The organism is Stenotrophomonas sp. 14P6.2.3 (genome assembly GCF_057799055.1).
This window is the reverse complement of sequence record NZ_JBYOLA010000011.1, coordinates 1-55,690: the sequence shown is the minus strand read 5'-3', so window position 1 is coordinate 55,690 and position 55,690 is coordinate 1. Positions and strand designations below refer to the sequence as shown.

Annotated in this window: 54 protein-coding genes and 1 tRNA gene (1 of these 55 cut by a window edge); 33 read left to right on the top strand and 22 right to left on the bottom strand. The window is 66.1% G+C overall.

The genetic code is table 11. The features are described from left to right. The 4 genes from AC27VL_RS10910 to AC27VL_RS10895 all read right to left on the bottom strand — a co-directional run. Window positions 1-567, bottom strand: partial view of a cytochrome-c peroxidase gene (locus AC27VL_RS10910; RefSeq protein WP_488766395.1) — the 5' portion only. The gene continues 567 nt to the left of window position 1, outside the view; only the first 567 of its 1,134 coding nucleotides appear in the window; the start codon lies at window positions 565-567; its stop codon lies off the left edge, out of view. Between the two features lie 37 nt (window positions 568-604). Continuing rightward, window positions 605-3,238: a TonB-dependent receptor gene (locus AC27VL_RS10905; protein WP_488766393.1), complete on the bottom strand. Its 2,634-nt coding sequence runs from the start codon at window positions 3,236-3,238 to the stop codon at window positions 605-607. 211 nt (window positions 3,239-3,449) lie between these two features. Further along, a complete protein-coding gene (locus tag AC27VL_RS10900; RefSeq protein WP_488766392.1) occupies window positions 3,450-4,430 on the bottom strand; it encodes a FecR domain-containing protein in 981 nt (326 codons plus the stop codon). Continuing rightward, window positions 4,420-4,914: a sigma-70 family RNA polymerase sigma factor gene (locus AC27VL_RS10895; RefSeq protein ID WP_488766390.1), complete on the bottom strand. Its 495-nt coding sequence runs from the start codon at window positions 4,912-4,914 to the stop codon at window positions 4,420-4,422. Before AC27VL_RS10895 ends, AC27VL_RS10900 begins: the two co-directional genes overlap by 11 nt. Window positions 4,915-5,166: 252 nt before the next feature. Here AC27VL_RS10895 and clpB point away from each other — a divergent pair, with 252 nt between their 5' ends. Then, window positions 5,167-7,752 (top strand): ATP-dependent chaperone ClpB, encoded by a 2,586-nt coding sequence (clpB, locus tag AC27VL_RS10890; RefSeq protein WP_100553365.1) that lies wholly within the window; start codon window positions 5,167-5,169, stop codon window positions 7,750-7,752. 79 nt (window positions 7,753-7,831) lie between these two features. Here the strand turns inward: clpB and AC27VL_RS10885 are convergent, their stop codons facing one another. From AC27VL_RS10885 to AC27VL_RS10875, 3 genes are all read right to left on the bottom strand, one after another. After that, the gene (locus AC27VL_RS10885; RefSeq protein WP_191078231.1) at window positions 7,832-8,632 is read right to left on the bottom strand and encodes a MipA/OmpV family protein; all 801 of its coding nucleotides are present in this window, start codon (window positions 8,630-8,632) and stop codon (window positions 7,832-7,834) included. Window positions 8,633-8,773: 141 nt separating this feature from the next. Beyond that, window positions 8,774-10,063, bottom strand: coding sequence for an ATP-binding protein (locus AC27VL_RS10880; protein ID WP_488766388.1), 1,290 nt, complete (start codon window positions 10,061-10,063; stop codon window positions 8,774-8,776). Beyond that, a complete protein-coding gene (locus tag AC27VL_RS10875) occupies window positions 10,060-10,794 on the bottom strand; it encodes a winged helix-turn-helix domain-containing protein (RefSeq protein WP_089236580.1) in 735 nt (244 codons plus the stop codon). Before AC27VL_RS10875 ends, AC27VL_RS10880 begins: the two co-directional genes overlap by 4 nt. 180 nt (window positions 10,795-10,974) lie before the next feature. Between AC27VL_RS10875 and AC27VL_RS10870 the strand changes: the two genes are divergently transcribed. After that, window positions 10,975-12,261, top strand: a complete 1,287-nt coding sequence (locus AC27VL_RS10870) for an O-acetylhomoserine aminocarboxypropyltransferase/cysteine synthase family protein (protein WP_191078228.1) — start codon at window positions 10,975-10,977, stop codon at window positions 12,259-12,261. A 387-nt stretch (window positions 12,262-12,648) separates the two neighbouring features. Here AC27VL_RS10870 and ybaL read toward each other — a convergent pair whose 3' ends face one another. From ybaL to AC27VL_RS10850, 4 genes are all read right to left on the bottom strand, one after another. After that, window positions 12,649-14,349: a YbaL family putative K(+) efflux transporter gene (ybaL, locus tag AC27VL_RS10865; RefSeq protein ID WP_191078227.1), complete on the bottom strand. Its 1,701-nt coding sequence runs from the start codon at window positions 14,347-14,349 to the stop codon at window positions 12,649-12,651. Window positions 14,350-14,539: 190 nt separating this feature from the next. Beyond that, window positions 14,540-15,421, bottom strand: coding sequence for an XVIPCD domain-containing protein (locus AC27VL_RS10860; protein ID WP_488766386.1), 882 nt, complete (start codon window positions 15,419-15,421; stop codon window positions 14,540-14,542). Between the two features lie 9 nt (window positions 15,422-15,430). After that, window positions 15,431-15,739, bottom strand: coding sequence for a hypothetical protein (locus AC27VL_RS10855; RefSeq protein ID WP_488766384.1), 309 nt, complete (start codon window positions 15,737-15,739; stop codon window positions 15,431-15,433). A gap of 281 nt (window positions 15,740-16,020) precedes the next feature. Then, entirely contained in the window at window positions 16,021-18,408 is a 2,388-nt protein-coding gene (locus AC27VL_RS10850) for a TonB-dependent receptor plug domain-containing protein (RefSeq protein ID WP_488766382.1), read from the bottom strand. A gap of 334 nt (window positions 18,409-18,742) precedes the next feature. On the opposite strand from AC27VL_RS10850, the gene AC27VL_RS10845 reads away from it, so the two are divergent. Beyond that, the gene (locus AC27VL_RS10845; RefSeq protein ID WP_099820896.1) at window positions 18,743-20,608 is read left to right on the top strand and encodes an ABC-F family ATP-binding cassette domain-containing protein; all 1,866 of its coding nucleotides are present in this window, start codon (window positions 18,743-18,745) and stop codon (window positions 20,606-20,608) included. 91 nt (window positions 20,609-20,699) lie between these two features. Here AC27VL_RS10845 and ampR read toward each other — a convergent pair whose 3' ends face one another. Beyond that, a complete protein-coding gene (ampR, locus tag AC27VL_RS10840; protein WP_488766380.1) occupies window positions 20,700-21,563 on the bottom strand; it encodes a LysR family transcriptional regulator AmpR in 864 nt (287 codons plus the stop codon). A 175-nt stretch (window positions 21,564-21,738) separates the two neighbouring features. Here ampR and blaL2 point away from each other — a divergent pair, with 175 nt between their 5' ends. The 3 genes from blaL2 to AC27VL_RS10825 all read left to right on the top strand — a co-directional run bounded on the left by blaL2 (window position 21,739) and on the right by AC27VL_RS10825 (window position 24,680). Next, entirely contained in the window at window positions 21,739-22,650 is a 912-nt protein-coding gene (gene blaL2, locus AC27VL_RS10835; RefSeq protein ID WP_488766378.1) for a L2 family extended-spectrum class A beta-lactamase, read from the top strand. A gap of 117 nt (window positions 22,651-22,767) precedes the next feature. Further along, window positions 22,768-23,982: a cation:proton antiporter gene (locus AC27VL_RS10830; RefSeq protein WP_191078223.1), complete on the top strand. Its 1,215-nt coding sequence runs from the start codon at window positions 22,768-22,770 to the stop codon at window positions 23,980-23,982. Window positions 23,983-24,038: 56 nt separating this feature from the next. Next, on the top strand, window positions 24,039-24,680 hold the full coding sequence (locus tag AC27VL_RS10825) for a hypothetical protein (protein WP_165377909.1): 642 nt from the start codon (window positions 24,039-24,041) through the stop codon (window positions 24,678-24,680). A gap of 99 nt (window positions 24,681-24,779) precedes the next feature. Here the strand turns inward: AC27VL_RS10825 and AC27VL_RS10820 are convergent, their stop codons facing one another. Beyond that, window positions 24,780-25,544: a DUF3011 domain-containing protein gene (locus tag AC27VL_RS10820; RefSeq protein WP_488766375.1), complete on the bottom strand. Its 765-nt coding sequence runs from the start codon at window positions 25,542-25,544 to the stop codon at window positions 24,780-24,782. Between the two features lie 160 nt (window positions 25,545-25,704). On the opposite strand from AC27VL_RS10820, the gene aspS reads away from it, so the two are divergent. From aspS to queC, 18 genes are all read left to right on the top strand, one after another. Further along, the gene (aspS, locus tag AC27VL_RS10815; RefSeq protein WP_089236568.1) at window positions 25,705-27,456 is read left to right on the top strand and encodes an aspartate--tRNA ligase; all 1,752 of its coding nucleotides are present in this window, start codon (window positions 25,705-25,707) and stop codon (window positions 27,454-27,456) included. 16 nt (window positions 27,457-27,472) lie between these two features. Beyond that, on the top strand, window positions 27,473-27,814 hold the full coding sequence (locus AC27VL_RS10810; RefSeq protein WP_488766373.1) for a DNA primase: 342 nt from the start codon (window positions 27,473-27,475) through the stop codon (window positions 27,812-27,814). A 32-nt stretch (window positions 27,815-27,846) separates the two neighbouring features. After that, complete coding sequence (locus AC27VL_RS10805; protein ID WP_180165680.1) at window positions 27,847-28,368, top strand: GNAT family N-acetyltransferase; 522 nt, start codon at window positions 27,847-27,849, stop codon at window positions 28,366-28,368. Between the two features lie 77 nt (window positions 28,369-28,445). Then, the gene (locus tag AC27VL_RS10800; protein ID WP_089236565.1) at window positions 28,446-29,078 is read left to right on the top strand and encodes an esterase/lipase family protein; all 633 of its coding nucleotides are present in this window, start codon (window positions 28,446-28,448) and stop codon (window positions 29,076-29,078) included. A 153-nt stretch (window positions 29,079-29,231) separates the two neighbouring features. Then, window positions 29,232-29,963 carry a YebC/PmpR family DNA-binding transcriptional regulator gene (locus AC27VL_RS10795; RefSeq protein WP_089236564.1) on the top strand — a complete coding sequence of 244 codons (732 nt, stop codon included), beginning with the start codon at window positions 29,232-29,234 and terminating at the stop codon, window positions 29,961-29,963. A 129-nt stretch (window positions 29,964-30,092) separates the two neighbouring features. Then, the gene (gene ruvC, locus AC27VL_RS10790) at window positions 30,093-30,614 is read left to right on the top strand and encodes a crossover junction endodeoxyribonuclease RuvC (RefSeq protein WP_089236563.1); all 522 of its coding nucleotides are present in this window, start codon (window positions 30,093-30,095) and stop codon (window positions 30,612-30,614) included. A 13-nt stretch (window positions 30,615-30,627) separates the two neighbouring features. Further along, window positions 30,628-31,221: a Holliday junction branch migration protein RuvA gene (ruvA, locus tag AC27VL_RS10785; protein WP_089236562.1), complete on the top strand. Its 594-nt coding sequence runs from the start codon at window positions 30,628-30,630 to the stop codon at window positions 31,219-31,221. A gap of 49 nt (window positions 31,222-31,270) precedes the next feature. Then, a complete protein-coding gene (locus tag AC27VL_RS10780) occupies window positions 31,271-33,190 on the top strand; it encodes a potassium transporter Kup (RefSeq protein ID WP_089236561.1) in 1,920 nt (639 codons plus the stop codon). 596 nt (window positions 33,191-33,786) lie between these two features. Next, window positions 33,787-34,827, top strand: coding sequence for a Holliday junction branch migration DNA helicase RuvB (ruvB, locus tag AC27VL_RS10775; protein ID WP_089236560.1), 1,041 nt, complete (start codon window positions 33,787-33,789; stop codon window positions 34,825-34,827). Beyond that, window positions 34,817-35,266: a tol-pal system-associated acyl-CoA thioesterase gene (gene ybgC / locus AC27VL_RS10770; protein WP_100553349.1), complete on the top strand. Its 450-nt coding sequence runs from the start codon at window positions 34,817-34,819 to the stop codon at window positions 35,264-35,266. Before ruvB ends, ybgC begins: the two co-directional genes overlap by 11 nt. A gap of 10 nt (window positions 35,267-35,276) precedes the next feature. Beyond that, the gene (tolQ, locus tag AC27VL_RS10765) at window positions 35,277-36,056 is read left to right on the top strand and encodes a protein TolQ (protein ID WP_025874672.1); all 780 of its coding nucleotides are present in this window, start codon (window positions 35,277-35,279) and stop codon (window positions 36,054-36,056) included. Between the two features lie 24 nt (window positions 36,057-36,080). Beyond that, on the top strand, window positions 36,081-36,509 hold the full coding sequence (gene tolR, locus AC27VL_RS10760; RefSeq protein ID WP_100553348.1) for a protein TolR: 429 nt from the start codon (window positions 36,081-36,083) through the stop codon (window positions 36,507-36,509). Next, a complete protein-coding gene (gene tolA, locus AC27VL_RS10755) occupies window positions 36,499-37,554 on the top strand; it encodes a cell envelope integrity protein TolA (protein WP_488766367.1) in 1,056 nt (351 codons plus the stop codon). Before tolR ends, tolA begins: the two co-directional genes overlap by 11 nt. Before the next feature lie 250 nt (window positions 37,555-37,804). Further along, the gene (tolB, locus tag AC27VL_RS10750) at window positions 37,805-39,124 is read left to right on the top strand and encodes a Tol-Pal system beta propeller repeat protein TolB (protein ID WP_100460130.1); all 1,320 of its coding nucleotides are present in this window, start codon (window positions 37,805-37,807) and stop codon (window positions 39,122-39,124) included. A gap of 64 nt (window positions 39,125-39,188) precedes the next feature. Continuing rightward, entirely contained in the window at window positions 39,189-39,707 is a 519-nt protein-coding gene (gene pal, locus AC27VL_RS10745) for a peptidoglycan-associated lipoprotein Pal (RefSeq protein WP_100553345.1), read from the top strand. Between the two features lie 3 nt (window positions 39,708-39,710). After that, window positions 39,711-40,529, top strand: a complete 819-nt coding sequence (ybgF, locus tag AC27VL_RS10740) for a tol-pal system protein YbgF (protein WP_088100990.1) — start codon at window positions 39,711-39,713, stop codon at window positions 40,527-40,529. Window positions 40,530-40,668: 139 nt separating this feature from the next. Next, the gene (queE, locus tag AC27VL_RS10735) at window positions 40,669-41,370 is read left to right on the top strand and encodes a 7-carboxy-7-deazaguanine synthase QueE (protein ID WP_488766364.1); all 702 of its coding nucleotides are present in this window, start codon (window positions 40,669-40,671) and stop codon (window positions 41,368-41,370) included. Window positions 41,371-41,447: 77 nt separating this feature from the next. Next, on the top strand, window positions 41,448-42,113 hold the full coding sequence (gene queC / locus AC27VL_RS10730; protein WP_100553343.1) for a 7-cyano-7-deazaguanine synthase QueC: 666 nt from the start codon (window positions 41,448-41,450) through the stop codon (window positions 42,111-42,113). Between the two features lie 72 nt (window positions 42,114-42,185). Here the strand turns inward: queC and AC27VL_RS10725 are convergent, their stop codons facing one another. Then, the gene (locus tag AC27VL_RS10725; RefSeq protein WP_488766363.1) at window positions 42,186-43,145 is read right to left on the bottom strand and encodes a DUF2268 domain-containing putative Zn-dependent protease; all 960 of its coding nucleotides are present in this window, start codon (window positions 43,143-43,145) and stop codon (window positions 42,186-42,188) included. A gap of 146 nt (window positions 43,146-43,291) precedes the next feature. On the opposite strand from AC27VL_RS10725, the gene AC27VL_RS10720 reads away from it, so the two are divergent. Further along, window positions 43,292-43,367, top strand: a tRNA-Lys gene (locus tag AC27VL_RS10720). 218 nt (window positions 43,368-43,585) lie between these two features. Here AC27VL_RS10720 and AC27VL_RS10715 read toward each other — a convergent pair. Together AC27VL_RS10715 and AC27VL_RS10710 are read right to left on the bottom strand one after the other, a co-directional pair. Beyond that, window positions 43,586-43,819 carry a hypothetical protein gene (locus tag AC27VL_RS10715; protein ID WP_025874663.1) on the bottom strand — a complete coding sequence of 78 codons (234 nt, stop codon included), beginning with the start codon at window positions 43,817-43,819 and terminating at the stop codon, window positions 43,586-43,588. Window positions 43,820-43,907: 88 nt separating this feature from the next. Further along, on the bottom strand, window positions 43,908-44,414 hold the full coding sequence (locus tag AC27VL_RS10710; protein ID WP_100553302.1) for a hypothetical protein: 507 nt from the start codon (window positions 44,412-44,414) through the stop codon (window positions 43,908-43,910). Window positions 44,415-44,499: 85 nt separating this feature from the next. On the opposite strand from AC27VL_RS10710, the gene AC27VL_RS10705 reads away from it, so the two are divergent. From AC27VL_RS10705 to AC27VL_RS10675, 7 genes are all read left to right on the top strand, one after another. Beyond that, the gene (locus AC27VL_RS10705) at window positions 44,500-44,760 is read left to right on the top strand and encodes a helix-turn-helix domain-containing protein (protein ID WP_025874662.1); all 261 of its coding nucleotides are present in this window, start codon (window positions 44,500-44,502) and stop codon (window positions 44,758-44,760) included. Continuing rightward, window positions 44,750-45,178, top strand: a complete 429-nt coding sequence (locus AC27VL_RS10700) for a hypothetical protein (protein WP_100553301.1) — start codon at window positions 44,750-44,752, stop codon at window positions 45,176-45,178. Before AC27VL_RS10705 ends, AC27VL_RS10700 begins: the two co-directional genes overlap by 11 nt. Window positions 45,179-45,302: 124 nt before the next feature. Further along, window positions 45,303-45,500 (top strand): hypothetical protein, encoded by a 198-nt coding sequence (locus tag AC27VL_RS10695; RefSeq protein ID WP_025874660.1) that lies wholly within the window; start codon window positions 45,303-45,305, stop codon window positions 45,498-45,500. After that, window positions 45,497-46,033: a glycoside hydrolase family protein gene (locus AC27VL_RS10690; RefSeq protein ID WP_100553300.1), complete on the top strand. Its 537-nt coding sequence runs from the start codon at window positions 45,497-45,499 to the stop codon at window positions 46,031-46,033. Before AC27VL_RS10695 ends, AC27VL_RS10690 begins: the two co-directional genes overlap by 4 nt. A 3-nt stretch (window positions 46,034-46,036) precedes the next feature. Beyond that, a complete protein-coding gene (locus tag AC27VL_RS10685) occupies window positions 46,037-46,501 on the top strand; it encodes a lysis system spanin subunit (RefSeq protein WP_488766359.1) in 465 nt (154 codons plus the stop codon). 146 nt (window positions 46,502-46,647) lie between these two features. After that, window positions 46,648-47,493 carry an alpha/beta hydrolase gene (locus AC27VL_RS10680; protein WP_488766357.1) on the top strand — a complete coding sequence of 282 codons (846 nt, stop codon included), beginning with the start codon at window positions 46,648-46,650 and terminating at the stop codon, window positions 47,491-47,493. An 88-nt stretch (window positions 47,494-47,581) separates the two neighbouring features. Then, complete coding sequence (locus AC27VL_RS10675; RefSeq protein WP_488766355.1) at window positions 47,582-48,517, top strand: alpha/beta hydrolase; 936 nt, start codon at window positions 47,582-47,584, stop codon at window positions 48,515-48,517. 130 nt (window positions 48,518-48,647) lie between these two features. Here AC27VL_RS10675 and AC27VL_RS10670 read toward each other — a convergent pair whose 3' ends face one another. Further along, window positions 48,648-49,070 carry a response regulator gene (locus tag AC27VL_RS10670; protein WP_488766353.1) on the bottom strand — a complete coding sequence of 141 codons (423 nt, stop codon included), beginning with the start codon at window positions 49,068-49,070 and terminating at the stop codon, window positions 48,648-48,650. A gap of 278 nt (window positions 49,071-49,348) precedes the next feature. Here AC27VL_RS10670 and AC27VL_RS10665 point away from each other — a divergent pair, with 278 nt between their 5' ends. Then, window positions 49,349-49,672, top strand: a complete 324-nt coding sequence (locus AC27VL_RS10665; RefSeq protein ID WP_025874650.1) for a TFIIB-type zinc ribbon-containing protein — start codon at window positions 49,349-49,351, stop codon at window positions 49,670-49,672. 6 nt (window positions 49,673-49,678) lie between these two features. Here the strand turns inward: AC27VL_RS10665 and AC27VL_RS10660 are convergent, their stop codons facing one another. The 5 genes from AC27VL_RS10660 to recQ all read right to left on the bottom strand — a co-directional run bounded on the left by AC27VL_RS10660 (window position 49,679) and on the right by recQ (window position 55,506). Further along, window positions 49,679-50,191, bottom strand: coding sequence for a GNAT family N-acetyltransferase (locus AC27VL_RS10660; RefSeq protein ID WP_488766350.1), 513 nt, complete (start codon window positions 50,189-50,191; stop codon window positions 49,679-49,681). Between the two features lie 81 nt (window positions 50,192-50,272). Then, complete coding sequence (locus tag AC27VL_RS10655; protein WP_488766348.1) at window positions 50,273-51,253, bottom strand: copper resistance protein B; 981 nt, start codon at window positions 51,251-51,253, stop codon at window positions 50,273-50,275. After that, window positions 51,250-53,073, bottom strand: coding sequence for a copper resistance system multicopper oxidase (locus AC27VL_RS10650; RefSeq protein ID WP_488766347.1), 1,824 nt, complete (start codon window positions 53,071-53,073; stop codon window positions 51,250-51,252). The genes AC27VL_RS10655 and AC27VL_RS10650 overlap by 4 nt, the downstream gene beginning before the upstream one ends. Window positions 53,074-53,148: 75 nt before the next feature. Next, on the bottom strand, window positions 53,149-53,535 hold the full coding sequence (locus AC27VL_RS10645; RefSeq protein ID WP_180165645.1) for a CopL family metal-binding regulatory protein: 387 nt from the start codon (window positions 53,533-53,535) through the stop codon (window positions 53,149-53,151). 165 nt (window positions 53,536-53,700) lie between these two features. Next, window positions 53,701-55,506 (bottom strand): DNA helicase RecQ, encoded by a 1,806-nt coding sequence (recQ, locus tag AC27VL_RS10640; protein ID WP_099818829.1) that lies wholly within the window; start codon window positions 55,504-55,506, stop codon window positions 53,701-53,703. Window positions 55,507-55,690: the final 184 nt, after the last annotated feature.

Genomic DNA, 55,690 nt, shown 5'->3' with positions numbered 1-55,690 from the left:
GTCGCGGCGCAGGCGCCGCACTGCTGCGTCGGCGCTGAAGCTCATTTCAGTCGGGTCGGCGATCGGGTGTAGCGCCTGCTCTTCCAGGGTGGCCGCGCGGCCATCCCAGAACAGCGGCGCCATGTGCGCACTGGTGGCCACGCTGGGCGCGTTGCGGCGGCCCGCCTGGCGGTCGTGACCAAATGACACGCGGCGGCCATCGGCCCAGCCCAGGTCGGGATCATGGCAGCTGGCGCACGCCAGTTGCCGCGAGCGCGACAGTACGGTGTCGAAGAACAGGCGCCGGCCGAGTTTGATCTTTGCTGGCGTGGATGGATTGCCGGGTAGGTCGACGGGCAGGGGGAGGGGCGCGAGTTCCTGCCAGGCGATGCCGGGTTCCACCTCTGGGGAAGGCCAGCGCACGCTCGGCGCACTGTAGAGCGCACGCAGGCAGGCCACGTCCGGGTGCGCAGGCAGTGCCGGCGGGCAAGGTGTGTCGCGCGCAGGCGCGGGCATGCCCGCGCTGACCATCGCGAGGATGGCGACGGGCAGGCACAGGCGAAGCAGATGGCGGGATGGGAAGCGCATGGAGCAGAGCCCGGCGCGCGAACGCCGGGCAGCCGGTTCAGAAGCGGTAGCCGACCTCCAGCCAGAACTGACGGCCGATGTCATACAGCGGTGCATTGCCCACCGACGGCGATACGCCATAGATGTTGCGACGGTTCAACACGTTGGTGATGTCGATATTGGCGTACACCGTACCCACCTGCGCCGGAAGGTCCCGTTCCCAGGCCAATCGCACGTTCCAGGTGAAAGAGGGAGTGAACGTGCGTTCCTCCCAGACCTCGATCGCTTCGCCCTGGTAGATCTCTCTCTGCGCGGTCCTGGCGATGCGGCGATAGCCTGCCGTATGCACGAGCATGTTGGTGAGGGTCAGGTCCAATGCTTCGATGCGGGTAATGGTGTTGAGTCGCGCCGACCACGGGCGGGTGTAGTTGTCCGCCGGCTTGTGCTGGTAGCGCATGTAGCGGCCGTCGTAGCGGATCCATGGATTGAGGTAGAACGCATCGGCGCTGTCGTCATACAGCGGTACGGCTCTGCGGACATCGGTCCAGTCCAGTGACAGCAGGGCCTGCGTGTGCGTGCCAGCCAGCGTCCAGCCCTGCAGCGTCTGGGCGGTCAACGAGTAGATGTTGCTCAGGCCTTCACCGCTGCTGGACCAGGTGGTGTAGCTGCTGGTGAGCGTGTCATCGTCAGGGACCACGTCGGTGATGCGTCCGCTGACGCCGATCACCTGATCGCGCAACCGCCGGTTTACCGCTTTCAGGTTGAAGCGCAAACCGGCCCAGTCCTGCCGCCATCCCAGCATGAGCTCATCGGCGTAGCCCACCTTGTCGATGTCGAAGTAGGTGTCATTGCCAGCCTGGGTGCCAACGTTCCATGTGCCATTGAGGCTGGTGCGCCGTTCGGTGTTGTAGCGCAGCAGGTTCACCCCATCGCGCAGTTTCCAGGCGGCCATGCTGCGGCCGTAGTAACGGTTTGCGCCGGCGGTCAGCACGGTGCCTTCGCGCGGCTCCCAGCTCAGTGCGAAGCGCGGCGCGATGGTGGTCTGGCCGATGTAGCTGTCGCGCTCGATTCGCAGCCCTGGGCGGATCGATACGTTGCCATAGCGCATGTCATCATCCAGGTGGACGGCGTAGTTTTCCACATCGAAGCCGATATGGCCGGTGGCGTAGCGGGTGCGGCGGGTGAAGTACTGCCCCGGCCACCCTGTGGCTGTCAGGCCCATGCCGCACGCCTGATCGATTGCACCCGATGCCAGTGTGCAGGTGGTGGTACGCGCTGGCGTCGTATAGGTGCTGTTCTCGGTCAGCCGGCGATAGTCGAAGGTGTCGCGCATCAACGCGATCCCGGCGCTGAAACGATGGACGCCGCCGGCCATCTGCAGTGGATTGGATTGAACATCGGCGCTGTACTGCAGGCGACGTTGCGATTGCTCGATGTCACCGAATTCGCCTTCCAGGCTGGAGGCGTTGGTGCCCCAGTCCTTGCTGGCAGAGCGCAACCACGTGTAGTAGTCATCACTCTCGGCATCGCGCGATTGCTCGGTGCGGCTCCAGCTCAGCCGCTGGTTGAAGGTTCCCCAGTCGGCCTGCCAGCCTGCGCCCACGTTCACCATCGTGCCGCCGCTGTCGATGCGGATGCCGGCGCCACGGATGTTGGAGCGGAAGTACTGGTTTTCCGTTGGTGCATGGGTGACGGTGGCGTCCACGGTCAGTCGGTCGCTGACATCCCACACGGCCTTGACCATAGCCTGGTCGGACTGCTGCCGCTGGACCTCCCGCTGCGTGCCGTAGCTGTCGACCAGGTGCGCCGAATAGAAGTACGTGGGAATGGTGGAGCGCTTGCGGGTGAAGTTGGCCAGCACGCCTAGCCTGTCGGTGACCCTGCCTTCCAGCGTGGCACGCCAGGTTTCCTTGGTGAACTCGGGCTGGCCATCACCCCAGGCCGAAGCGTTCTCGTAGTCCTCGCGCATGCTTGCATCCAGGTTGTAGCGCGTCCATGACGAGCGCGTTGTCTGGTATGAAAGCGAGCCTGAGAACGTATCCTTCGGTCGACGGATGTGGGCGTCGATCACGCCGCCGCTGAAACCGCCATATGCCGCAGGCACATTGCTGTCGAGCACGGTCAGGTCGGCCAGCAGGTCGGTATCCAGTGCGAAGGCCTGACTGTTGCCTGGTGCGGCGGCGAGACGATACGGCGAGGGGTCGCCGCCGGGGTCGATGTCGTTGTTGAAGTTCATGCCATCGACGACGAATGCATTCTGGTAGAACGGCGCACCATTGATGCTGATGTTGGCCGGGGTGATGTCGCCGGGTGTGAATGCGCTCAGTCGCGCGTTGTCGAACTGCACGGCAGGATTGATCCGCAACAGGCTGCCGATGTCGCCGTTGCCGGAGACCTGCGCATGGATGTAATCCTCATCCAGTTGCAGGCCTTCGGCATACCGGAAGCTGTGCAATTGCCCGCCAATGCGCAGGGGCTGCGTGCTCCGGGCATTGCTGCCGGATGCCGTGCCACGTACCAGCGTGAAGCTGCCACCAGCGCGGGCCTGCAGGCGCAACCCGGTTCCGGCAAGCAGCCGGGCGAAGCCTTGCTCGGTGCTGAAGTCGGCTGGGAGTGCCGGCGCGCGGCGGCCCTCCGTCAGTGCTGGGTCAAAGGACAGGGCGACACCGCGCTGGGCTGCAAATGTGCTCAAGGCCAGGCCGAGCGGTCCTGCGGGCTGGGCGGTCGGGGAGGGCGTGCGTTCTGTGGTGGTCTGGGCGAACGCGGGCGTGGCAGCCAATGTGGCAGCCAGGAGGGTCAAACGCAGAGTTCGGGCGATCGGGCGCATGAAGGGCATTGATGGAAGGGATTCACTTCCTCTGCCACGCGAGCAGGAAAAAAGTGTCATGCACTTGAGGCGCCGCCTAGTGCGCGCGCGCCGGATGCAATCGTGTCCACAGGCCAGCAGGGCCACGGCGGATCTGCAGGTTGTAGGTGCCAGCGAGCATTGACAGGCTGCGATCAGGATCGTCGACGGGAAATGCGCCGGAAACCGGCAGCGTCGCGATGGCGTCGTCGCAGCCGAGCCCACCATGCTGGTAGCGACCCAGCCGTGCCAGAACCATGCGCAATGGCAGCGCGTCGACGACCAGCATGCCCTGCTGCCAGGCATCGATGGCCGGCTCTGCTGGGACGGTAGGCTCGAACGCCTCGGCGGTGAAGCGGACCTGCCGCCCAGCAACGATTCGACGTGACGAGCCCTCGGCGGCCAGCGTGACCTGTACCGCGCCGTCGGTTACGCCCAGCACGCTGGTGGCCTGCTGGTGCAGCACGTTGAAGCGCGTGCCCAACGCTTGCATGCGCCCGGCAGGGCTGGCAAGTACGAACGGTCGGGTGGACGATTGTGGGTCGACGGCAGTGATCAGCAGCACCTGCCCATGGCGCAGCCGCAACAGCCGCTGTGCCGCATCGAAGGCGATATCCACGGCGGTATCGGTATCCAGGTGCAGCACGCTCCCGTCGGGAAGCAAATGCTGGCGGCGCTCGCCCACGGCTGTGCGCACACTGGCATCCCAGGCTGCGTCTTCCCATAGCCGCCACGCCAGCCAGCCCCCGATGGGGGCCACCAGCAACGTTGCGACGCTTCGGAGCAGGGCGCGACGGCCACGCGACGCCGGTGCCTGCAGAACGCTTCGGGCCAACGGACCGGGAACCTGCGCAGTCAGTGCCAGCAGATGCCTGGCGCGCTGCCACGCACGGGCATGCTCCGGATCGGCATCATGCCAGCGCTGCCATTGCGCGGACAGCGATGCGCTGCTGTCATCGTGCAGTCGCATCATCCAGTCGGCCGCCTGTTCCAGCACGCGCGGCGACAGCCGTGCCTGTGTGCATGGGTCAGGGCACATGTGCCAGGCAGCCCATCAGCGCTCGTTTCATGTGCCGCTTCACCGTCGACAGAGATAGCCCTAATGCCTCGCTGATCGCCTCGTAGCGCAGGCCTTCGAACTGCGCCAGCAGGAACACCCGGCGTGCCATCGCCGGCAACCCGTCCAGCATCGCATCAATCTGCTGCAGTGCTTCGCGCACCAGCGCCTGTTCCTCCAGCGAGGGCAGCACTGGCTCTGGAAACTGCGCCAGGTACTCCAGATACGTGCGATCCAATGCCTGGCGGCGGAACCAGTTGGCGGCCAGCCCACGCGCCACGGTGGTCAGGAACGCGCGCGGCTCGCGCAGCGCAGCCAGGTCGCGTCCCTGCAGCAGGCGAGCGAAAGTGTCCTGGGTGAGGTCATCGGCCACATCGCGATTGCCCACACGCCCACTCAACCAGCCCTGCAGCCAAGCGCGGTGATCGCGGTACAGCATGCCCAGTTGTTCGTGGTGAGGAGCCATGGGAAGCGGGTTGCGGGCTTGATCGAAATGAGAATGATTCGCAAGTATTGCATCCGCGGTGCGCGGATTCCAGTGCCAAGCGCGCAATGGCTTGCGCAGGATCAACGCGCCGGCAACACCCCGTCCGGCATGCTGGCCGCAGGCTGACTGGCCTTCGACTGCAGTCGCAGCCACCCTTGAAACCGGGTGGGGCAACCGCATCTTTCCAGCATCGCCGGCGCGGCCGGCCAAGATGACCGATGAGGTTTCACAATGCGCATGGACAAGCTCACCTCGCGTTTCCAGCAGGCGCTGGCAGACGCGCAGTCGCTGGCGGTAGGCCGCGACAACAGCATCATTGAACCGGTACATGTCTTCAGCGCCCTGCTGGACCAGCAGGGCGGCAGCACCCGGCCGTTGCTGGCCCAGGCCGGCGTCAACGTGCCGGTGCTGCGCGAGCGCCTGGACGAGGCGCTTGAAGCACTACCGAAGGTGTCCGGCCAGGCCGGCAACCTGTCGATCGGCAACGATCTCAACCGCCTGCTCAACCACACCGACAAGCTGGCACAGCAGCAGGGCGATGCCTTCATCGCCAGCGAGTGGTTCGTGCTGGCCGCGCTGGAAGACGGCGGCACGCTGGGCATGGCGCTGCGCGCTGCCGGTGCCGACAAGGCGCGCCTGCAGACCGCCATCGACAAACTGCGTGGCGGCGAGAACGTGCAGTCGGAGAACGCCGAGGAGCAGCGGCAGGCGCTGGAGAAGTACACCATCGACCTCACCGCGCGTGCCGAGAGCGGCAAGCTCGACCCGGTGATCGGCCGTGACGAGGAAATCCGCCGCACCATCCAGGTGCTGCAGCGCCGTACCAAGAACAACCCGGTGCTGATCGGCGAACCCGGCGTGGGCAAGACCGCCATCGTCGAAGGCCTGGCCCAGCGCATCATCAACGACGAAGTGCCCGAAGGCCTGCGTGGCAAGCGCGTGCTGTCGCTGGACATGGGCGCGCTGATCGCCGGTGCGAAGTTCCGCGGCGAATTCGAGGAGCGCCTGAAGGGCGTGCTCAACGACCTGGCCAAGAGCGAAGGGCAGATCATCCTGTTCATCGATGAGCTGCACACCATGGTCGGCGCGGGCAAGGCCGACGGCGCGATGGATGCCGGCAACATGCTCAAGCCGGCACTCGCACGCGGTGAACTGCACTGCGTCGGGGCGACCACGCTGGACGAGTACCGCAAATACATCGAAAAGGACGCCGCGCTGGAGCGCCGCTTCCAGAAGGTGTTCGTGGGTGAGCCGACGGTGGAGGACACCATCGCGATCCTGCGCGGCCTGAAGGAAAAGTACGCGGTGCATCACGGGGTGGAGATCACCGACCCGGCCATCGTCGCCGCGGCCACCCTGTCCAACCGCTACATCACCGACCGCCAGCTGCCGGACAAGGCCATCGACCTGATGGACGAAGCTGCTTCGCGCCTGCGCATGGAGATCGACTCCAAGCCGGAGGAACTGGATCGGCTGGAACGTCGCCTGATCCAGTTGAAGATCCAGCGCGAGATGCTGAAAAAGGAAAAGGACGATGCCTCGCGGCAACGTCTGGCCGACCTGGAAAACGATATCGACGCGCTGGAGCGCGAGTTCTCCGATCTCAACGAGGTCTGGAAGTCGGAGAAGGCCGCGCTGCAGGGCACGACCAAGCTCAAGGAACAGGTCGAGCAGGCCAAGGTTGAACTGGAGTCTGCGCAGCGCCGGCAGGATTTCGCCCGCATGAGCGAGATCCAGTATGGCGTGCTGCCGCAGCTGGAGAAGCAGCTGGCCGCCGCCCAGGAAGTGGAGAACCACGACTTCAAGCTGGTGCAGGACCGCGTCACCGACGAGGAGATCGCCGAGGTCGTCTCGCGTTGGACCGGCATCCCGGTCAACAAGATGCTGGAAGGCGAGCGTGACAAGCTGCTGCGCATGGAAGAGGTGCTGCACAACCGCGTGGTCGGCCAGGAAGAGGCGATCAAGGTGGTGTCCGATGCGGTGCGCCGTTCGCGTGCCGGCTTGTCCGATCCGAATCGACCGGGTGGCTCGTTCCTGTTCCTGGGCCCGACCGGCGTGGGCAAGACCGAACTGTGCAAGTCGCTGGCCGAGTTCCTGTTCGACAGCGCCGACGCGATGATCCGCATCGACATGAGCGAGTTCATGGAGAAGCACAGCGTCGCACGCCTGATCGGTGCGCCCCCGGGCTACGTGGGCTACGAGGAGGGTGGTTACCTCACCGAGGCCGTGCGCCGTCGCCCGTATTCGCTGATCCTGCTGGATGAGGTGGAGAAGGCGCATCCGGATGTGTTCAACATCCTGCTGCAGGTGCTGGACGACGGTCGCCTGACCGACGGCCAGGGCCGCACGGTGGACTTCCGCAATACCGTCATCGTGATGACCTCGAACCTGGGTTCGCACCAGATCCAGGACATGAGTGGCGATGACACGCCGGAGGCGTACACGCAGATGAAGGCCGCGGTGATGGGGGTGGTGCAGGCGCACTTCCGTCCGGAGTTCATCAACCGCCTGGACGACATCGTGGTGTTCCATCCGCTGGACAAGCAGCAGATCAAGCAGATCGCGCGCATCCAGATGCGCGGCCTGGAAAAGCGTTTGGCCGAGCGTGGCCTGAAGCTGGTGGTGTCCGATGCGGCGTTCGATCTGCTCGGCAACGTCGGCTTCGATCCGGTCTACGGAGCGCGCCCGCTGAAGCGTGCGATCCAGGCGCAGTTGGAAAACCCGCTGGCGCAGCAGATCCTGTCCGGTGCGTTCGCCAACGGCGATACCATCGAAGTGGGCAACGACGGCGGCCATCTGGTGTTCGCCAAGGCCTGAGCCGAACGGGGCGCTGCATGATCGCAGCGCCCCGTTTCCGTTGTAGCGACCGGCCGCATCCGGCGCATGCCGGCAATGCTCAGAACCGGTGCGTATACCCGGTCATCAAGCCGAACTGGTTGGCCTTCTGCACGATCGGGCTGTCCGCCGCATCGCCCAGCAGGCGGGTGCCTTCCACGGCGATGTACCAGTTGCCGTTGCGACCGGCGCGATGGCTCCATTTCATGCCCAGGCCGGCGCTGACCAGACCAGCCTTGGGCTTGTGCTGGGCGAAACCGGTGCGAGCGGCCTGGTCAGGGCTGACGCCATACCAGGTCTGCATGTAGCCGCGGTTGCCGTAGTCGGTGGAGACGCTGCCGCTGACCACACCACCGGCCAGATCGAACAACGGCATCTCCAGATTCAGATGGATCTGCTGGGTGGCAAGGCCGTTGTCGCCCTTGTCGTCGTCTTTCAGCGTGTACTGCCACGAACCACTCAGTACTGCCTCACCCAGCGTATAGCCAGCTGCCAGGCCGACCAGGGGCCGGGTATCGATATCGCCCATGCCACGCAGGAAGTCCGAGCCGCCGAGGATCGAGTTCTTCTCGCGGCGGCTGCCGCTGCCACCGACGTAGGCACGCACGCGGGTGTGTTCGCCGATCGCCGTACCCCAACCCGCACCGCTGGTACCCAGAAACCAGCCGCCCGGCGAGGTCACGTCGAAGGACAGTGTGGGTGCGGCCTGGAATTCCTCGCTGCCGCTGTAACGCGGGGCGACACCGCCGCCAGCAGCAAGCTCGAAGGTCCACTTGTCATCCTTGGCATGCGCTGCGGACGTTGCGAACAAGGGCAACAGGGCCAGGCCGAGCAGGGTGGGGAAACGGCGAAGGTGGGACATGGCAACTCTCTACATTGGGAGGAAGTGCAGCGCGCGCATCCGGCGCGTGCTGCAGGGTCGCCAGCGTGGCGGGACGCAGGCGACCAATCCGTCCGCAGTTGTGCGGGAGTTGTAAGCAACTGTAAGCGCGGCCTGCGCCGTTCAGCTGGCAGCCATTAGCCAGTGCATTTCCAGGCGCGCGCCACCGAGGGTCGCGCGTCCCACGCGGAGCTCTCCGTGGTGACGAACCGCGATGCGCCCGGCGATGGCCAGGCCCAGGCCGAAGCCACCCGTGTCGCGGCTGCGGCTGTCATCCAGACGGGTGAACGGGCGCAGTACCTTCTCGCGATCAGCTTCGGCGATGCCGGGGCCATCGTCGTCCACGCGCAGGCAGGCCTTGCCGGCCACGCTGACCAGTGACACCTCCACACGGGTGCGTGCATAACGCATCGCGTTGCCGACAAGGTTGCTCAGGGCCAGCTGCAGCAGACGTGGCTCGGCATCCACGCGTGGCAGCGCGCTGGGCCACACCTGCAGCACCAGGCCCGCGCGCTCGGCATCGCGCCGCGCGTCTTCCATGCAGGCCTGCAGCCAGTCGTTCGCTTCGATCCGCTGCATGGGCTCGGCATCGTTGGGATGCTCCAGCCGCTCGTAGGCCAGCAGCTCGCTGACCAACCGGTTGAGCTCGGCCAGATCGCCATGCAGGCCGGCAGCGAGGTGGGCCCGCCGCGCCGGATCGTTGCTGTCCTGCATCAGGTCCAGGCCGAAGGCCAGGCGTGCGATCGGCGTGCGCAGCTCGTGGGAAATGGCGTGGGTCAGATCGCGCTGCCGTTGCACCAGTTCGGCCACGCGCGCAGCCATGCGGTTGGAATGCTCGACGATGACCCGGATCTGCGAGCGCGGCGATACCTGCGCACGCGCCTGCAGATCGCCGGCACCGATGCGGTCTGCATGACCCCGCAGTGCCTCCAGGTCGCGCCACAGCAGGCGTACCCACGCATAGAGACAGGCGCCCACCAGCAGCAGGATGCACAGGTAGGCGGCAGCGGTCATGTACAGGGTCATCTGCACTTCGCCGGGAAAGCGCAGCTCCAGCCAGCGCCCGTCAGCACCCTCGATGGGCAGCAGTACCTGCTGGTAGCGGTTGCGGACAATGAAGCCGTCCCCGCGCAGGGTACTGCGCTCTTCGTCATCGAGTACCGGCGGTGCATCCAGCAGTGACAGTGCAATGCCGTAGTGCGGTTGCCATTGCGCCACACGCTGCTGTTGCTGCGGGCGGTCCAGGCCGGCCAGTCCGCTGCGCAGTGCATACACCTGGCCGCGCACCTGTTCGACGAAGACACGTTCCTGCAGGGGCGTGTAGATGCGGTCCAGCAGATGGTTGAGGCTGAACACCGACACCAGCAGGCAGGCCCCGGTGACGAACCACAACCACAGGAACAGGCGCTTCACGCCGACCAGGCCGACGGATTGAACTGGTAGCCACGGCCCCACACGGTCTTGATCCGGCGCGGTTCGCGCGCGTCGTCGCCGAGCTTGCGGCGCAGCTTGCCGATGCAGACATCCACGCTGCGGTCCAGGCCATCGAAGCCGATGCCACGTGCCGCCTGCAGGATCTGGTCGCGCGAGAGGATCTGCCCGGGCTGGCTGGCCAGCAGCCAGAGGATTTCGAATTCGGTGGTACCCAGTTCCACCGGCTGCCCATGCAGGTGAACCTCGCGCTGCACGCGATCGATCAGCAGTTCGCCATGCATCAGCCGGCACGGTACGCCGGCAGGGCCGCTGCCATGGCGGCGGCGCAGCAGCGCGCGCAGGCGTGCCAGCAGCAGGCGCGGCTCGATCGGCTTGTGCACGTAGTCATCGGCGCCGGACTCCAGGCCCAGCACCTGTTCGATATCGTCCTCGCACGCCGTCAGCATCAGGATCGGCACGTCGGAAAAACTGCGGATCTGCCGGCACACATCAATGCCACCGAGGCCAGGCAGCATCAGGTCCAGCACCACCAGTTCCGGCGCGTGCTGGCGGCAGGCCGCGCTGGCCAGGTCGCCACGCGGCACGTGCTGCACGGCAAATCCATGTTCGCGCAGGTAGTCGCTGACCAGCTCGGCCAGGCGGCGGTCGTCCTCGACCAGCAGCACCTGGGTCGGGGTGCCGGCGGCGGGAGTCCACGGGGAGGGCTGCATCGGTAGGGCGTCCTTGTCCGGGGCAAAGGGCCCGGCGGCGAAGCCTAGCAATGGCCCATGACGTCTGCCTGAATCCCGGGCAACCTGATAACCGCCGGTACTGGCGTCATCGCCAGGGGCTCTCAGTGGCGGTCGAAGGCTGGCCTATGGTGGGCGTTTCCCCGGATGGAGCCTGGCGCAATGAGCGATCCGCAGTGGCAACTGGAAACCCTGGCCGTGCACGGCGGCTACCGTCCCGACCCGACCACCCGCGCGGTGGCGGTGCCGATCTACCAGACCGTGGCCTACGCATTCGATGACACCCAGCACGGGGCGGACCTGTTCGACCTGAAGGTGCCGGGCAACATCTATACGCGCATCATGAATCCCACCACCGATGTGCTGGAGCAGCGCGTGGCGGCGCTGGAAGGGGGCATCGGCGCGTTGGCACTGGCCTCCGGGCAGGCGGCGATCACCTATGCGATCCAGACCATTGCCGAGGCCGGTGACAACATCGTTGCCGCCAGCGCGCTGTATGGCGGCAGCCTCAATCTGCTCGCGCACACACTGCCGCAGTACGGCATCCAGACGCGTTTTGCCGATCCGGCCGACCCATCTGCGTTCGCAGCCCTGATCGATGAGCGCACCAAGGCCGTGTTCGTCGAGTCGATCGGCAACCCGCGCGGCAACGTCACCGACATTGCTGCGATCGCCGAGGTCGCGCATGCGGCCGGCGTGCCGCTGATCGTCGACAACACGGTAGCCACGCCGTTCCTGCTGCGCCCGTTCGAACATGGCGCCGACATCGTGGTGCACTCGCTGACCAAGTACCTCGGCGGCCACGGCACCAGTCTGGGCGGGGCGATCGTCGATTCGGGCCGTTTCGACTGGACGGCACAGCCGCAACGCTTTGCCCGCTTGAACCAGCCCGACCCGAGCTATCACGGTGTGGTCTACACCGAAGCGCTCGGCGCGGCGGCCTACATCGGCCGTGCGCGGGTAGTGCCGTTGCGCAATACCGGCGCAGCGTTGTCACCGTTCAATGCCTTCCTGATCCTGCAGGGCATCGAGACCCTGGCCCTGCGCATGGAGCGGATCAACGCCAATGCGCTGGCCGTGGCGGAGTACCTGCGCGCGCATCCGAAGGTGGCGTGGGTGCGTTATGCCGGGTTGCCCGACGACCCCGAACACGCGGCGGCGCAGCGCTATCTGGGCGGCCACGGCTCCGGCGTGCTGACCTTCGGCCTGCCCGGCGGGCGCGTTGCCGGCGCGCGTTTCCTTGATGCACTGAAGCTGTTCACCCGGCTGGTGAACTTGGGGGATGCGAAGTCGCTGGCCACCCATCCAGCGTCGACCACCCATCGCCAGCTGGATGCGGCCGAGCTCGCCAGGGCCGGGGTCAGCGAGGACACCGTGCGCCTGTCGATCGGCATCGAGCACATCGGCGACCTGCGCGCTGACCTGGAGCAGGCGTTGGCTGACGCCTGATAGCTGGCGGCTTGGTCGTCATCGCCATAGGCGATCACCATCGCTGCAGGAACGCGCTACGGTAGAGATGCTCTCCAAGGGCGTGGCGATATCATCCCCGGCCGATGCGGGTCGGCCGGGGATTTTTTTGGGCGCAACCAACCCCGGTAGATCCACGCCATGCGTGGATGAATCTCAATCGAAATCGAATTCTTCGACGAGTGAACGAAGAACATCCACGCCTGGCGTGGATCGACGTGTCGACCAAGGTCGACACCCACCAAGAGCAGGCCATGCCACCCCGCCAACCCACAGGAAGCCAGCTTTAGCTGTTGCTGTTGCTGTTGAGGTTGCCGGCCAGCGGCCGGCACTACCGCAGGTGCAGGGCGCAGCCCTGCCGCACCCCCCTCACACCACCGGAATGCTGTGCTGCCCAAGACTGCGGTACGGCGGGGTCGCCATCACCATTTCCGCCAGCGAGTAAGCCAGCTCGCGCTCGGCCATCACCGTACCGTCGGCACCGTGTTCAAGCAGATGCTTCACTTCGGCATCGCTGTGCGCGCGCGCCAGCAGGGTCAGGTTGGGGTTGATCGCACGCAGCTTGGCCAGTGTCTCACCGGCTTCCAGCGGCTGCGGGATCGCCAGCACCGCGATCTTCGCGCGCTCGGGATGGGCCTCGGCCAGCACCTTGTCCGAAGCGGCGCTGCCACGGATGCCGGGCAGGCCCGCCGCATGCGCTTCGGCCACGTGTTCCTTGTTGTCGTCGATGATCATCACCGGCACGCCACGGTCGCGCAGCACCTGTGCCAGCGCGCTGCCGACGCGGCCGTAGCCGATGACGATGGCATGGTCGTGCAGGTCCAGCGACGGTCCGGGAGGCAGCTCGGTCTCCACTGCCGTGGGCGTGGTTTCCTGGTGCTTCAGCAGCCAGCGGTCGAGCAGGCCGAACACCAGCGGATTGAGCATGATCGAGATCAGCGCGCCCGCCAGCACCAGCGCCTGGCCGGTGGGCGGCAGGATCTTCAGGGTCACGCCGAGGCCGGCGATGATGAAGGCGAACTCGCCGATCTGCGCCAGGCTGGCCGAGATCGTCAAGGCGGTGCCGGTGGGATGGCCGAACGCGCGCACGATGAAGAACGCTGCCGCCGATTTGCCGAACATGATGATGCCGGCAGTGGCCAGCACCTGCCAGGGGTGCTCGATCAGGATGCTGGGATTGAACAGCATGCCCACCGAGACGAAGAACAGCACTGCGAATGCATCGCGCAGCGGCAGTGAATCGCTGGCCGCCTTGTGGCTGAGTTCGGATTCATTGAGCAGCATGCCGGCGAAGAACGCGCCCAGCGCGAACGATACGCCGAACAGCATCGCCGAGCCGAACGCCACGCCCAGCGCGATCGCCAGCACCGACAGGGTGAACAGTTCGCGCGAGCCGGTACCGGCGATGCGCTCCAGGATCCACGGAATGACCCGGCGGCCGACCACCAGCATCACCGCCACGAACAGGCCCAGCTGCACGAACGTCCAGCCGATGCTGGCCAGCACGCTGCCGATGGTGTGGTGTTCATTGGCCGCGTCGGGCCCGAACACGCCGGCCATCACCGGCATCATCACCAGTGCCAGCACGCAGGCCAGGTCTTCGACGATCAGCCAGCCGACTGCGATCTTGCCGCGCTGGGTTTCCAGCAGGCGGCGCTCCTCCATCGCGCGCAGCAGCACCACGGTACTGGCCGTGGCTAGCGCGAAACCGAACACCACGCCATGGATGACCGGCCAGCCCATCAATGCCGCCAGGCCCCAGCCGAGCAGGGTCGCGACCAGGATCTGGCCGATGGCACCGGGAATGGCGATGGCCTTGACCGCCATCAGGTCCTTCAGCGAGAAGTGCAGGCCGACGCCGAACATCAGCAGCATCACGCCCAGCTCTGCCAGCTGGTTGGCCAATGCCTGGTCGGCGACGAAGCCCGGAGTGAACGGGCCGACGCAGATGCCAGCAACCAGGTAACCGACCAGAGGAGACAAGCGCAGCTTGTTGGCCAGCGCGCCGAAGATGAAGGCGAGCCCGAGACCAACGGCAACGATGTTGATCAGGTCGGTGTCATGGTGCATCGGCTCTCGCAGGAAACAGGGGGGGTACCCCGATTTTCACCGATGCGGCCAGATACGGCAAACCCATTCAGCGTATCGCATCGTTGCGTGGACAGCTTGTACGGGTGGGGTATCAAGGCGTGGTGAGGGCCGGCAGGTCCTGACGGGCCTGACGGCGTCTACCTGTGGAGTGCTCCACGCGTAGCGACGATCACACCATCTGCCGGCGCTGGATCTCTTCCAGGGCCGGCTCGACCTGCGGCGGCGAAGTGGCCAACTGCCTGTCCAACTGGTGAATCTGCCGCAGCGACTCTGCAACGGGCTGCTGAAGTGCCGCTTCAATGTTGATGTGGGCACGCAGATGGCCCGGGTCATCCAAGGCTCCTTGGACGACAAAGATGTTCTCCGGCCGAGGGGACTGGCCCGTCGGCAAGCCCAGTACCACATGGTCTATCCGGTCCAGACCCTGTGTCCGGGCAAGCTGGGTGAGGCTGGCCGCCATGCGTTGGCTGGATTCATCGGGTACGCGACCCAGCGAAGCGTCCAGCGCGTGGACGCCCGCGAGGGCCTGCTGGTGTAGCGAGTTCGAGGCATCGCTCAGCGATGGAATGCTGGTTTCCGGCCGTTCGGCTGCCGGTTGCGGCTGCGAAGGACTGGTGGGCTGCAGGCGCTCTGCCTTGCGAATGGACTCGATCAGCTCCCGCGGCGTATCGGTGAACATCAGTTCGCCTGCATCCAGGGACTGCCCAGTAACGTTGTTCACGGTACTGGTCGCCCACGATGCGCAGGTATTGCCATATGACCAGGTGACATTTTCGCCCAGGGCCTGGTCAAGTCGCTTGACCTGCTCGGGGGTCAATTCGTAGAAGCGTGAGGCCGAAGGTGTGGATCGGGCTTCCATGCCTTCGCGGATGTCCGAACGTGGGCCATTGTCCTCAACGCGCGGATGGTCGTCTGGCCACAGGCCATGGAACGTCGTCTGGCCGTTTCGCGTCACCGAGATCCAGGCGTGGCCGTCCACGAACTGATTGAACGACCCCTGCGTATTGGGGTCCACGTGACTGTGGATGCCGAGGACGACCTTGTCGCTCATGGGATGTCCCTATGGAAAAATCTGTGCTTCGCCATCGGCGAACACCATCACCACGCGCGGCGCCATCAAGGGAATTTCCTGACGGGCTGGGCCTGCAGGGCCGGGCTTTACGTCACGCCGCAGCATGGTTTTGCATTCGCCGGATATGGGGCAGCGATCAACAACGACCTTCATGGTGCCGCCCTCCACGACATAGCTCATCCCTGCAGCGTAGTACAGGCTCTCCATCGGCTCATTGAACTGCACCTGGAGCTTCGCTGCGGAGAGCTGGGTGACGACGACCGGCTCCAGGCTCGACTTGGAATAGCTGGGTTTCACGTGATCTCCTGAACACCCTGACAGGGAGGCCGCCAACGCAACCCACGCGAGCGCAGCGTGCACATGGGGGCGAGTGATGCAGGCTCTCGTCACGGAGCGGCTCCTTCGTTGATCCGGTGATTATGCACGGGACAACCTGAGACGCGCGTGCGGCAGGGCACAGTCTGGAAACCGGACGCATGAGCGGGCGCCGGCATGCGTTCACGACCACGCCCGCCGGGCGCAAAGCCGGCGGGCGTGTGGAGCAGCCACCGGGCAGGGCCCGGCACGCCCGTTACCGCTTACCAGTTGTACTTGATCCGCCCGTACACGTACGCGCCATTGAAGCCGAACGGCGAGTAGTTGCTGTACGGCAGCATGCCGAAGGTCGAGTTCTGCAGATCTTCGGTGCGGTCCGGGTACTCGTTCAGCAGGTTGTCGGCGCCCACCGTCAGCGTCCAGTTCGCGCTCGGCTTGTAACTGGCCGAAGCATCCAGCACCCACTTGTCGCCGTAGGCCTGGTCACGCGCGGCCGTGGCCGAGTTGCGCACGGTGAACTTGCCGTAACGGGTCGCCGCCAGGCCCAGCTCCCAGTGGTCCGAGCGCCAGGTGCCGCTGAGGATGGTCTTGTCGTGCGGGTAGCTGTCTTCGATGCGGCCGATCTCATCGCGGCCGATCAGCGACTGGGTCAGGCCCAGCGTGCCGAACACCGCCGGCGTGCCGCCCACGCGCTGCACTTCGGTGTCGTTGTAGCTGTACGCCGCGGTCAGTTCCAGGCTGCTGGCGCTGAAGGGCACGGTGTAGCTGGACACGAAGTCGACGCCGCGGGTGCGGGTGTCCAGACCATTGGTGAAGTACGAGAACGCGGTGACCTGCGGCAGGCCCAGCCCGGACAGCAGCGCACTGGAGGCGGCGTTGGTGGTGATGCTGGACGACAGCGCGATGCGGTTGTCGATGTCGATCTGGTACGCATCGACGGTGACGTACAGGCGGTCGATCGGCTGCAGCACCAGGCCCAGGCTGTAGGAGGTGGACGTCTCGGCCTTCAGCGGCGAAGCGCCCAGCGCCTGTGCGGCCTGGCTGGTGGTCGGGAAGGTGCCGCGTTCGACGAACACGCCGTTGGTGAACTGGCTGGTCACCGCCTGGTAGCCCTGCTGCGGCAGCGACGGCGCGCGGAAGCCGCTGGAAGCGGTTGCCCGCAGCGCGACCTTGTCGGTGAACGCGTAGCGCGCGGACAACTTGCCGGAGAAGCGGTCGCCGAAGTCCGAGTAATCCTCGTAGCGGCCGGTGATGCCGGCGGAGAACTTCTCGGTCAGGTCCGCTTCCAGGCCCGCATAGACCGCGTAATTGTGGCGGTCGGTGTGCACTTCGTTGGTCGGGGTGAAGCCGGCGAAGCCCTGCGCGCCGGTGCCGGTGTAGGAGTTCAGTTCACCCGGGTTCTGGTCCCACTTCTCGCGACGGTACTCACCGCCGAAGGACAGCGTGACCGGATAGGCCAGGCCCCAGTCCAGCGACTTGGTCAGGTCGGCGTTGAAGATGTCCTGCTGGTACTTCAGCGTACCGTCGTAGAACGAACGCGGGCTGGTGGCGCCCAGGCTGTAGTTGATGCTGTTGCGGGTGTGGAAATCCAGGGTGTTCTCGCCGTGGTTCAGGCTCAGGTCCCAGGTCCAGCCGTTGTCGGTGTTGCCTTTGACGCCGGCCACCAGCGAACGGTCCTTGGAGTACTGGTTGATCTGCGGCACGTAGCCGTCCGGGTAGGTCTGCGCCAGCAGCGCGGTCTGCCCACTGTGGTTGCGCGAACGGTAGAAGGCGAACGAGGTGATGTCGCGGTTGCTGAGCAGCGCGCTGGCGTAGCCGGTCACGTGGTCGCTGAAGTCGTAGCTGGCATTGACCGAGGCAGCGGTGGCGTCGACCTTCGGGTCGCCGACAATGAAGGTGGTCTGGCCAACGCTGGGGAAGTTGCCGGTGTTCGGCGTGGTCCCGCGGTACGGGCCGGCGCGGTCGCTCTCGTCCTGCTGGCTGATCTGGCCGGCCACGTGCACGCGGCCACGGCCGTTGCCGAACTCCACGCCGGTATCGCCGGACAGCTGGTATTTGTTGCCGTCGCCGGCCGAATACTGGCCGTAGTCGACGGCCAGGCTGCCGCCACTGCCGCTGCCCTTCAGCACGATGTTGATGACGCCGGCGATGGCATCCGAACCGTACTGTGCGGAGGCGCCGTCACGCAGCACCTCGACGCGCTCGATGGCGGCGATCGGGATCGCGTTGATGTCCACCGCCGACGAACCACGGCCGATGCTGCCGTTGACGTTGATCATCGCGGAGGTGTGGCGGCGCTTGCCGTTGACCAGCACCAGCACCTGGTCCGGCGACAGGCCGCGCAGCTGTGCCGGGCGCACACCGCTGGTGCCGTCGGTCAGTGCCGGGCGCGGGAAGTTCAGCGACGGCAGCGCGCGCGACAGCGCGGTGGCCAGCTCACCGGTACCGGTGGACTGCAGGATCTCGGGGGTGATGATGTCGATCGGCGACTGCGATTCGGCGACCGTGCGGTCGGCCACGCGGGTGCCGGTGACGATCACCGTATCCAGGGTGTTGGCGGCGGTGCCGGCCTGCTGGGCGGCGGCAACGAACGGAGAACCACCGAGTGCGACAGCGACGGCGGCGGCGATCAGGCTGGTCTTGCGGGTCATCGGGAGGGGGCTCCGGTTGGCGGGATGGCACCGGAATCGACATCACGGGGGTGAGCGGACGACGGTTGTTGCGGTGCGCAATACAGGAATTAACGGGATATTCAGTGCCTGTCAAATGCCGGCCATCAGAAAAAACGTTGCAGCAGCAACCATTTAGCTGCGACAGGCAGTGACGGGGGAGGGGGCCCGGGAGGCGCGCGGACAGGACGTGGGAGAGAGGAACGTCGCCCGCCGCGCATCCCGGGGCGCGTCAAGTATTCGTTAACGTTAGAATTGCGTCGCAGGAACAGTGCTTACCAGCACATTCCATTCGGTTATATGGACGCCTCCCCCCATGATTTCGCTTCGTAATTTCGCCTTGCGCCGCGGCGAGCGGCTGCTGTTGTCCAATGTCGACCTGACGCTGCACGCCGGTTACCGGGTGGGTGTGGTCGGCCGCAATGGTGCTGGCAAGTCCAGCCTGTTCGCGGCGGTGAAGGGCGAGCTGGAGGCCGACAAGGGTGACGTCGACCTGCCCGGCAAGATCCGCATCGCCAGCGTCGCCCAGGAAACCCCGTCGCTGCCGGACCCGGCGCTGAGCTTCGTGCTGGGCGGTGACGTCGAGGTTGCCGCCGTGCTGGCTGCCGAGGCCGAAGCCACCGCCCGTGAAGACTGGGAAGCGGTGGCCGAGGCGCATACGCGCATGGCCGAGCTGAACGCCTACGACGCCGAAGCGCGCGCCGGCAAGCTACTGCATGGCCTGGGTTTCCCGGCCGAAACGCACCACCGCGCGGTGTCCTCGTTCTCCGGCGGCTGGCGCGTGCGCCTGAACCTGGCCCGCGCGCTGATGATGCCCAGCGACCTGCTGCTGCTCGACGAACCGACCAACCACCTGGATCTGGACGCGGTGTACTGGCTGGAACAGTGGCTGCTGAAGTACCCGGGTACCCTGCTGCTGATCTCGCATGACCGCGAGTTCCTCGACAACGTGGCCACCCACACCCTGCACCTGCACGGTGGCGGCGCCAAGCTGTACCCGGGCGGCTACACCGACTTCGAGCGCCAGCGCGCCGAACAGCTGCGCCAGCAGCAGATCGCGCACGAGAAGGAACAGGCCGAGCGCGCCCACCTGCAGAGCTTCATCGACCGCTTCAAGGCCCAGGCCAGCAAGGCCGCGCAGGCACAGAGCCGGATGAAGCGCCTGGCCAAACTGGCCGGTACCGAAGCAGTGCGCGCCGAGCGCGAGTTCCGCATCGAGTTCGCGCCGCCGGCCAAACTGCCGTTCTCGCTGATCCGTCTGAACCACGTCGAGGCCGGCTACGGCAGCGACTCGGTGATCCTGCACAACGTGGGCTTCGGCCTGGAAGCGGGCCAGCGCATCGGCCTGCTGGGCCCCAACGGTGCCGGTAAGACAACGCTGGTGAAGACCCTGGTGGGCGAACTGGCACCGATCGCCGGTGAGCGCGCCGCGCACCCGGACCTGCGCATCGGCTACTTCGCCCAGCACACGGTCGAGTCGTTGCATGAAGGCCAGTCGCCGATGGAACACTTCCGCGACCTGGCCCCGGATGCACCGAACCAGTCGTTCCGCGACTTCCTCGGCAAGTGGAATTTCCCGGGCGACCGTGCCTTCGAACCGGTGGATGGATTCTCCGGTGGCGAGCGCGCACGCCTGGCGCTGGCGTTGATCGCCTGGCAGCAGCCTAACGTGCTGCTGCTGGACGAACCGACCAACCACCTTGACCTGGAAATGCGCGAAGCGCTGGCTGAAGCACTGGCCGATTTCGACGGCGCGATCGTGATGGTTTCGCATGATCGCCATCTGATCGGCCTGGTCTGCGACACCTTCTGGCGTGTGGCCGATGGCGTGGTCGAGCCGTTCGACGGTGACCTCGATGCCTATGCCGCTTGGCTGCGCACGCGTCCGCAGGCGCAGGGCACCAAGGTACGCATGGAGCAGGTGGAGGAACCGGTGGTGGTCAAGACCGCACCGGTCGCGCAGATGGTGCAGAAGAAGCCGGTCAACCCGCACAAGCTGGCCAGTGCCGAAGCCAAGGTCGCCGAGCTGGAAGGCGTGCTGGCCGAACTAGACCGGCAGCTTGCCGACTCGAGCAACTACGCAGATGCCACGCGCATGGCCGTGCTCGGTCGCGACCGCGAAGCCACCGCCGCGCAGCTGGAAAAGGCCGAAGCGGCCTGGATGGAGCTGCTGGAATCCTGATTCCATCGGTAGCGCCGGGCCATGCCCGGCGGCTTTTCCCATCCGCTGCGCTCGCCGGGCATGGCCCGGCGCTACCCGCGGCGCGCGTGTTTCATCCCTGCGCCTGCAGCCATTCGCGGAACCGCTTGGCCGGTTCCCGTTCGGCACGTGAGCGCAGCCGGGTCAGCCAGTAGCGGCCCAGTTCCAGCGTGGTGGCAAACGGTTGCAGCAGCCGGCCCTCGGCCAGCTCCGCCTCGAACATGCGCAGCGGCAGCAGGGCCACGCCTGCGCCACCAGCGGCAGCCACGGCCAGCGTCAACGACGAATCGAACACCGGGCCGCGTGCTTCCACGCCGTTGGCTCCGGCCATCTGCAGCCACCGTGGCCATTCGTCGCTGCGGTACGAACGCAGCAGCGGCAAGGTCGCCAGGTCGCGCGGATGCTTCAGTCGCCGCGCCAGTGCCGGCGCACACAAGGGCGCGAACGGTGCATCCAGGATCGCCGTGCAGGTCTGCCCCTGCCAGTCGCCATCACCGAAACGGATCGCCAGGTCCAGGCCTTCACCGGCCAGGTCGATGCGGTTGTTGTGGGTCTGCAGCCGCAGCTCGATATCCGGGTGCGCGGCGTCGAACGCGGCCAGCCGCGGCAGCAGCCAGCCGGTGGCGAAGGTACCGACCACGCCGATCGTCAGTACTTCCCGCGCCGGGCCACCGGTGTAGCGGCCGATGCTGGCTGATATGCGCTCGAAGGATTCATTCAGCACCGGGTACAGCGCTGCTCCTTCCTCGGTCAGTGCCACGCCGCGGGGCAGGCGATGGAACAGGCGGACGCCCAGCCGGTCTTCCAGCCCGCGTATCTGGTGGCTCAGCGCGGCCTGGCTGACACAGAGTTCCAGAGCAGCGCGGGTGAAGTTCTGGTGCCGGGCAGCGGCTTCGAAGGCACGCAGCGCATTCAGCGGCAGGGTGGGGTGGAGCATGCGTGAGCCGTGAGCCGGAATGATGGCTGATCGTATCTGGTTGGCGGGTGTCTTTGAAATGGCGGCAGAATATCTGCGCTATACATGAATTAAATTAATGTCTCCTCCTGAAAATCCGCGCTGGTAGCCAGCGTTGATGGCCTCCGATAATCGGAATTCGCCCAGGAGAACCCGAATGCTCGCTCGTCGCCGATTCCTGCAGTTCAGTGGAGCTGCCGCCGCTTCCGCGCTCGCGGCACCGCTGCTCGCCCGTGCCGCCACAACAACCATGGCCGCTGCGCCAACCCCTGCCGCCATCGCCGCCGCCAGCGATTTCGCCGCGCTGGAAAAGGCGTGCAGCGGTCGACTCGGCGTGACCCTGCTCGACACCGGCAGTGGTCGCCGCCTCGGTCACCGCCAGGACGAACGCTTTCCGCTCTGCAGCACCTTCAAGAGCGTGCTGGCCGCCACGGTGCTCAAGCAGGCCGAGGGTGATCCAGACCTGCCGGACCAGCGCCTGCCGGTGCGGGCGCAGGACATCCTCGAGCACGCGCCGGTCACCCGCCGCCACGTCGGCAAGGACCTGACCGTGCGTGACCTGTGCCGGGCCACGCTGATCACCAGCGACAACACCGCCGCCAATCTGTTGTTCGCGGCGATCGGCGGGCCGCCGGCAGTGACCGTGTTCCTGCGCGCCAGCGGCGATACGATCACCCGCAGCGATCGCCTGGAGCCGGAACTGAACAGCTTCGCCATCGACGATCCACGCGACACCACCACCCCGGCGGCCATCGCTGCGACGCTGCAGCGGCTGTTGCTGGGCGATGCACTCAAGCCGGCCTCACGCCAGCAGCTGGCCGACTGGCTGATCGACAACGAAACCGGCGATGCCTGCCTTCGTGCAGGCCTGGGCAAACGCTGGCGGGTGGGCGACAAGACCGGCAGCAATGGTGAAGACGCCCGCAACGACATCGCCGTGTTGTGGCCGGTGCAGGGTGGTTCGCCGTGGATCGTCACGGCCTATCTGCAGGCGGGCGCGATCAGCTTCGAGCAGCGCGCGGCGGTGCTTGCGCAGGTCGGTCGCATCGCCGATGCACTGATCGCCTGACCGCAGCGGCTGTGCCTGGGTGTCGCAGGGCAGGGGCTGATTTTCAGCAGTGTTCTACTTGTCCCATCGCGCGCAGGCGTGCATCCTGCGCGCCTTCGATCCACATGGAAGTCGCCGATGAGTCATGAACTGGTCTACCTGCTGCTGATCTTCGCGCTGCTGGTGATCCCGCGCGCGCTGCAGCGGTTCAGCCTGCCCGCGCCCCTGACCTGCCTGCTGTTCGGCATCATCGGCATGCTCTGGCTGGGCGACCAGGCGCATGACGCGGTCATCGGACTGCTGGCCACGTTGGGCATCTCTTCGCTGTTCCTGTTCGCCGGCCTGGAAGTGGACCTGCAGGCCCTGCGCCGCGGCATGTGGCCGCTGCTGGCGCATCTGCTCATCCGCAGTGCGACCCTGTTCGGCGTCGGCTGGCTGGCCTGGCGTTACGCCGGTCTGCCATGGCAGGCGGCAGGGCTGCTCGCGCTGGCGCTGCTGACCCCGTCCACCGGCTTCATCATGGATTCGCTGTCGCGGCTGGGGCTGAGCGAGGACGAACGGTTCTGGGTCACCAGCAAGGCCATTGCCGGTGAACTGCTGGCCCTGGCGGCGTTGTTCATCGTGCTGCAGGCGGGGGATCCGGCGCACATGGCGCTGTCCAGCACGGCGCTGCTGGCGATGATGGTCGGCCTGCCGCTGGTGTTCATCGCGCTCGGTCGCTGGGTCGCACCGCATGCGCCGGGCTCGGAATTCTCGCTGCTGGTGATGGTCGGCATGGTGGCGGCGTACATCACCTACCTGCTGGGCGTGTACTACCTGGTCGGCGCCTTCATCGCCGGCCTGGTCGCGCGCCTGCTGCACCAGCGCATGCCGCTGCTGGCCTCGCACGAAAACCTGCATGCGCTGCGTCTGTTCGCCTCGTTCTTCGTGCCGTTCTATTTCTTCAACGCCGGCACCAAGGTACCCAGCGAAGCGCTGAGCTGGGAAGCGCTGGGGCTGGGCATCGTCATCACCCTGGTGGTGCTGCCGCTGCGCATCGCGGTGGTCTGGCTGCAGCGCCGCGTGATGTTCGGCGAAAGCTTCCGCAGCAGCCTGCGTGTGTCGCTGGCGCTGGCACCGACATTGATCTTCACCCTGGTGCTGGCCGCGATCATGCGCGATCGCTTCCAGATTCCGGCGGTGCTGTTCGGCGCGTTGCTGCTGTACGCCGCATTGACCACGCTGCTGCCCTCGCTGGTGTTCCGCACGCCGTTCGATGTCGATCCGGTGGAGCAGGAGCCGGCAGGGCAGGGCGAAGATGCGCCGGTGGCGGCGACGGAGGTGGTTGCCGTCGCCCCTGCAGCCGAGCGCTGAGGCAGATCCAGAGAGTGCGGTTTGCGCGCATCGGCCATGGCCGTTAGGGTTGGGGCATGAAACCGATCGCCGCTGTTGCTTCCGCCATCGCCCTGCTCGGCCTCGCCGCCTGCTCGCAGCCATCGCATACGGTCAACCACGATCTGGCGACCGCACCGGCCGACGCCTTCATGGCCGCCATCGCAGCCCATTGCGGCCAGGCCTACGAGGGCAAGGTGGTGGAAGACACGCCGGCGCCCACCGGCAACGATCCCTTTGCCGGGCAGAAGCTGGTGATGCATGTGCGTGGCTGTGCCGACCCGGGTCATGAGCTGCGCATCCCGTTCCACGTGGGCGATGACCATTCGCGCACCTGGGTATTGACCCGCACCGAGCACGGCGTGCGCCTGAAGCACGACCACCGCCATGCCGATGGCAGCCCCGATGCGATCACCCTGTACGGTGGCGACAGCAAGCCGCCGGGCACCGCCGAACGCCAGCAGTTCCCCGCCGATGGCGAATCGGTGGCGATGTTCCGTCGTGCCGACATGCTGGCTTCAACCCACAACACCTGGGCGATGGAGATCGAGCCGGACCAGCGCTTCGTCTACGAGCTGACCCGTCCGGAGGGCCGTCGATTCCGGGTCCAGTTCGACCTCAGCAAGCCGGTCGCACTGCCGCCCGCCCCCTGGGGGGATCAGGCTTCGCCGGCACCCTGATTGCGGGGTCGGATCCCTCCTGTGGAGGGCTCCGACCACAGCATTGCACGCATCCAAGGGGCAGAGCCCTGGCCGTCGGCCAGGGATGCGACCCTGCCCTCAACGCGTGCCGAAGCGCGCCCGGCAGCCATTGCTGACCCACACGTTGCCGCGCGAGTAGCCCCAGGTCCGGCCTTCCTGGCAGGCACTTCCGGACAGCTGCTGCTGCAGCACCGGCCGGCCCTGGCGTTCATCCCAGTTGCAGCTCTGCTGGCGGTTGTTGTTGCTGCTGCAGGTCACGCTGTAGTTGCTGTTGCCGCCACCCCAGCCGCCGCCATTGCCCCCACCATTGCCCCCACCATTGCCGCCGCCCCAGCCACCGCGGGCTTCTGCGAACTCGGCGCGGCAGCCGCGGTTGACCCAGATGGCGCCATTGCGCACGCCCCAGTTCTGGCCTTCCACGCATTGGGTGCCGGATATCTGCCGGACCACGCGCGCGTTGCGCCAGCCGACCGGGCAGCTGCGTTCGCGGTTGTCCTGGCTTTCGCAGCGCACGGTGCCGCCGTTGCCGTTGCCGCCTCCCCAACCGCCACCGTTGCCGCCACCCCAGCCACCTCGTCCCTGGGTGAATTCGGCGCGGCAGCCGTTGTTGACCCAGATGCTGCCATTGCGGGTGCCCCAGGTGCGGCCCTCCACGCAGGCCGAGCCGGACAGCTGGCGGACCAGCTGCGCGTCGCGCCAACCGGTGTTACAGACGCGTTCGCGGTTGTTCTGGCTCTCGCAGCGGACCACCCCGTCCTGCGCGGCGGCAGGGGCGGAGGGCAGGGCGAGCGCGGTAAAGGTACCGAGGATCACGGCCAGGCTGGCCAGGGACTGCGGTTTCATGGCGACATCCCCATACGGGAGTAGGTGCGCGACTATAAGGACCGGGGCGATCAAGCCCGCGTGACCGTCTGCATTTGCCCCGGCCGGGGCCTCGGCCGCAGAATAAGAGGCTTTCCGGCCCCCATCAGGCGCCGGCGTTCTCCAGCGGAGCTTTCCCCCCATGCGTACCCACTTCTGCGGCCTGGTCGATGAGACCCTGATTGGCCAGACTGTCACCCTCGCCGGCTGGACCGACGTGGCCCGTAACCAGGGCGGCGTCTGCTTCATCGATCTCCGCGATCATGAAGGCATCGTGCAGGTGACGGTGGAGCTCGACAACGCCGAAGTGTTCGCCGTGGCCGCCAGCCTGGGCTATGAGGACGTGCTGCAGGTGGAAGGCGTGGTGCGCGCCCGCCATGCGGTCAACGACAAGCTGCGCACCGGCAAGGTGGAAGTGATCGCCACCGCCATCACCGTGCTGAACAAGGCCGCGCCGCTGCCGTTCCACGCGCACGAGAACCCGGGCGAAGAAACCCGCCTGAAGTACCGCTACCTGGACCTGCGCCGTCCGGAAATGCAGCGCATGCAGCGCACCCGCATCAAGCTGGTGCAGGCCCTGCGCCGCCACCTGGACGAAAAGGGCTTCCAGGACATCGAAACGCCGATCCTGACCAAGGCCACCCCGGAAGGCGCACGCGACTTCCTGGTGCCGGCACGCATGCACCCGGGCGAGTTTTACGCCCTGCCGCAGAGCCCGCAGCTGTTCAAGCAGATCCTGATGGTGGCCGGCTTCGACCGCTACTACCAGATCGCGCGCTGCTTCCGCGACGAGGCCCTGCGTGCCGACCGCCAGCTGGAATTCACCCAGCTGGACATGGAGTTCGCCTTCGTCCGCGAGCGCGACGTGCAGGACTTCGTCGAAGACATGATCCGCGGCATCTTCAAGGAAGTGGTCGACGTCGAACTGGAGGCCAGCTTCCCGCGCATGACCTGGGCCGAGGCGATGCGTCGCTACGGTTCGGACAAGCCGGACCTGCGCATCGCGCTGGAACTGGTGGACGTGGCCGAACTGGTCAAGACCAGCGAATTCCCGGTGTTCACTGCTGCTGCCAACGATGCCGATGGCCGCGTCGCCGCGCTGCGCATCCCGGGTGGTGCCAGCCTGTCGCGCAAGCAGATCGATGAGTACGCCGCGCACGCCGCCAAGTACGGCGCGAAGGGCCTGGCCTACATCAAGGTGGGCGAGAACGGTGAAATCAGCTCGCCGATCCAGAAGTTCTTCAGCGAAGAAGGCTTCGCCGCGCTGGTGGCCCACGTCGGCGCCGGCAACGGCGACATCGTGTTCTTCGGTGCCGGCGGCTACAACAAGGTGTCCGACTTCATGGGCGCGCTGCGCCTGAAGGCCGGCAAGGACTTCGGTCTGGTCGCCGACAGCTGGGCGCCGCTGTGGGTCACCGACTTCCCGATGTTCGAGTGGGACGAGGAAGCGCAGCGCTACGTCGCCCTGCATCACCCCTTCACCGCGCCGGCCGTGGACGACATCGCCGATCTGCGCGCGCACGCCAAGACGGCCGTTTCGCGCGGCTACGACATGGTGCTCAACGGCAATGAAATCGGCGGCGGTTCGATCCGTATCCACCGCCCCGACATGCAGAGCGCGGTGTTCGAGCTGCTCGGCATCGGTGCCGAAGAGGCCCGTGCCAAGTTCGGCTTCCTGCTCGACGCGCTGAACTACGGCGCGCCGCCGCACGGTGGCATCGCCTTCGGCATCGACCGTATTGCCGCGCTGATGGCCGGCACCGAGTCGATCCGCGACGTCATCCCGTTCCCGAAGACCACCGGTGCGCAGGATCTGATGACCGACGCGCCGTCGCCGATCGTCGACGAGCAGCTGGCCGAAGTGCACATCCAGGTTCGCCCCAAGAAAAACTGATCAGGAGATCCAGGCAATGACCGAGTTTGCGTTTTCGCTGGAGTGGGAAAAGCTGGGCAATGAAGGCTCCGAGGCCAACCTGGTCACCGAGCGTGCACGTGTCTTCGGTGGTTGGCTGGTCCGCGTCGGTACCAACCCGTCGGCCATGGCCCTGACCTTCGTCGCCGACGGCGAAGGTCGCTGGGACGGTGAAGACTTCGGCGTCGAGGATTACGAAGACGACGAAGAGGAAGAGTACGACGAGGACGAGGAAGGCGAAGAAGAGGACGAAGGCGAGGAAGAAGAGGACGACGAGGAATACGAAGAAGAGGAAGAGGAAGAGGAAGAGGACGACAAGGAACCGGCGGAGCGGGCTTGACCCGAACCGTTGTCCTGACGTCAACTCGACCCATGTATTCGATCCGCCGCGCCACTGTGGACGACGCGCCGACCCTGTCGGCGCTGGCCGCGCGCACGTTCACCGAGACCTTCGGACATCTGTATCCGCCGCAGGACCTGCAGGACTTCATCGACGAGTCCTACACGGTCGAGCGCCAGCGCACGATCCTGGGCCACCCCGATTACGCGGTGTGGCTGCTGGAGCTGGATGGGGAGGCGGTCGGCCATGCCGCCGCCGGCCCCTGTGGGCTGCCGCACCCGGACGTGAAGCCCGGTGACGGCGAACTCAAGCGCCTGTACCTGGTCAAGACGCAGCAGAGCTGCGGCTGGGGCAGCCGCCTGCTGGAAACCGCGCTGACCTGGCTGGAACGCGACGGCCCGCGCACGCTGTGGCTGGGTGTGTGGTCGGAAAACTTCGGTGCCCAGCGTTTCTACGCCCGGTATGGTTTCGAAAAGGCCGGCGAGTACCTGTTCCCGGTGGGGGATACCAACGATCTTGAGTTCATCCTGCGCCGTCTGCCGCATCCGGCCTGAAGCCGTTCACCGCCGCTTGCCCCTGGCTTCTGTTCAATCACCGTAGTTTCGCCCCGCTGACCGCCAGGCTGTTGCACATGACTCCCCCCGTTCTGTTGTTGCATGGCATCTGGAATGCCCGTGCCTGGGTCGGGCCACTGGCCTGGCGCCTGCGCGCGCGTGGCTTCCAGGTCCATACCTTTGGCTACTCGTCCGTATTCGGCGGCCCCGATGTGGCCGTCCCGCAGTTGCTGGAGCGGCTGGCAGACGCAGGCCCGCTGTCGCTGGTCGGGCACAGCCTTGGCGGCCTGCTGGCGCTGGAAGCCCTGCGCCGGCAGCCGCAGCTGCCCGTGCAGCGCGTGGTCTGCCTGGGTTCGCCACTGCGTGGCAGTGGCACCGCGCGCTCGCTGTCCGAACATGGTTGGGGCCTGGCCCTGGGCCGCAGCAGCGAACTGTTGCTGGACGGGCTGCCGGACTGGCAGGGCAAGGCCGCGGTCGGCCTGATCGCCGGCTCGGTGCCGCATGGCCTGGGCAGCCTGCTCGGCGCGCTGGATGACGATTCCGACGGCACCGTGGCGCTGGCCGAGACCCGCCTGCCGGGCCTGTCCGACCACTGCGTGGTGCGCACCAGCCACAGTGGCCTGGTGGTGTCGCCCGATGCCGCGCGACAGACCGCGCATTTCCTCCGCCATGGCCAGTTCGACCATGGCCGCGACGCCGCTGCGGCCTGAGCGACGTCACCCAGCGCCGCTGCACTCGCCGGGCATGGCCCGGCGCTACAGGGGCGCCGTGCCCTGCGGCATCTGTCCGCCCTCGACACGGTCGCCGGGCCCGATCAGGTAGAATCCGCGGCCTTATCCATCAACGCACGTACGGAAAGACCCATGGGTAGAGGCCCCTCCATCGAGAACCGCAAAAACGCGTCTGACGCGAAGCGCGGCAAGATTTTCACCAAGATCATCCGTGAGATCGGCGTCGCCGCGCGCGGCGGTGGAGGCGACCCCAACAACAACCCGCGCCTGCGTGTGGCCGTGGACAAAGCGTTGACCGCGAACATGTCCAAGGACGTGATCGAGCGCGCCATCAAGAAGGCCACCGGTGAACTGGAAGGCGTCGAGTACGAAGAGATCCGCTACGAGGGCTACGCGCCCGGTGGCGTCGCCGTCATCGTCGATTGCCTGACCGACAACCGCGTGCGCACCGTGGCCGATGTCCGCCATGCGTTCAGCAAGTGCGGCGGCAACATGGGCACCGAAGGCTCGGTCAGCTTCATGTTCAAGCGCGTGGGCGTGCTGCATTACGCCGCCGGCGCCGATGAGGACGCCATCTCCGAAGCGGCCATCGAGGCCGGTGCCGATGACATCGTGGTCTACCCGGAGGATGGCGCGATCGACGTGCTCACCGCCGCGGACAGCTTCCACGCGGTCAAGGATGCGATGCAGGCGGCCGGCCGCACGCCGGACCATGCCGAGCTGACCTTCCGCGCCGACAACGACATCAAGGTCGAGGGCGACACCGTCCTGCAGGTCAAGAAGCTGCTGGACATGCTGGAAGACCTCGACGACGTGCAGGACGTGTACTCCAACGCCGATCTCGGCGCGGACGCCTACGCCTGAACGTACGCTCCACCGGTCGCCTTTGGCGGCCGGTGAGCGGACAATGCGGACCATGATGACCCCAGACGTTTCCAGCCATCACCGCCGCATGCGTCCTGCCCGGATCAGCGGCGCCTGCGTGTGTGCCGCATGACCCGTATTCTCGGCATCGACCCGGGTTCACAACGGACCGGGGTCGGCATCATCGACGTCGACGCCAGCGGCCGGGTCAGCCACGTGCATCACCAGCCGCTGGTGCTGCTCGGGGCCGACGACTTCCCGCAGCGCATGAAGCTGCTGGTGCTGGGCCTGGCTGAGCTGTGCCACGAGTACCAGCCGCAGGAAGTGGCCATCGAAAAGGTGTTCATGGCACGCAACCCCGACTCGGCGCTGAAGCTGGGCCAGGCCCGTGGCGCGGCGATTTCGGCGGTGGTGCTGCGCGACCTGCCCGTGCACGAATACGCTGCCAGCGAGATCAAGCTGGCGGTGGTCGGTCGTGGCGGCGCCGAAAAGCAACAGGTTCAACACATGGTCGGGCTCATGCTCAACCTGAAAACCAAGCTGCAGGCCGACGCGGCCGACGCGTTGGCCGTGGCCATCACCCATGCCCACGTAAGGGCAACGGCCAACCGCCTGGGGCTGACTGCCCGCCAGGCGTGGGGCCGCAAATGAGGAGCTGCACGCAATGATCGGTCGACTGCGCGGAATCGTCGCCTACAAGGCGCCGCCGTGGCTGGTGGTGGACGTCAACGGAGTGGGCTACGAGCTGGAGGCGCCGATGAGCACCTTCTACGACCTGCCCGAGCTCGGCCGTGAGGTCATCCTCTACACCCACTATTCGCAGAAGGAAGACAGCGTCTCGCTGTACGGCTTCCTGCGCGAAGGCGAGCGCCGCCTGTTCCGCGACGTGCAGCGGGTCAGCGGCATCGGCGCGAAGATCGCGCTGGCCGTGCTGTCCGGCGTCACCGTCGAAGAATTCGCACGCATGGTCCAGGCCGGCGACATCACCGCGCTGACCCGCATCCCGGGCATCGGCAAGAAGACCGCCGAGCGCATGGTGCTGGAGCTGCGTGACCGCGCGGCGCAGTTCGGCGCCGGTGGCGCACTGCCGACCGGCAGTGGCCCGGCCCCGGCCGATCCGCTGTCCGATGCCACCGTGGCGCTGCAGCAGCTGGGCTACAAGCCGACCGAGGCGGCGCGGATGGCGCGCGAAGCCTTCAACGAGGGCGACGAAGTGGCCATGGTCATCCGCAAGGCCCTGCAGTCGGCGCTGCGCTGAGCCGCGCCGTTTCCTTTCCCATTACACCCTGAGCTTCGCCAGGAGCCCCATGTCCAGCAGTCAAACCCCGCACACCGCCGCCCATGGCGGCCATGGTCACGCTCCCCCCGCCGGGGGGCTGGCGCTGATCATCGGTGCGATCGGCGTGGTCTTCGGCGATATCGGCACCAGCCCGCTGTACACCCTGAAGGAGGCGTTCTCGCCGCACTACGGGCTCACCAGCGACCATGACACCGTGCTGGGCGTGCTGTCGCTGGCGTTCTGGGCGCTGAACATCGTGGTCACCCTGAAGTACGTGACCATCATCATGCGCGCCGACAATGACGGTGAGGGCGGCATCATGGCGCTGATGGCGCTGACCCAGCGCACGCTGCGCAACGGGTCACGCTCGGCCTATGTGGTCGGCATCCTCGGCATCTTCGGCGCCTCGCTGTTCTTCGGCGATGGGGTGATCACCCCGGCGATATCGGTGCTTGGTGCGGTCGAAGGCCTGGAGGTTGCCGCGCCGGGGCTGCATGCCTTCATCGTGCCGATCACCGTGGTAGTGCTGCTGGCGGTGTTCGCGGTGCAGCGCTTTGGCACCGAGAAGATCGGCAAGCTGTTCGGCCCCATCACCTCGATCTGGTTCATTTCGCTGGCGGCGATCGGCATCTACAACATCGTCGATGCGCCGGAAGTGCTGAAAGCGTTCAACCCGTGGTGGGCGATCCGCTTCTTCATGGAACACGGCTGGCACAGCATCTTCATCCTCGGCGCAGTGGTGCTGGCGGTGACCGGTGGCGAGGCGCTGTATGCCGACATGGGTCACTTCGGTGCCAAGCCGATCCGCCACGCCTGGTACTTCTTCGTGCTGCCGTGCCTGGTGCTGAACTACCTGGGGCAGGGCGCGCTGGTGCTCAATCACCCCGAGGCGGTGAAGAACCCGTTCTTCGAGGCGGTACCGTCGTGGGCGTTGTACCCGATGATCGTGCTTGCCACGATGGCCGCAGTGATCGCCTCGCAGTCGGTCATCACCGGTGCGTTCTCGGTCTCGCGCCAGGCCATGCAGCTGGGTTACATCCCGCGCATGCGCATCAAGCACACCTCGCACGACACCATCGGCCAGATCTACATCCCCGGCATCAACTGGGGCATCGCGGTGATGGTGATCGGCCTGGTGCTGGCCTTCCGCAGCTCGTCCAACCTGGCCGTGGCCTACGGCATCTCGGTGTCGGCCACCATGCTGATCGATACCCTGCTGCTGGCCCTGGTCGCACGTTCGCTGTGGCCGAAGGCACGCAACTGGATCCTGCCGCTGTGCGTGGTGTTCTTCGTCATCGATCTGGGCTTTGTCATCGCCAACGGCGCCAAGCTGCTGCAGGGTGCCTGGTTCCCGGTGGTGCTGGGCATCTTCCTGTTCACCATGATGCGCACCTGGCGCCGTGGCCGCGAACTGCTGCGCGATGAGATCCGCAAGGACGGCATCCGCATCGACACCTTCCTGCCGGGCCTGATGCTGGCGCCGCCCGTACGCGTACCGGGCACTGCGGTGTTCCTAACCGCCGACCCGACCGTGGCCCCGCATGCGCTGATGCACAACCTCAAGCACAACAAGGTGCTGCACGAGCGCAACGTGTTCCTGCATGTGGTGACCCTGCCGGTGCCGTACGCGGCGGAGGGGCAGCGCCTCAAGATCGAATCGGTGGGCGATGAGTTCTACCGCGTCTACGTGCGTTTCGGCTTCATGGAGACCCCCGACGTCCCGCTGGCGCTGATGCGCTCGTGCGACCACGGGGGCATCTACTTCGACCCGATGGACACCACCTTCTTCGCCAGCCGCGAAACCATCGTCGCCACCGCCAACCGTGGCATGCCGATCTGGCGCGACAAGCTGTTCGCGCTGATGCACAGGAACGCCGCCCCGGCGACGGGCTTCTTCCGCATTCCGGGCAACCGGTTGGTGGAGCTCGGAGCGCAAGTGGAGATTTAATCTCCACCTGCGCTACGCCCCACGATGTGCTGCGCAAATCGCGGGCCCCTGAGCATTCCACCTTATCCCCGCGCCTGCCGGCGCGCCCCCTTGAACAACAAGGGGGCTTTACCTCCTGAATTGCCCCGGTCCTGACCTGAGCATTGCTCGGCTCCACAACTCCATCCACGCATGGCGTGGATCTACCGTGTCGACCAAGGTCGACACCCACCAAGAGCAGGCCATTCCGTGTCGACCAAGGTCGACACCTACCAAGAGCAGGCCATTCCGTGTCGACCAAGGTCGACACCTACCAAGAGCAGGCCATACCGTGTCGACCAGGGTCGACACCTACCAGGAGCAGGACATGCCATTCCGGCAGATTGCGCAGATCTGTCGAAGGTGGGGTGGGTCCGGTTGCGGGGGCGTGAGCGCCATGGATAGCGCGACCGAGCTTAGATGGACGTACTTGCAGCGTCCCCCGCAACCGGGCCCACCCCGCCATCCCTCAGGAAACCTGCTTCTGCTCTTGCTTCGGCTGTTGCCGTTGCTTTGGCCTCCGCGGGTGCCGGGCGCAGCCCGGCCGAATCCCCCCGTTTTTGCCGCATAATCAGCACATGACCGACGACCGCATCATCGGTGCCGGCGCCACCCGCGAGGATGACGCCGCCGACGCCAGCATCCGACCCAAGCGACTTGCCGACTACCTCGGCCAGGTGCCGGTGCGCGAACAGATGGATATCTACATCCAGGCCGCCAAGGGTCGTGGTGATGCGCTGGACCACGTGCTGATCTTCGGCCCGCCCGGCCTGGGCAAGACCACCCTCAGCCATGTCATCGCCAACGAACTGGGTGTGGCCCTGCGCGTGACCTCCGGCCCGGTGATCGAAAAGGCCGGCGACCTCGCCGCGCTGCTGACCAATCTGCAGCCGCACGATGTGTTGTTCATCGACGAAATCCATCGCCTGTCGCCGGTGGTGGAAGAAGTGCTGTACCCGGCGATGGAAGATTTCCAGATCGACATCATGATCGGCGAGGGCCCCGCAGCACGCTCGATCAAGATCGATCTGCCGCCGTTCACCCTGATCGGCGCCACCACCCGCGCCGGTCTGCTGACCGCGCCGCTGCGCGACCGCTTCGGCATCGTCCAGCGCCTGGAGTTCTACAGCGTCGAAGAACTGACCCGCATCGTGCGTCGCTCGGCCGCCATCCTGGCCATCGACTGCACCGCCGACGGGGCAGGGGAGATCGCGCGCCGCGCGCGGGGCACCCCGCGTATCGCCAACCGCCTGCTGCGCCGCGTGCGCGATTACGCCCAGGTCAAGGCGGGTGGCCACATCGACCAGACCGTGGCCCAGGCGGCGATGCAGATGCTCAAGGTCGACCCGGAGGGCTTCGATGAGCTCGATCGTCGGCTGCTGAAGACCATGGTCGACTACTTCGACGGTGGCCCGGTTGGCATTGAATCGCTGGCTGCGGCGCTGTCCGAAGAGCGTGGCACGCTCGAAGATGTGGTCGAGCCGTACCTGATCCAGCAGGGCTACCTGGTGCGCACCGCGCGCGGCCGCATGGCTACCCACAAGGCCTACCGGCACCTGGGCCTGAAGCCGAAAAACCCGCCGCAGGATCTGTTCGCCGAGGTCCCCGATGTCGGTTGAACCCTCGGTTGAACCCCGATTCAGTTGGCCGACACGCATTTACTGGGAAGATACCGACGCTGGCGGAGTGGTTTACCACGCCCGCTACGTGGCCTTCATGGAAAGGGCGCGGACCGAATGGATGCGTGCGCTGGGCTTCGGCCAGGAGCGCATGCGTACCGAGCACGGCATGGTCTTCGCGGTGCGCTCCATGCAGATGGACTTCATCAAGCCGGCACGGCTGGATGACCAGCTGCAGGTGAGCGCCAGCCTGGTCCAGCTGAAGAAGGCCAGCATGGTCTTCGACCAGCAGGTCCTGCGCGACGGCCAGCTGCTGCTGTCCGCGCAGGTCCGCATCGCCGCACTGGACGCGGCCAGTTTCCGCCCGCGTGGCATGGACGATCTGGTCCTTGCCGCGCTGCAACCCCACCTCCACCCCGAATCCGAACAGAACTCTTGAGGAACAACGGATGATCGCAACGCTCCTGGCCCTGCAGGCCACGGTCACCGAGGCTTTGCCGGCTGACGTCAGCAATGCCGCGACCCAGACCCTTGCCCAGGCCACCACCGGCGGCGGCATCAACTACCTCGAACTGATGGCCAAGGCCAGCCTGCCGGTGAAGATCATCGTGCTGGCGCTGCTGGTCGGCTCGTTCGTCAGCTGGGTGATCATTTTCCGCAAGGCCCGCATCTTCAAGCAGGCCACACGCGAAGCCGACGAGTTCGAGAACCGCTTCTGGTCCGGTGCCGACCTGGGCAAGCTGTACAGCTCGGCCACCGACCGCAGCCGCAATGTCGGCGGCCTGGAAGCGATCTTCGAAGCCGGTTTCCGCGAGTACACCCGCCTGCGCGACAAGCGCCGGCTGGATGGCCGTGCCCAGCTGGAAGGTGCCCAGCGCGCGATGCGCACCACCTACACCCGCGAAGTCGACCAGCTCGAACGCAACCTGGAACTGCTGGCCAACATCGGTTCCACCGCCCCGTACGTGGGCCTGGTCGGCACCGTATTCGGAATCATGGTGACCATGCACGACATGATCAGCAGCGGTGCCCAGGCCGGTATCGCCGCCGTCGCCCCGGGCATCTCCGAAGCGCTGTTCGCCACCGCCATCGGCCTGTTCGTGGCGATTCCGGCAGTGTGGGCCTACAACCGCTTCACCACCCGCGTGGAGCGCATGTCGGTGCGTTTCGAGACCTTCGCCGACGAGTTCAGCTCGATCCTGCAGCGCCAGAGCGCTGGCGACGAGTAAGCGCCAGACCCGGGAGTCCAAGCCATGTCCGCTGCCATCGGTCGCCGCAAGCGCCGCAAGCTGAAATCGGAAATCAACGTCGTTCCTTATATCGACGTCATGCTGGTGCTGTTGATCATCTTCATGGTCACCGCGCCCATGCTCACCCTGACCTTCGACGTCGACCTGCCCAATTCCAACGCCAAGGCGCTGGAAAGCAAGCAGGATCCGTTGATCGTCTCGGTGCGCCAGGACGGCCAGCTCAGCCTGAAGCTGCCCGACGCCAAGGAGCCCACCGCAGTCACCGCCGAGGAACTGCAGGGCCACCTGTCCGGCATCGCCGCGCAGGACAAGGACGTGCGCGTGATCGTCGCCGCCGACCGTGCCGTGGCCTATGAAAAGGTCATCGATGCGATGGATGTGATCAAGCGTGCCCACGTCGACAAGGTGAGCCTGGCCACCGATGCACGCTGACGCCCTGCCGCCGCCGCATACGGAGGAACCGGGTTGGGGCCTGCCCCTGGTACTGGCCGTGCTGGTGCACCTGCTGGTCGCGCTGATCTTCATCGGCGCCTGGCTGTGGTCGCCGCAGCGCAATACCGATGCCGCCGCAGGCGATCCCTCGGTCGAGGCCAGCCTGGCGCTGTCCGCGTCCGAAGCCGCCGCCGCCCGTCAGGCCCTGCGCCAGTCGGAGAAGCTGGAAGACCTGCCGCCGCCGGTCGCCGAGCCGATCCCGGTGCCGGAGGACACCATCCCGCCGCCGCAGCCGATTGAAGAGCCGCGCCCGCAGGACGCGCCGACGCCGCAGCAGCAACAGGCGCAGGAGCGCGTGGCGCAGCCGGACACCAAGGACCAGGACGCGGTCAGCGCGTTGGCGATCTCGCAGGAAAAGGCAAAGCAGGAGCAGGAAGCCAAGCGCCGCCAGGAGCAGATCGACCTGACCGAGCGCAAGCGCCAGGAAGAGGCCGAGCAGAAGCTGCGCCTGGCCAAGCAGCAGGAAGCGGACGCCAAGAAGAAGCAGGCGGACCAGGAGCGTCTGGCGGCCGACAAGGCCGAGGCCGAGAAGCAGAAGAAGATCGCCGACATCCGTGCCCGCCGCGAGCAGGCCGAGAAGGAAGCCAAGCTGGCCGAGCAGAAGCTGCGCCAGGTCGCTGCCGCGCGTAACGCTGCCGGCACTGCAGCCGCAGGCGCCAGCGGCGCCGCTCAGCCGGCTGCCGGTGGTGGTGGCAGCAGTGACGACCTGTCAGCCAAGTACGCTGCGGCCATCCAGGCCAAGGTGCTGGCGCAGTGGGTGCGTCCGGACAGTGTTCCGCTGGGCCAACGCTGCCAGATCACCATCAACCAGCTGCCGGGTGGGACGGTCCGCAGCGCTACGGTCAGCGCCGGCTGCCCGTTCGACGAGGCCGGCAAGCGCTCGATCGAAGCCGCCGTGCTCAACGCCCAGCCCCTGCCGTACCGAGGCTTCGAGCAGGTGTTCGCGCGCACGATCAACTTCACCTTCACCGCCCAGGATCGCTGAGGCGCAGGGGCAGGGCAGCCCTGTGGGGCTGTCCCGTCATCCGATGACGCCTCTGACTCTGGATCGTACGGTGCCGTCCAAGCCATGCTTTGGGCGAGTCATCCGCACGGAAGTTGGCCGCGACGTTAACGGCATGTGAGAGAACCGGCTGGCACTGACCCGGAATTCACGTACCCTTGGTTCATGATTGCGAAGCGGTTCACTGCCGTTTTGTTATCCCTCGTTCCGGTTCCCCCTATTTGAGCGCTCCATGAAGAAGATGCCTCGCTGGCTTGCCGTGTTTGCGGCTCTGTTGCTGCCCTTTGCTGCCGTCGCGCAGCAGAAGGGGCTGGATATCGACATCATCGGCGGCAACGCCTCCGCCCTCCCGATCACCATCGTGCCGATGCCCTACCAGGGTTCGGCCGCCGCCCCGCAGACCGACGTCGCCGGCGTGGTCCGTGCCGACCTGGAACGTTCGGGCCAGTTCCGCACGCTGCCCGAAGCGCAGATCGTGGAAAAGCCGATCCGTGGCGGTGACATCCAGTTCGCCACCTGGCGTGCGCTGAAGCAGAACTACATCGTCGTCGGCCGGGTCATGGACGCCGGCGCCGGCGCCTACCGCGTCGAGTACGAACTGTTCGATGTGCCCAAGGGCGAGCGCCTGCTGGGCCTGGCGATGACCGCACGCGGCAACGCCATGCGCGACGTTGCCCACCAGATGGCCGACGCCATCTACGAAAAGATCACCGGTGTCCGTGGCGCCTTCTGGACCCGCATCGCCTACGTGACCGCAAGCGGCAAGGGCGACGCCATGCGCTATGCGCTGATGGTCGCCGATTCGGACGGCTTCAACCCGCAGACCATCGTGCGTTCGGCCGAGCCGCTGCTGTCGCCGTCGTGGAGCCCGGATGGCAACAAGCTGGCCTACGTCAGCTTCGAGCGTGGCAACTCGGCCATCTACATCCAGAACATCTCCACCGGCGCCCGTGAACTGGTCACCAGCTTCCGCGGCATCAACAGCGCCCCGGCCTTCTCGCCGGACGGCCGCAAGCTGGCCCTGACCCTGTCGCGTTCGGGCAACCCGGAAATCTACGTGATGGACCTGGGCAGCAAGCAGCTGACCCAGCTGACCAACCACTTCGCCATCGATACCGAGCCGACCTGGGCCCCGGACGGCAGCGCGGTGTACTTCACCTCCGACCGCGGCGGTCGCCCGCAGGTCTACAAGGTCGGTGCCGGTGGTGGCAGCGCCGAGCGCGTGACCTTCCAGGGCAACTACAACGCCAAGCCCTCGGTGTCCTACGACGGCAAGAAGATCGCTGTCGCCCAGGGTTCGGGCAACAGCTACAAGATCGCGCTGATGGACAGCTCGCTGGGCTCGCCGCGCTGGAGCACGCTGTCGCCGGGTTCGCTGGACGAATCGCCGAGCTTCGCGCCCAACGCGAGCATGGTGCTGTATGCCGCCCGTGAGGGTGGTCGTGGTGTGCTGTACGCCGTCTCGGCCGACGCGCGCGTGCGCCAGCGCCTGGTTCTGGCAGACGGTGATGTGCGCGAGCCGGCATGGTCCCCATACCGTACCCAGCGCTAAAAGAGTGTTAATATTTTCTCTGTATTGAACCCCTCATCGGCTTAGGAGCCACAAAGGTATCGCCATGAACAAGTCCACCCGCGTTCTGCTTGTTTCCCTGCTGTCCGTGGCCGTCCTGGCCGGTTGCTCGAAGAAGGTCAAGGAAGAAGCCCCGGCTCCGGTCGATACCGGCACCTCGACCACCACCCCGACCGGTCCGTCCACCTCCGGCCTGTACGGCCCGGGCGATCTGGACACCGATGCCTGCCTGCGTCAGCGCGTTGTCTACTTCGACCTGGACAAGGAAGAAGTGAAGTCGGAATTCCAGGCCATCATGGCTTGCCACGCCAAGTACCTGCGTGACCGTCCGTCTTCGCGCATCACCCTGCAGGGCCACACCGACGAGCGCGGTTCGCGCGCGTACAACCAGGCCCTGGGCGAGCGTCGTGGCAACGGCGTCAACTCGGCGCTGCAGGCCAACGGTGGCTCGGCTTCGCAGCTGACCGTCGTGTCCTACGGTGAAGAGCGTCCGGTCTGCACCGAGTCGAACGAGTCCTGCTGGTCGCAGAACCGTCGCGTCGAAATCGTCTACACCGCGCAGTAATCCATGCGCCTTGGCATCAAACTGATGCTGGTCGTTGCGGCAGCCCTCGTGGCTGCCGCACCGGCGCATGCACAACGTCAGAGTCTGGCCGACCGTGTCGGTTCGCTCGAGCAGCAGATGTACAACAACAGTGCCAACCAGGACCTGTTGAACCAGATCAACCAGCTGCGGCAGCAGGTCACCAGCCTGCAGGCCTCGATCGAGCAACTCCAGCACGACAACGCCCAGCTCAAGCAGTCCGCCCAGGACCAGTACCTGGATCTGGACAGCCGCCTGAACCGGTTGGAAGGGGGCTCTGCCGCCCCGGCCCTGCCTGCTGTTCCGGCGAGCGCACCGAAGGCTCCTGCAGCCCCGGCAAAACCCGCAGCGGCGGCCACTTCCGAGCGGCCGCCTTCCGTCCATGGTGACCCGGGCAGTCTGGCCGTCACCGGTGACGAGCGTACGTCCTACAACGTGGCTTTCGATGCGTTGAAGGCAGGCAAGTACGATGATTCGGCGCAGCTGTTCCTGAGCTTCCTGGAGCTGTACCCGAACGGTGTCTACGCCCCCAATGCGCTGTACTGGCTGGGCGAGAGCTACTACGCTACCCGCAATTTCCCGATGGCCGAGTCCCAGTTCCGCGAACTGCTCTCGCGCTATCCCACCCACGACAAGGCCGCAGGTGGCCTGCTCAAGGTCGGCCTCTCGCAGTATGGCGAGGGCAAGGTCGACCAGGCCCAGCAGACGCTGGAGACCGTCGTGGCGCAATACCCGGGCTCGGATGCCGCGCGTACCGCGCAGGACCGCCTGCAATCGATCCGCCTTGGCAATCAGATCCGCTGATCCGCTGACCGGGCGTACAATACGCACCCTGGCGCCGGGCTGACTCCCGGCAGCCTCCTGTAGAGCCGAGCCCATGCTCGGCTGCTTTCGTTTCCGGCGCCGATACATCCGTCGCCCGTCCCATGAAGAATTGTTTGCCATGACCGCCGTTTCCCCGTCCGCCGCCGTCGCCACGCCCAGCGAAATCGTGCAGTCGCCACTGCCGCGCCTGAAGATCACCGAGATCTTCACCTCGCTGCAGGGCGAAGCCGATACCGCTGGTTGGCCGACCGTGTTCGTGCGCCTGACCGGCTGCCCGCTGCGCTGCCAGTACTGCGACACCGCGTACGCCTTCCACGGCGGCACCTGGTGGGACATCGACGACATCGTCGCCGAGGTGCTGGCGCAGGGCGTGCGTCACGTCTGTGTGACCGGCGGCGAGCCGCTGGCACAGAAGCGCTGCCTGGTGCTGCTGCAGAAGCTGTGTGATGCCGGCCTGGATGTGTCGCTGGAAACCTCCGGTGCGCTGGACGTCGGTGCGGTCGATCCGCGCGTGTCGCGTGTGGTCGACATCAAGACCCCCGGCTCGGCCGAGGTCGCCCACAACCGGCTGGAGAACCTGCCGCTGCTGACCACGCGCGACCAGATCAAGTTCGTGATCTGCAACCGCGAAGACTACGACTGGGCCAAGGCCATGGTCGCCGAACACGAACTGGTACAACGCACGATGGTGTTCTTCTCGCCCAGCAAGGGCGAGATCACTGCCCGCCAGCTGGCGGACTGGATCGTGGAAGACCGGCTGCCGGTGCGCTTCCAGATGCAGTTGCATAAGATTCTGTGGAATGACGAGCCGGGCCGCTGAGCCCGTTTGTTGTTCCTTGATGTAGTTCCGGCGCGGGACAGCGTGCTGGCTTTTCCCCCAAACCGGATGATTTACCCATGAAGAAGGCAGTCGTGCTTCTCTCCGGCGGCATGGATTCAGCCGCCGTCATCGCCATGGCCCAGGAACAGGGCTTCGCCGTGCATGCCCTGAGCGTGCGTTACGGCCAGCGCCATACCTCCGAGCTGGATGCCGCCGCGCGCGTGGCCAAGGCCCAGGGTGTGATCGTGCACAAGACCGTGGACGTGGACCTGCGCAGCATCGGCGGCTCGGCGCTTACCGATGACATCGACGTGCCCGAGGCGGGCGGCGAGGGCATCCCGGTCACCTACGTGCCGGCGCGCAACACCATCATGCTGTCGTTGGCCTTGGGCTGGGCCGAAGTGCTCGGTGCCAACGACATCTTCTGCGGCGTCAACGCCGTGGACTACTCCGGTTACCCGGATTGCCGTCCCGAGTTCATCGCTGCCTTCCAGGCGCTGGCCAACCTGGCGACCAAGTCGGGCGTGGAAGGCGCGGGCATCACCGTGCATGCGCCGCTGCAGTTCCTCAGCAAGGGCCAGATCGTCAGCGAAGGCGTGCGCCTGGGCGTGGACTTCGGCCTGACCGTGTCCTGCTACAACGCCGATGCCAACGGCGCGGCCTGTGGCCATTGCGACGCCTGCCGCCTGCGTGCGCAGGGCTTCACCGATGCCGGCGTGGCCGACCCGACGCTGTACGCCTGAGGTAATGGGGGCTGATGCCCCAATGGTAGGTGCCAACCTTGGTTGGCACTGTGCGCCGGGCACGGTCCGGCGCTACCGCTGCTGCAACCACCCCGACGCCTCGATAAACGCCCGCACCGTGGCCGGATCTGTGTAATCCAGCTCGATCATCCGTGCGATCGCCGCCTGCTCATCCGGCTGCTGGCGCATGTACTCCTGCGCGATGCGGTAACCGGCGTAGTAGCCCACATCACTCACCCCGAACGGATTGCGTGCGCTGTTGTACAGCCAGTTGTCCAGATCATTGCCGTCCATCTCCACGATGAAGCGAGCGCGGATGTCGGATTCATGCAACGGCCCGTAGGTGTACAGCGGCAGCGCCGGTCGGCGACCGCTGATCCGTTCGGCGATGTACTCGGCCACGCCCTCGCGCACCGCGTACTGTGCGAGCGAGCCGGTTGTCTCGTGCTGCTGGGTGTGCACGTACTCGTGCAGGTTGTTCTGCGCGTTGTTCGCGCCGGGAGTGCTGTCGTAGAAGACCCGAAGGCGGCTGCGCAACGGCTCCGGCAGTTCACTGACATCCACGCTTGCATCGCCGAGTGCCATCTCCGCGCCTATCAGCACCTGGTTGCCCAGCGTGGTGCCACCTGTGCGCAGCACGCCCACGGCATAGGTGATGCTGGCCGGGCGCAGGGCGGGGTAGAGCCTGCGGAACGCCGTCAGATCCCGCTCAAGCGTGGCGCTGGCCTGCTGGGCGTTGGCGGTCAGCGGCCGCACCGAGGCCCAGAAGCGCGGCCAGGCGAGCATTGTGTCGGCGTACTCGACGGCGGTGTAGTTGCGCACCTTCATCAGCGCATGCAGGCCGGCACTACCCGGCTCGATGTAGTGCTGCCGGACCAGGGCCACCCGCTGCGCGCCATCGGGCTCGGCAAGCACCGCATCGTAGGTACTCCAGAATCGGGCGATGTCATCTGTCTGTACCGATGGGGTCGCAGCAGTGGTGATGGCGCAGGGCAGCAGCAGGCAGGCGTACAGACAGAAGGACAGGCGCATCCGTGGCTCCGAAGGAAGAAGGATCGTGGATGAGATGCGTCCGGTGCATGGAACGGTTTAACTGCAGGCCGATACTGCAATGATTTCTCTCTGCCGCGCAAAGTAGGGTAGAATGCCCACCCCGCCGACAGGCAGGGATGTTGCATGGGCCGTTAGCTCAGTCGGTAGAGCAGAAGACTTTTAATCTTTTGGTCGATGGTTCGAATCCATCACGGCCCACCATCGCAGACAGCGCCGGCATCATCTGCCGCGCAACCCAGAAAGCGCCGAGAGGCGCTTTTTTGTTGCCCGCGTGCAGCCAGGGGCGGCCACGCCCGCGACGCTGGCGCAGGAAATCTTCCAGCAACACCGAATAATTACCTTTAAGGTAATTAATTTGGGAATATGAAGTAATAAATCGTGCGACTCTGGCCGGTCAGAATCGACCGGCCAGGTCTTTTTCAACCGTAGTGCGCGCGTAGAAGCCCGGCGTCGTGGAAGGAAATCCCCTCGCGGATGCACTCCTCGGCGCGTTCCATGTCCTTGTGCAGCTGGATCAGGGCATCGTCGGCGAGCTGGTCGATGTCCACCACTCCGCAACAGGCCTGGTCGATCACATGCTGCATCGGCTCGCCCCAGCGCCGCCGTACGTTGCGGATCATGCGGCAATGCCACTCGCGCATGATGGCGTCCATCCGCCGTTCCCCCGGGGCTGCATGCGCCTCACCGGCCACCACCCGCAAGGCCGGCGCCGGGCTGCGACCGCCGCGCAGTTCCTGGGTCCTAGCGGCCAACCGCTGTGCGAGCTCCTCGAGTCGCGTGTGAGTCATCCTTCGCCTCCCTGATCCGTTTTGCCAGAAGCTTCGTCAGGTCGAGCACATTGTCCGGCGCCGAAGGCTGACCGAACGCGTCCACGACCATGAATGCGGTCTCCAGCAGCACAGGATCGTAGATCCATTCCGGTGGATCGCCGACCAGCTCCAGGTAGTGCGAAAGCACCTTGACCGCAGCGCTCATCTTCTCGAAATCCAGTCCCGTAGATTGAGACTGAAGCGACACATCAACGTCCTGATCGGCACGATCGAGCGTGCCGTGCGGGAGCTGCATTGCCGACTCGAGATCGCGGGCCAGGCGATGGCCGATGCTCTTCGGGTTGCTCTCCGAAATCCACTGGCTGACCTGGGGCTGCGCCCAGCGGGTGCCGCCGAACAGGCGGGCCCATTCGGCCGGGCCGCCGGCAGCGGCAACGCGGAGGCGCATGTTGAGGGTGCGGGCGGTACTGGCGTCCATCTGTAGATGGTGCTCTGCATTACCAATCCAGCAAATGACCAAAACGGTATTGACTATCCATTACCTTGACGGTAATGTGTGGGCCATGAACCTCATCGACTACGCCATCTCCCAAGGGGGCTACGGCACCCCCAGTTGTCCCGTGATGCGCCGTCTGGCCCACCAGACCGGCTGTGCGCTGCGGACCCTCTACATGATCGCCCGCGGCCACAAGTTGCCCGGTGCCCGTCTGTGCCGACGCATCGAGCTGGCCACGGCCGGCGCGGTCCGCCGCGAATTCCTGCGCCCGGATGTGTTCGCGCCGGGTCCGTCGTCCATCCAAGGAGAAGCCCACCATGCAGCTTGATACGTTCGGCGAATACGTCCGCAGCCGTCTGGAGCACTGGGGCGGTGAGTACGCTCTGCATCGCGACTGCGAATACCTGGGCTTCCAATCACGCAACCTGCTGGCTGTCCTGATCGAGCATCGCGGCGACATGCCAGGCCGTGCGCAGGGGTACAAGCCACTGGAGACGGATCTGCTGGCGCAGCAGATCGAAGACATCATCACCGCAGTTGCCCGTGACAACGTGGCGATGGCCTGCGCACTGCGTGGCTACTACTGCGGTCGCGGCCGTCGCAAGGTCGAGCGCTTCGAGACCGCCAATCTGCTGCTCGCCAACTGCGGGCAGCGACCGGTCTCCAACCGGCATTACCTGAATCTGGTCGAGCTGGGCTTCCAGCGCGTGCGCGGCTGGATGGAAGGCATCGCCCAGGCCGCATGAGCGGTGGGCGCAACTTTCGCCCGTCTCCCGACCGGATGAACCCTCGCGCCCAGCCGGCAGCGAGACGGGCACCTCTCCCGGCCACCTCGATACGTCGTGGCCAGCATCGAATCCTGGACTTTCCATGAAAGAAGAAATCTTCAGCGCAGTGGGCGCAGCGGCGGCCAAATCGGCTCCGCCGGTAACCGTTGCCGGTGCACTTGCCGCCGGCATAACCCTGGACCGCCTGGTGGTGGTCCTGACCATCATCTATCTCGCCGCGCAGATCGCTTACCTGTGCTGGCGCTGGTTGCGCGAGTGGCGGCGGAAGGGGCGCGAATGAGCAGGCCGGCCACAGCGTTGCCGGTGCGCCGTCTGGTTGCCGCGCTGGCCCTCAGTGCCGCAGGCCTGATCGCCATTGTCGAGCATGAGGGCTATACCGACGCGGCGGTGGTGCCGACCCGCAACGATCGTCCGACCTATGGTTTTGGCTCGACCCGACGCGAAGATGGCACGCCGGTGCGGCTCGGAGACCGGACTACACCGGTCCGTGCGCTGCGTACCGTGGAAGCACATCTGGCGCGCGAGGAATCGCAGTTCCGCGCATCGTTGCCGGGCGTCGCGCTGACTCAGGGTGAGTACGACACCTATGTCGACTTCCTCTACCAGTATGGGATCGGCAACTGGAATGGATCGTCCATGCGCGGGCACCTCCTGCGAGGTGAGTATCGCCAGGCATGCGATGCGTTGCTGCTGTGGAAGCGGGCAGGGGGCTACGACTGTTCGACCCGGGTCAACGGACAGCCGAACACGGTGTGCTGGGGCGTATGGCAACGGCAGCAACAGCGTCATGCCCGCTGCCTGGCGGAGCAGTGAAGGATGCCACGCACATTGATCGCGATTGCGCTGCTGGTGCTGTGGTCGTCGGTGATGTTCGCGGCAGGCTGGGGCTGGCGTGGCGATCGCAGCGATGCCGCAAAGTCAGAGGTTGCGTCGCTGCAGCACGCCGAGGCAATGCAGGCCGAGCGCGCAGCGCGCGAACGGCAGGCGGTACAGACCGGGGCGATGGCCTCGCTGGGAGTACGACATGAACAAGATCGCGAACGTGCGGCCGAAGTGGAAGCCGAGGTGGTCGCTGGCCTGCGTGCTGGCAGTCTCCGGTTGCGCAACGACCTCGCCGCCTGCCATACCGGTCGCTTGTCCGACGCCACCGCCAGCGCCCGCGAACGTGATGCGGGCGCCCAACTACGAGCAGAGGTTGCGGCAGCGCTTGTTCGAATCGGACGCGACGCCGACGACCAGCTCAGGAGCTGCCAGGCGGTGATCGCGTTGGACCGGCGTTGAAAGCGTGCGGGTCGGGGTGGGGTCAGACCTTCGGTAACCCATGACGAGCATTCAGCAGCGGATCTTCGCAATCGGAGTCGAGATGGAGTCTGCCGTGCGATCAGCGTGGCGTTATGCTCAGCGTCTTTCCCAGGATGGGCCGCCCCATGCGTTTGATCGTGCTGTCGCTGTTGTTGTCCGCTGTCTCCGCCGCGCCGCTGATGGCCGCCGAGTCTGCGGCTGAGCCGGCGGTCGCTTCGCCGCTGGCCATCGGCGAAACCTTCACCATCGAATCCAAGGCGCTGGGCGAAACCCGCCGCATCAACGTGTACCGCCCAAAGCCGTGGGGCCTGGACCCGAAGACGCCGCTGCCGGTGCTCTACATGCCCGACGGCGGCATCGGCGAGGACTTCCTGCACGTGGCCGGGCTGGTGCAGGTGCTGACTGGCAATGGCAGCATGCGTCCGTTCCTGCTGGTCGGTATCGAAAACACCGAGCGCCGCCGTGACATGACCGGCCCCAGTCGTGATCCTGAGGATCAGAAGATCGCACCGCGCATCGGTGGCTCGGCGGCGTACCGAGATTTCCTGCGCGATGAACTGATGCCGCAGGTGCGCCAGCGCTACCCGACCACCGACGAGCGCGCGCTGATCGGCGAATCGCTGGCCGGATTGTTTGTGGTCGAGACGCTGCTGCAGGAACCGACCTTGTTCAACAGCTACATCGCGCTGGATCCCAGCCTGTGGTGGAACCGCGGTGCGTTGCTGTCTGGCGCAGGCAAGCAGTTGCCGTCGGTTGCCCACACCGGCGCACGGCTGTTCCTGGCCAGCAGTGGCCAGCCGGAACTGGCCGCATCGAGCGCACGCTTGGCGGCGATGTTGCAGCAGGCATCACCGGCAACGCTGGTGAAGTACCAGCCGCTGCCGGAAGAGACCCACGCGACGATCTACCACCCGGCGGCGCTGCAGGCCCTGCGGACGCTGTTCCCGGCACCGCCGCCGGCCTCGCCTTGAGAGGAGTGGCTTGGCGTGCAGCAACGCGGCGTGTGAGGATGCGGTAGCGGCGCCATCTGCGTGCGCCGCCCGCAACAGGAGAGCGCGGATGCAGCGTGTGCGTGGATGGAGTGTGCTGGCCTGCCTGGCCCTGGCAGGTTGCGCGATGTCGGTGGCGCCGCCGGCAACGCAGAATGAAGCCAAGGAAAGCGCGACGGCGGTGCCAGGCGTGATGCTGCCCGATACAGAGTCACTGCGCGTGCATGACCCGATCGGGCGCGACTATGCCCTGTGGGTGGCATTGCCTGCTGGCTACGCGGCGCATCCGCAGAAGCGCTATCCGGTGCTGTACGTGACCGACGCGTTGTACAGCTTCCCGCTGGTGCGCAGTGTGCGCAACCTGGTGGGGCAGCAGGGGGTCAACATCGAGGATTTCATCCTGGTCGGGTTGCCGCCGCAGGAAGGACTGACGTCCAAGCAGAGCCGCTCGCGCGATTACACGCCCAGCAACCCGGTGCGCACGCCAGCCGGCTACTACAGCGATGATGTTACCTACGGTGGTGCCGCGCACTATCGCGACTTTGTGGCTGCGCAGGTGTTGCCGATGGTCGATGCGCGCTACCGCACCGATCCCGCCCGGCGCGTGTTTGCGGGTCATTCCTATGGCGCGCTGTTTGGTGCTTACGTGCTGACGACCCAGCCGGACATGTTCAGCACCTACATCCTGTCCAGCCCGTCGCTGTGGTTCGACCAGCGTCTGTTGCCGCGCATGCAGGACGCCGCCGTCATCCCGGCGCAGCCGACCCGCGTGCTGTTGTCAGTGGGCAGCTACGAGACGGTCAAGGAAGGGCCGCGCTACTCCACCGGCAACGACATGCTGCGGCAGGCCGCCGACTTTACTGCCCAGCTGCAGCGCAGTGGCCGCAAGCTGCAGGTGGAGAACATCGTGATTGATGGCGAAGACCATCTCACTGTGTATCCGCGCGTGATCACCCGCGCGCTGCTGCAGGTACTTCCGGGCGAAGGACCGTATACCGGCGGTTGACGGCCAATTCCATCCACGCATGGCGTGGATCTACTGCGATGCGCACCGTTGTGTGAACGGAAAATGCTGCCAGTAGATCCACGCCATGCGTGGATGCACCAGTAGATCCACGCCATGCGTGGATGGGGCCTCACGCTGCCTGTGCATCCGCCCCGGTCAACACGCCGACATCCGCATGACGGAAGCACAACCGGATCGCATCCAGCAGCTCGCTCATGTTGTAGGGCTTGGGCAGGAAGTGGATGCCGTCATGCAGCTGCGGCAGCACGGCATGCTGGTCCATGCCGGAGGTCACCAGGATCGGCAGCTCGGGATACAGGTCGCGCACGCGGTTGGCGGCCTCGATACCGCTGACCCGGCCGAGATTGACGTCGGTGAACATCAGGTCGAAGCGCTCACCGGCCGCCAGCAGGCCCAGCGCGGCTTCGGCGCTGCTCACGCCTGCGACGTGGCAGGCCTGGCTCTCCAGCGCCATCCGGCTCAGTTCACGGGTTTCCTCGGCGTCTTCGATCAGCAGGACGCGTGGTTCAACGTGGCGCTTGGACAGCAGCATGACGCAACAACTCCGGACGGCAGGGCATGAAAGGCGCGCAAGTATGCGCAAGCCCCCAGTGAGCCCCGTGTGCAGGATTGGCTAAGTGGGCGTTACAAGACCTAGCTGCGCTGGCGGCGCGCATGCCAGGCCAGTGCTGCCACCGCCAGCAGGCGCAGTGCGCTGGGCAGCCGGGGGCAGCGGCACGCGCCGGAAGTCCCTGTGCCATCGGTCATGCGTTGCCGCACAGTCATCCGTACGCAGGTACAGTCGAGGCCAGACCGACAGGAGCAATGCGAATGCTGTGCCCCGTGTGCAAGACCCAGACCCTGCAGATGGCCGAGCGCCATGGCATCGAGATCGACTACTGCCCGAGCTGCCGTGGCGTATGGCTGGATCGTGGCGAACTCGACAAGATCATCGAACGCGCCACTGACGGTGCAGGCGCCGCCATGCCGCCGCCAGGGCCCGCGCCTGTGCAACCGCAGGCCGCGCCGCCGCCGGTGATGCATCGCGATACCCGTCATCTCGGCCAGCGCCACGACGACAACCGTGGCCAGTACAGCCAGGGTTACAAGAAAAAGAAGAAGGAGAGTTTCCTCTCCGAGCTGTTCGATTTCTGAGGTCGCTCAGGGCCGGCGCAGGATGAACTCGCGGTCGCGGCTGTCGCCGACGATGAAGTCGTACTCGCCGGCCTTGCTGCAGCCGTAGCGCGCGTAGAAGCGCTGCGCGCCAAAGTTCTCTTCCCACACGCCCACCCACAGGGTGCGGCGTTGTGGCTGGTCCAGCCAGGCCATGAACGTATCCATCAGCCGCGCGCCGTAGCCACCATTCTGGTGGCTGGCCAGGATGTACAGGCGCTTGAGTTCGATGTCGCCATCGCGCGCGTCCGCATGCGGCAGGGTGTTGGCACCGGCGGCCAGATAGCCCACCACCGTTTCGCCCTCCAGCAGCAGCCACACCGCACTGCGCGGGTCGGACAGTTCGACCCGCTGCGGTGCGGTGCCGTAGTGATCCTGCAGGAAGGTGTGCAGGTCCTGCGGCGGATAGGAATCGCCCCAGGTTTCGGTATAGGTGGCGATGGCGATCGCCGACAGGGCGTCGACGTCGGCCAGGGTGGCGCGGCGGATATGCAACGACATGGTGCAGCCTGCAATGGAACGTGCGGCAGTGTAGCCGGCCCCGGTGGTTGCCGGGGCTGGCTGCTGCTCACGATCCGCTGCTCAGAACCACATGCGGATGCCGGCGACCCAGCGCGTATCGCGTGCATGGTCGCCGGCATAGTCCGCCGTGTCGCCGAACGCGCGTTCGTGGCTGATGCCGATGTACGGCGCGAAGCGGCGGCGGAACTCGTACCGCAGGCGCAGGCCGGCTTCGACCTTGTTGAGGCCGCGGCCGATGCCGTACTCGGGTTCATCCTTGCTGGCCACGGTGGCTTCCAGCAGTGGCTGCAGGATCAACCGGTTGGTCAACAACACGTCGTATTCGATCTCGGCCTTGGCCATCAGCTGGCCACCGGAACCGGCATACAGCGTGGCCGAGCTTTCGAACTTGTACGGTGCCAACCCCTGGATGCCGATCGCCGCCCAGGTGCGTGAATCGGCGGGGCGGAAGTCCTGGCGTACGCCGACCAGCACGTCCCACCATGGCGAAATGGCACGCCCGTAGAGTCCTTCCACGCTAGAGGATTCCGTGCGGCCCTGGCTGCGTTCACCATCGGTACGCAGCCACAGGCGGTTGATGTTGCCGCCGATCCAGCCGCTGGCCTCCCAGGCCTGGCCGTTGCTGCTCTTGCCGTCCCAGTGTTCGAGGCGGTCGATCAGCAGCAGGCTGTTGATCTCCGGGGCGTGCTCCATCGCACCATGCGCGATGGGTGGGAACGCGGCTGCACGATCGGCATCGGTGGGGACAGGAATCGGTTCGCGCGGCGCGGTCGGCGCGGGCGTGCCATGGCCCATTGTCGAGTGATCCATCGCGCCATGATCCATCGCGCCATGGTCCATCGTTGAATGGTCCATCGCACCGTGATCCATCTTCGAGTGGTCCATCTTCGAATGATCCACGTCGGCCGCTGCCGCTGGCGTGGTATCGGCAGGAGGCGAGGGCGCTGTCATGTCATGACCGGCATGGGACTGCGCGAACGCGGGCAGCGCGGCCAACATGCCGAGGGTCAACAGGCTCGGAGCAAGCAGGGAACGGCTCATTCTTCGATCCTCACTTCGCGCATCATGCCTGCTTCCATGTGGTACAGCAGATGGCAGTGGTAGGCCCAGCGGCCGAGTGCATCGGCGCGCACGCGATAGGTACGGCGTGTGCCGGGCGGCATGTCGATGGTGTGCTTGCGCACCTGGAATTCGCCCTGTGCGTTCTCCAGATCGCTCCACACACCGTGTAGATGGATCGGGTGCTGCATCATCGTGTCGTTGACCAGCACGATGCGCATGCGCTCGCCGTAGTTAAGGCGCAGCGGCTCGGCACCGGCGAAGGGAGTGCCATCGAACGACCAGGAGAACTTCTCCATGTGGCCGGTCAGGTGCAGCTCGATCTCGCGACCGGGCTCGCGGCCGTCGGGGTCTTCGAACAGGCTGCGCATCGCACCATAGGTGAGTACCTGGCGGCCGTTGTCTCGCAGGCCGATGCCGGGGTCGTCCAGCTTCGGCTCGGTGGCCGAGCTCTGCATGTCCACGAGCGGATTGTTGCGCTCACTGGCCGGATGCTTTGGCGCCTTGCTGGCGGCATCGCTGCCGCCGCCATGCGCACCGTGGCCCATGCTGGCACCACAGCCGCCTTCCATGCCCTTCATTGCTGCCATGTCGTGGCCACCATGGCCACCATGGCCACCGCTGCCCATGTCGTGACCCATGTCGCTCATCGTCAGCAACGGGCGCGGGTCGCGCGCAGGAATCGGTGCCTGCAGGCCATGGCGCACGGCGAGGGTGCCGGCGGCATATCCGGTGCGGCCCATGTCCTGGCAGAAGATGGTGAAGGCATCCTGGCCGCTGGGTTCGACCAGTACGTCGTAGGTTTCGGCCGGGGCGATGCGGAACTCGTCGATGCTGACCGGATGGATGTACTGGCCGTCGGCGGCGACCACGGTCATCTTCAGGCCGGGAATGCGCACGTCGAAGTAGGTCATCGACGCGCCATTGATGAAGCGCAGCAGCACCTTTTCGCCACTGCGGAACAGCCCGGTCCAGTTGCCGGCCGGCGCAGTGCCGTTCATCAGGTAGGTGTAGGTGTGCGCGTTGATGTCGGAGATGTCGCTGGGCGTCATCCGCATCCGGCCCCACATGCCGCGGTCGGACAGTGCGGCCGACCAGCCATCGCGACGGGCGTCGCGCAGGAAGTCAGGCAGGGTGCGCTTGTAGTAGTTGTCGTGCTCGGCGAGCTTCTTCATGCGCCGGAACAGCGCGCCAGGATCCATGTCGGTCCAGTCGGACAGCATGATCACGTGCTCGCGGTCATGCCGGTAGGGCGCCGGTTCGGCCGGGTCGATGATCAGCGCACCGTACAGCCCTGCCTGTTCCTGGAACAGCGAATGGCTGTGATACCAGTAGGTGCCGGATTGCTTGAGATCGAAGTGGTAATGGTAGGTCTCGCCGGGGCCGATGCCGTTGAAGCTCAGGCCGGGTACGCCATCCATGTTGGCTGGCAGCAGGATGCCGTGCCAGTGGATGGAGGTGGGGTGCTGGCCGAGCGTGTTGCGCACGAACAGGTCCACGGTCTGGCCTTCGCGCCAGCGCAGGATCGGTGCCGGCAGCGAGCCGTTGACGGTGATCGCCGGGCGGGTGCGGCCGGTGAAGTTGGCCAGCGACTCGCCGATGGCCAGTTCAACGCGGGTATCACTGATGACGGCTGGCGCGCCGGCCAGGCGGGGCGCGGCAGAGGCGGCGGCGAGCACGCGCTGCGGGACGCCGGCTGCGGCGATGCCGGCAACCACGCCGCCAGCAGCGATGCCCTGCACGAAAAGACGGCGCGACGGCATGGGCACAGCGCCCGGGCCGGGAGGAATACGGGTACTCATGGTGGTGACTCCAAACACGGAAAGACGCCAGCGCAGGGCCGGCTTCAGTGCGCAGCGCGCACGAGGCGTGTTGGATCAGCCGATGGGAGGGCGTGAGATCGGCGGCAGCGGCGGTGCCGGGCGGCCGTTGGCCGGCATCGGCTGCGGGGTCAGGGATAGACCGGGGCCGGCCAGGAACGGCAGTGCCTGCACCGCCAGCAGCGGGTGCTGGGCGCAGCTGCGCACGCAGTCCTTGATCTGGCAGTGCGCGTCATGGGCGGGAGCCTTGGCCTGCGGCGTCTCGTCGGCGGTCATGCCGGCGTGGTGGTGGCAGTCCGCGTCGCCCTCATCGGTCATGGCCGAGGTCATCGCATGGGCCATGCGACCCATGTCCTCGTGTCCGCTGGCCATGGCCGCGTTCAGCCCGTTGAGCAACAGGCTGAGCATGAGCACGACACGGAGCAGGGTCGAGGCGAGGGACATGGCGTCAATTTAGCCGCAAGCGGGGCGGGATGCACTTCATGCTGAATGGTGTGTTCAAGGTTGGACCCGCACCAATGTAGAGCCGAGCCCACGCTCGGCTGCTTCTGCGGCAAAGGCAGCCGAGCGTGGGCTCGGCTCTACAGGGGCATCAGCGTACGGTTGGCGCTACCCTTCCTCGCGCACGATTTCCACCAACCTCGGACCATAGCGGCTGAGCTTGGTGCCGCCGATGCCACCGACCCGGGCCAGTTCGTCCAGCGAGGTCGGGCGCTGTTCGGCGATGTTGCGCAGGGTGCTGTCGTGGAAGATCACGAAGGCCGGTACGTTCTGCTCGCGCGCCAGCTCGGCGCGCAGGCCGCGCAGCGCATTGAACAGGGCCAGGTCCTGTGGCAGCACCGACAGGCCGGTGCGCTGCGCACTACGTTCGCGACCGGTACTGGCACTGACCGCATCACGGCGCATGCTGATCTGGCGGCGACCGGTCAGTACATCGCGGCTGGCATCGGTCAGGCGCAGGCCGCCGTGGCCCTCGCTGTCCACTTCCAGCAGGCTGGCGGCCACCAGCTGGCGGAACACGCTGCGCCAGGTGCGCGCATCCAGGTCGCGGCCGATGGCGTAGGTGCTCAGCTTGTCGTGGCCCTGCTGCTTGACCTTCTCGTTCTCGCTGCCACGCAGGACGTCGATCAGGTGGCCGACGCCGAAGCGCTGGCCACTGCGGTACACACAGCTCAAAGCCTTCTGCGCGGGGATGGTGGCATCCCAGGCCGCAGGCGGGGTCAGGCAGTTGTCGCAGTTGCCGCAGGGCTTGGGATAGGTTTCACCGAAACCGGCCAGCAGCACCTGGCGGCGGCACTGCATCGATTCGCAGTAGCCCAGCAGGTGGTCGAGCTTGGACCGCTCCAGCTGCTTGCGCTCCTCGCTGGCCTCGGACTGCTCGATCATCTGCTTGAGCAACACCACATCGCCCAGGCCGTAACAGAGCCAGGCCTCGGCGGCTTCACCATCGCGACCGGCGCGGCCGGTCTCCTGGTAATAGCCTTCCATCGACTTGGGCAGATCGGTGTGGGCGACGAAGCGCACGTCCGGCTTGTCGATGCCCATGCCGAAGGCGATGGTCGCGCACATCACAATGCCGTCTTCGCGCAGGAATCGACGCTGGTTGTTGGCACGCACTTCCGAGGGCAGGCCGGCGTGGTAGGGCAGGGCGTTGAAACCCTGCGTACACAGGAACTCGGCGGTTTCCTCCACCTTGCGCCGTGACATGCAGTAGACGATGCCGGCCTCGCTGCGATGGCTGCGCAGGAAATCGCTCAGCTGCTTGCGGGCGTTGTCCTTCTGCACCACGGTGTAGCGGATGTTGGGGCGGTCGAAGGAGCTGACGAAGTGACGGGCCTCGGCCAGGTCCAGGCGCTCGGCGATCTCGCGCTGGGTCGGCGGGTCGGCGGTAGCGGTCAGGGCGATCCGCGGAATCTCCGGCCAGCGCTCGTGCAGGACGGTCAGCTGCCGGTATTCGGGGCGGAAGTCGTGGCCCCATTGCGACACGCAATGGGCTTCATCGATGGCGAACAGGGCGATCCGGCTGCGCGACAGCAGCGACAGGAAGCGGCCGGTCAGCAGGCGCTCGGGGGCGACATAGAGCATGTCAAGCTCACCGGCGAGCAGTTCGCGTTCGACCCGGGCGGCCGTTTCGGCGTCCAGGGTAGAGTTCAGGAATTCGGCGCGCACGCCGAGCTGGCGCAGGGCTTCGACCTGGTCCTGCATCAGCGCGATCAGCGGCGAGATGACGATGCCACAGCCGTCACGCAGCAGGGCGGGCACCTGGTAGCACAGCGACTTGCCGCCACCGGTAGGCATCAGCACCAGGGCATCGTGACCGGCAGCCACATGCTCCACGATGTCCTGCTGCGGACCACGGAAATCGTCGTAACCAAAGACGCGGCGGAGCAGGTCGTGCGCGGGACGGGAAGCCATCCGGCTAGTTTACCCCGGCGGGGGTTCGGCCGGGTTGCACCCGGCACCTGCTATGAGCCAAAGCAACGTCAACGTCAACGTCAAAGGCAACAGCCGGCTCTGGGGTGATCCGTGGTTTGGCGGGGCGGTGTCGGATTGCGGGGACGCCGCAAGTACGTCCCTGTAGGCTTGGCCGCGGCATCCA

Excerpts from the sequence above, each read along its gene's own strand:
- AC27VL_RS10900 (WP_488766392.1), bottom strand. The coding sequence starts at position 4,430 with ATGTGCCCTGACCCATGCACACAGGCACGGCTGTCGCCGCGCGTGCTG.
- AC27VL_RS10895 (WP_488766390.1), bottom strand. The coding sequence starts at position 4,914 with ATGGCTCCTCACCACGAACAACTGGGCATGCTGTACCGCGATCACCGC.
- clpB (WP_100553365.1), top strand. The coding sequence starts at position 5,167 with ATGCGCATGGACAAGCTCACCTCGCGTTTCCAGCAGGCGCTGGCAGAC.
- AC27VL_RS10885 (WP_191078231.1), bottom strand. The coding sequence starts at position 8,632 with ATGTCCCACCTTCGCCGTTTCCCCACCCTGCTCGGCCTGGCCCTGTTG.
- AC27VL_RS10875 (WP_089236580.1), bottom strand. The coding sequence starts at position 10,794 with ATGCAGCCCTCCCCGTGGACTCCCGCCGCCGGCACCCCGACCCAGGTG.
- AC27VL_RS10870 (WP_191078228.1), top strand. The coding sequence starts at position 10,975 with ATGAGCGATCCGCAGTGGCAACTGGAAACCCTGGCCGTGCACGGCGGC.
- ybaL (WP_191078227.1), bottom strand. The coding sequence starts at position 14,349 with ATGCACCATGACACCGACCTGATCAACATCGTTGCCGTTGGTCTCGGG.
- AC27VL_RS10860 (WP_488766386.1), bottom strand. The coding sequence starts at position 15,421 with ATGAGCGACAAGGTCGTCCTCGGCATCCACAGTCACGTGGACCCCAAT.
- AC27VL_RS10850 (WP_488766382.1), bottom strand. The coding sequence starts at position 18,408 with ATGACCCGCAAGACCAGCCTGATCGCCGCCGCCGTCGCTGTCGCACTC.
- AC27VL_RS10845 (WP_099820896.1), top strand. The coding sequence starts at position 18,743 with ATGATTTCGCTTCGTAATTTCGCCTTGCGCCGCGGCGAGCGGCTGCTG.
- ampR (WP_488766380.1), bottom strand. The coding sequence starts at position 21,563 with ATGCTCCACCCCACCCTGCCGCTGAATGCGCTGCGTGCCTTCGAAGCC.
- blaL2 (WP_488766378.1), top strand. The coding sequence starts at position 21,739 with ATGCTCGCTCGTCGCCGATTCCTGCAGTTCAGTGGAGCTGCCGCCGCT.
- AC27VL_RS10830 (WP_191078223.1), top strand. The coding sequence starts at position 22,768 with ATGAGTCATGAACTGGTCTACCTGCTGCTGATCTTCGCGCTGCTGGTG.
- AC27VL_RS10825 (WP_165377909.1), top strand. The coding sequence starts at position 24,039 with ATGAAACCGATCGCCGCTGTTGCTTCCGCCATCGCCCTGCTCGGCCTC.
- AC27VL_RS10820 (WP_488766375.1), bottom strand. The coding sequence starts at position 25,544 with ATGAAACCGCAGTCCCTGGCCAGCCTGGCCGTGATCCTCGGTACCTTT.
- aspS (WP_089236568.1), top strand. The coding sequence starts at position 25,705 with ATGCGTACCCACTTCTGCGGCCTGGTCGATGAGACCCTGATTGGCCAG.
- AC27VL_RS10810 (WP_488766373.1), top strand. The coding sequence starts at position 27,473 with ATGACCGAGTTTGCGTTTTCGCTGGAGTGGGAAAAGCTGGGCAATGAA.
- AC27VL_RS10805 (WP_180165680.1), top strand. The coding sequence starts at position 27,847 with ATGTATTCGATCCGCCGCGCCACTGTGGACGACGCGCCGACCCTGTCG.
- AC27VL_RS10800 (WP_089236565.1), top strand. The coding sequence starts at position 28,446 with ATGACTCCCCCCGTTCTGTTGTTGCATGGCATCTGGAATGCCCGTGCC.
- AC27VL_RS10795 (WP_089236564.1), top strand. The coding sequence starts at position 29,232 with ATGGGTAGAGGCCCCTCCATCGAGAACCGCAAAAACGCGTCTGACGCG.
- ruvC (WP_089236563.1), top strand. The coding sequence starts at position 30,093 with ATGACCCGTATTCTCGGCATCGACCCGGGTTCACAACGGACCGGGGTC.
- ruvA (WP_089236562.1), top strand. The coding sequence starts at position 30,628 with ATGATCGGTCGACTGCGCGGAATCGTCGCCTACAAGGCGCCGCCGTGG.
- AC27VL_RS10780 (WP_089236561.1), top strand. The coding sequence starts at position 31,271 with ATGTCCAGCAGTCAAACCCCGCACACCGCCGCCCATGGCGGCCATGGT.
- ruvB (WP_089236560.1), top strand. The coding sequence starts at position 33,787 with ATGACCGACGACCGCATCATCGGTGCCGGCGCCACCCGCGAGGATGAC.
- ybgC (WP_100553349.1), top strand. The coding sequence starts at position 34,817 with ATGTCGGTTGAACCCTCGGTTGAACCCCGATTCAGTTGGCCGACACGC.
- tolQ (WP_025874672.1), top strand. The coding sequence starts at position 35,277 with ATGATCGCAACGCTCCTGGCCCTGCAGGCCACGGTCACCGAGGCTTTG.
- tolR (WP_100553348.1), top strand. The coding sequence starts at position 36,081 with ATGTCCGCTGCCATCGGTCGCCGCAAGCGCCGCAAGCTGAAATCGGAA.
- tolA (WP_488766367.1), top strand. The coding sequence starts at position 36,499 with ATGCACGCTGACGCCCTGCCGCCGCCGCATACGGAGGAACCGGGTTGG.
- tolB (WP_100460130.1), top strand. The coding sequence starts at position 37,805 with ATGAAGAAGATGCCTCGCTGGCTTGCCGTGTTTGCGGCTCTGTTGCTG.
- pal (WP_100553345.1), top strand. The coding sequence starts at position 39,189 with ATGAACAAGTCCACCCGCGTTCTGCTTGTTTCCCTGCTGTCCGTGGCC.
- ybgF (WP_088100990.1), top strand. The coding sequence starts at position 39,711 with ATGCGCCTTGGCATCAAACTGATGCTGGTCGTTGCGGCAGCCCTCGTG.
- queE (WP_488766364.1), top strand. The coding sequence starts at position 40,669 with ATGACCGCCGTTTCCCCGTCCGCCGCCGTCGCCACGCCCAGCGAAATC.
- queC (WP_100553343.1), top strand. The coding sequence starts at position 41,448 with ATGAAGAAGGCAGTCGTGCTTCTCTCCGGCGGCATGGATTCAGCCGCC.
- AC27VL_RS10725 (WP_488766363.1), bottom strand. The coding sequence starts at position 43,145 with ATGCGCCTGTCCTTCTGTCTGTACGCCTGCCTGCTGCTGCCCTGCGCC.
- AC27VL_RS10715 (WP_025874663.1), bottom strand. The coding sequence starts at position 43,819 with ATGGACGCCATCATGCGCGAGTGGCATTGCCGCATGATCCGCAACGTA.
- AC27VL_RS10710 (WP_100553302.1), bottom strand. The coding sequence starts at position 44,414 with ATGGACGCCAGTACCGCCCGCACCCTCAACATGCGCCTCCGCGTTGCC.
- AC27VL_RS10705 (WP_025874662.1), top strand. The coding sequence starts at position 44,500 with ATGAACCTCATCGACTACGCCATCTCCCAAGGGGGCTACGGCACCCCC.
- AC27VL_RS10700 (WP_100553301.1), top strand. The coding sequence starts at position 44,750 with ATGCAGCTTGATACGTTCGGCGAATACGTCCGCAGCCGTCTGGAGCAC.
- AC27VL_RS10695 (WP_025874660.1), top strand. The coding sequence starts at position 45,303 with ATGAAAGAAGAAATCTTCAGCGCAGTGGGCGCAGCGGCGGCCAAATCG.
- AC27VL_RS10690 (WP_100553300.1), top strand. The coding sequence starts at position 45,497 with ATGAGCAGGCCGGCCACAGCGTTGCCGGTGCGCCGTCTGGTTGCCGCG.
- AC27VL_RS10685 (WP_488766359.1), top strand. The coding sequence starts at position 46,037 with ATGCCACGCACATTGATCGCGATTGCGCTGCTGGTGCTGTGGTCGTCG.
- AC27VL_RS10680 (WP_488766357.1), top strand. The coding sequence starts at position 46,648 with ATGCGTTTGATCGTGCTGTCGCTGTTGTTGTCCGCTGTCTCCGCCGCG.
- AC27VL_RS10675 (WP_488766355.1), top strand. The coding sequence starts at position 47,582 with ATGCAGCGTGTGCGTGGATGGAGTGTGCTGGCCTGCCTGGCCCTGGCA.
- AC27VL_RS10670 (WP_488766353.1), bottom strand. The coding sequence starts at position 49,070 with ATGCTGCTGTCCAAGCGCCACGTTGAACCACGCGTCCTGCTGATCGAA.
- AC27VL_RS10665 (WP_025874650.1), top strand. The coding sequence starts at position 49,349 with ATGCTGTGCCCCGTGTGCAAGACCCAGACCCTGCAGATGGCCGAGCGC.
- AC27VL_RS10660 (WP_488766350.1), bottom strand. The coding sequence starts at position 50,191 with ATGTCGTTGCATATCCGCCGCGCCACCCTGGCCGACGTCGACGCCCTG.
- AC27VL_RS10655 (WP_488766348.1), bottom strand. The coding sequence starts at position 51,253 with ATGAGCCGTTCCCTGCTTGCTCCGAGCCTGTTGACCCTCGGCATGTTG.
- AC27VL_RS10650 (WP_488766347.1), bottom strand. The coding sequence starts at position 53,073 with ATGAGTACCCGTATTCCTCCCGGCCCGGGCGCTGTGCCCATGCCGTCG.
- AC27VL_RS10645 (WP_180165645.1), bottom strand. The coding sequence starts at position 53,535 with ATGTCCCTCGCCTCGACCCTGCTCCGTGTCGTGCTCATGCTCAGCCTG.
- recQ (WP_099818829.1), bottom strand. The coding sequence starts at position 55,506 with ATGGCTTCCCGTCCCGCGCACGACCTGCTCCGCCGCGTCTTTGGTTAC.